At 60.0% G+C, this 47,466-nt stretch carries 38 protein-coding genes and 4 pseudogenes (1 of these 42 running past the window's edge); 17 read left to right on the top strand and 25 right to left on the bottom strand.

Annotated features, from left to right (window positions below; all coding sequences use genetic code 11):
• Window positions 1-203: 203 nt before the first annotated feature.
• The 6 genes from QZR14_RS15435 to QZR14_RS15410 all read left to right on the top strand — a co-directional run bounded on the left by QZR14_RS15435 (window position 204) and on the right by QZR14_RS15410 (window position 6,565).
• Complete coding sequence (locus QZR14_RS15435; protein WP_250605894.1) at window positions 204-722, top strand: RNA polymerase sigma factor; 519 nt, start codon at window positions 204-206, stop codon at window positions 720-722.
• Window positions 719-1,693 carry a FecR family protein gene (locus QZR14_RS15430; protein WP_311997019.1) on the top strand — a complete coding sequence of 325 codons (975 nt, stop codon included), beginning with the start codon at window positions 719-721 and terminating at the stop codon, window positions 1,691-1,693. Before QZR14_RS15435 ends, QZR14_RS15430 begins: the two co-directional genes overlap by 4 nt.
• A gap of 231 nt (window positions 1,694-1,924) precedes the next feature.
• The gene (locus QZR14_RS15425) at window positions 1,925-4,351 is read left to right on the top strand and encodes a TonB-dependent siderophore receptor (RefSeq protein WP_311997018.1); all 2,427 of its coding nucleotides are present in this window, start codon (window positions 1,925-1,927) and stop codon (window positions 4,349-4,351) included.
• A gap of 74 nt (window positions 4,352-4,425) precedes the next feature.
• Window positions 4,426-5,556, top strand: a complete 1,131-nt coding sequence (locus tag QZR14_RS15420; RefSeq protein WP_311997017.1) for a PepSY-associated TM helix domain-containing protein — start codon at window positions 4,426-4,428, stop codon at window positions 5,554-5,556.
• Window positions 5,553-5,732 (top strand): hypothetical protein, encoded by a 180-nt coding sequence (locus tag QZR14_RS15415; protein WP_250605890.1) that lies wholly within the window; start codon window positions 5,553-5,555, stop codon window positions 5,730-5,732. The genes QZR14_RS15420 and QZR14_RS15415 overlap by 4 nt, the downstream gene beginning before the upstream one ends.
• A 203-nt stretch (window positions 5,733-5,935) precedes the next feature.
• Window positions 5,936-6,565, top strand: a complete 630-nt coding sequence (locus tag QZR14_RS15410; protein ID WP_250605889.1) for a glutathione S-transferase — start codon at window positions 5,936-5,938, stop codon at window positions 6,563-6,565.
• Between the two features lie 208 nt (window positions 6,566-6,773).
• On the opposite strand, the gene creD is transcribed toward QZR14_RS15410, so the two are convergent.
• The 4 genes from creD to rloA2 form a co-directional block, all read right to left on the bottom strand.
• A complete protein-coding gene (gene creD, locus QZR14_RS15405; RefSeq protein WP_311997016.1) occupies window positions 6,774-8,144 on the bottom strand; it encodes a cell envelope integrity protein CreD in 1,371 nt (456 codons plus the stop codon).
• A 169-nt stretch (window positions 8,145-8,313) separates the two neighbouring features.
• Window positions 8,314-9,732, bottom strand: coding sequence for a two-component system sensor histidine kinase CreC (gene creC / locus QZR14_RS15400; RefSeq protein ID WP_250605887.1), 1,419 nt, complete (start codon window positions 9,730-9,732; stop codon window positions 8,314-8,316).
• Window positions 9,732-10,412 (bottom strand): two-component system response regulator CreB, encoded by a 681-nt coding sequence (gene creB / locus QZR14_RS15395; protein ID WP_311997015.1) that lies wholly within the window; start codon window positions 10,410-10,412, stop codon window positions 9,732-9,734. Before creB ends, creC begins: the two co-directional genes overlap by 1 nt.
• A gap of 73 nt (window positions 10,413-10,485) precedes the next feature.
• Window positions 10,486-10,989, bottom strand: coding sequence for a retropepsin-like aspartic peptidase RloA2 (gene rloA2, locus QZR14_RS15390; protein WP_095050277.1), 504 nt, complete (start codon window positions 10,987-10,989; stop codon window positions 10,486-10,488).
• Between the two features lie 306 nt (window positions 10,990-11,295).
• On the opposite strand from rloA2, the gene QZR14_RS15385 reads away from it, so the two are divergent.
• Window positions 11,296-12,183, top strand: coding sequence for an acyltransferase (locus tag QZR14_RS15385; protein WP_311997014.1), 888 nt, complete (start codon window positions 11,296-11,298; stop codon window positions 12,181-12,183).
• Window position 12,184: 1 nt separating this feature from the next.
• On the opposite strand, the gene QZR14_RS15380 is transcribed toward QZR14_RS15385, so the two are convergent.
• On the bottom strand, window positions 12,185-12,742 hold the full coding sequence (locus QZR14_RS15380; RefSeq protein ID WP_123454131.1) for a DUF2780 domain-containing protein: 558 nt from the start codon (window positions 12,740-12,742) through the stop codon (window positions 12,185-12,187).
• A gap of 380 nt (window positions 12,743-13,122) precedes the next feature.
• Here QZR14_RS15380 and QZR14_RS15375 point away from each other — a divergent pair.
• Window positions 13,123-13,280, top strand: a pseudogene (locus QZR14_RS15375) (cold-shock protein).
• An 87-nt stretch (window positions 13,281-13,367) separates the two neighbouring features.
• Here the strand turns inward: QZR14_RS15375 and QZR14_RS15370 are convergent.
• Window positions 13,368-13,544 (bottom strand): annotated as a pseudogene (locus QZR14_RS15370) (formaldehyde dehydrogenase, glutathione-independent); the annotation flags it as partial.
• Window positions 13,545-13,548: 4 nt separating this feature from the next.
• On the opposite strand from QZR14_RS15370, the pseudogene QZR14_RS15365 reads away from it, so the two are divergent.
• Window positions 13,549-13,785: pseudogene (locus QZR14_RS15365) on the top strand (anti-sigma factor domain-containing protein); the annotation flags it as partial.
• A gap of 125 nt (window positions 13,786-13,910) precedes the next feature.
• Window positions 13,911-14,273 carry a hypothetical protein gene (locus QZR14_RS15360; protein WP_311997013.1) on the top strand — a complete coding sequence of 121 codons (363 nt, stop codon included), beginning with the start codon at window positions 13,911-13,913 and terminating at the stop codon, window positions 14,271-14,273.
• A gap of 63 nt (window positions 14,274-14,336) precedes the next feature.
• Here QZR14_RS15360 and fdhA read toward each other — a convergent pair whose 3' ends face one another.
• The 8 genes from fdhA to QZR14_RS15320 form a co-directional block, all read right to left on the bottom strand.
• Window positions 14,337-15,536: a formaldehyde dehydrogenase, glutathione-independent gene (gene fdhA / locus QZR14_RS15355; RefSeq protein ID WP_007909990.1), complete on the bottom strand. Its 1,200-nt coding sequence runs from the start codon at window positions 15,534-15,536 to the stop codon at window positions 14,337-14,339.
• A gap of 200 nt (window positions 15,537-15,736) precedes the next feature.
• The gene (gene purU / locus QZR14_RS15350) at window positions 15,737-16,594 is read right to left on the bottom strand and encodes a formyltetrahydrofolate deformylase (protein WP_064589552.1); all 858 of its coding nucleotides are present in this window, start codon (window positions 16,592-16,594) and stop codon (window positions 15,737-15,739) included.
• A gap of 216 nt (window positions 16,595-16,810) precedes the next feature.
• Window positions 16,811-17,443: a sarcosine oxidase subunit gamma gene (locus tag QZR14_RS15345; protein WP_008086919.1), complete on the bottom strand. Its 633-nt coding sequence runs from the start codon at window positions 17,441-17,443 to the stop codon at window positions 16,811-16,813.
• Between the two features lie 143 nt (window positions 17,444-17,586).
• On the bottom strand, window positions 17,587-20,604 hold the full coding sequence (locus QZR14_RS15340; RefSeq protein ID WP_311997012.1) for a sarcosine oxidase subunit alpha: 3,018 nt from the start codon (window positions 20,602-20,604) through the stop codon (window positions 17,587-17,589).
• Entirely contained in the window at window positions 20,601-20,930 is a 330-nt protein-coding gene (locus QZR14_RS15335; protein WP_105705687.1) for a sarcosine oxidase subunit delta, read from the bottom strand. Before QZR14_RS15335 ends, QZR14_RS15340 begins: the two co-directional genes overlap by 4 nt.
• Window positions 20,931-20,944: 14 nt before the next feature.
• Complete coding sequence (locus tag QZR14_RS15330) at window positions 20,945-22,195, bottom strand: sarcosine oxidase subunit beta (protein WP_034155011.1); 1,251 nt, start codon at window positions 22,193-22,195, stop codon at window positions 20,945-20,947.
• A 20-nt stretch (window positions 22,196-22,215) separates the two neighbouring features.
• On the bottom strand, window positions 22,216-23,469 hold the full coding sequence (locus tag QZR14_RS15325; protein ID WP_250605880.1) for a serine hydroxymethyltransferase: 1,254 nt from the start codon (window positions 23,467-23,469) through the stop codon (window positions 22,216-22,218).
• Between the two features lie 181 nt (window positions 23,470-23,650).
• Complete coding sequence (locus QZR14_RS15320; protein WP_250605879.1) at window positions 23,651-24,361, bottom strand: TraX family protein; 711 nt, start codon at window positions 24,359-24,361, stop codon at window positions 23,651-23,653.
• 126 nt (window positions 24,362-24,487) lie between these two features.
• On the opposite strand from QZR14_RS15320, the gene QZR14_RS15315 reads away from it, so the two are divergent.
• Together QZR14_RS15315 and QZR14_RS15310 are read left to right on the top strand one after the other, a co-directional pair.
• On the top strand, window positions 24,488-25,528 hold the full coding sequence (locus QZR14_RS15315) for a threonine aldolase family protein (protein ID WP_007913115.1): 1,041 nt from the start codon (window positions 24,488-24,490) through the stop codon (window positions 25,526-25,528).
• Window positions 25,529-25,662: 134 nt separating this feature from the next.
• Window positions 25,663-26,487, top strand: coding sequence for an SDR family oxidoreductase (locus QZR14_RS15310; RefSeq protein WP_311997011.1), 825 nt, complete (start codon window positions 25,663-25,665; stop codon window positions 26,485-26,487).
• A 180-nt stretch (window positions 26,488-26,667) separates the two neighbouring features.
• Here the strand turns inward: QZR14_RS15310 and gbcB are convergent, their stop codons facing one another.
• Complete coding sequence (gene gbcB, locus QZR14_RS15305; protein ID WP_095187122.1) at window positions 26,668-27,768, bottom strand: glycine-betaine demethylase subunit GbcB; 1,101 nt, start codon at window positions 27,766-27,768, stop codon at window positions 26,668-26,670.
• A 284-nt stretch (window positions 27,769-28,052) separates the two neighbouring features.
• Here gbcB and gbcA point away from each other — a divergent pair, with 284 nt between their 5' ends.
• Window positions 28,053-29,348 (top strand): glycine-betaine demethylase subunit GbcA, encoded by a 1,296-nt coding sequence (gene gbcA, locus QZR14_RS15300; RefSeq protein ID WP_250605877.1) that lies wholly within the window; start codon window positions 28,053-28,055, stop codon window positions 29,346-29,348.
• A gap of 115 nt (window positions 29,349-29,463) precedes the next feature.
• Here gbcA and QZR14_RS15295 read toward each other — a convergent pair whose 3' ends face one another.
• The 9 genes from QZR14_RS15295 to QZR14_RS15255 form a co-directional block, all read right to left on the bottom strand.
• A complete protein-coding gene (locus QZR14_RS15295; protein ID WP_250605876.1) occupies window positions 29,464-30,708 on the bottom strand; it encodes a metallophosphoesterase family protein in 1,245 nt (414 codons plus the stop codon).
• A 25-nt stretch (window positions 30,709-30,733) separates the two neighbouring features.
• The gene (locus QZR14_RS15290; protein WP_311997010.1) at window positions 30,734-32,602 is read right to left on the bottom strand and encodes a hypothetical protein; all 1,869 of its coding nucleotides are present in this window, start codon (window positions 32,600-32,602) and stop codon (window positions 30,734-30,736) included.
• A 164-nt stretch (window positions 32,603-32,766) separates the two neighbouring features.
• Window positions 32,767-36,219 carry a GMC oxidoreductase gene (locus tag QZR14_RS15285; RefSeq protein WP_311997009.1) on the bottom strand — a complete coding sequence of 1,151 codons (3,453 nt, stop codon included), beginning with the start codon at window positions 36,217-36,219 and terminating at the stop codon, window positions 32,767-32,769.
• A 1,129-nt stretch (window positions 36,220-37,348) separates the two neighbouring features.
• Window positions 37,349-38,119 carry an electron transfer flavoprotein subunit beta gene (gene etfB / locus QZR14_RS15280; protein ID WP_311997008.1) on the bottom strand — a complete coding sequence of 257 codons (771 nt, stop codon included), beginning with the start codon at window positions 38,117-38,119 and terminating at the stop codon, window positions 37,349-37,351.
• 9 nt (window positions 38,120-38,128) lie between these two features.
• On the bottom strand, window positions 38,129-39,349 hold the full coding sequence (etfA, locus tag QZR14_RS15275) for an electron transfer flavoprotein subunit alpha (protein WP_250605872.1): 1,221 nt from the start codon (window positions 39,347-39,349) through the stop codon (window positions 38,129-38,131).
• Window positions 39,349-41,298: a dimethylglycine demethylation protein DgcB gene (gene dgcB / locus QZR14_RS15270; RefSeq protein WP_311997007.1), complete on the bottom strand. Its 1,950-nt coding sequence runs from the start codon at window positions 41,296-41,298 to the stop codon at window positions 39,349-39,351. Before dgcB ends, etfA begins: the two co-directional genes overlap by 1 nt.
• Before the next feature lie 153 nt (window positions 41,299-41,451).
• Window positions 41,452-43,512, bottom strand: a complete 2,061-nt coding sequence (dgcA, locus tag QZR14_RS15265; RefSeq protein ID WP_311997006.1) for a dimethylglycine demethylation protein DgcA — start codon at window positions 43,510-43,512, stop codon at window positions 41,452-41,454.
• 15 nt (window positions 43,513-43,527) lie between these two features.
• Window positions 43,528-44,058, bottom strand: coding sequence for a DUF5943 domain-containing protein (locus QZR14_RS15260; RefSeq protein ID WP_005792152.1), 531 nt, complete (start codon window positions 44,056-44,058; stop codon window positions 43,528-43,530).
• 106 nt (window positions 44,059-44,164) lie between these two features.
• Window positions 44,165-45,142 carry a dipeptidase gene (locus QZR14_RS15255; RefSeq protein WP_027610650.1) on the bottom strand — a complete coding sequence of 326 codons (978 nt, stop codon included), beginning with the start codon at window positions 45,140-45,142 and terminating at the stop codon, window positions 44,165-44,167.
• 235 nt (window positions 45,143-45,377) lie between these two features.
• Here QZR14_RS15255 and QZR14_RS15250 point away from each other — a divergent pair, with 235 nt between their 5' ends.
• From QZR14_RS15250 to QZR14_RS15235, 4 genes are all read left to right on the top strand, one after another.
• Window positions 45,378-45,779, top strand: coding sequence for a lysozyme inhibitor LprI family protein (locus QZR14_RS15250; protein WP_150749962.1), 402 nt, complete (start codon window positions 45,378-45,380; stop codon window positions 45,777-45,779).
• 213 nt (window positions 45,780-45,992) lie between these two features.
• Window positions 45,993-46,247 (top strand): type II toxin-antitoxin system RelE family toxin, encoded by a 255-nt coding sequence (locus QZR14_RS15245; RefSeq protein WP_311997005.1) that lies wholly within the window; start codon window positions 45,993-45,995, stop codon window positions 46,245-46,247.
• Window positions 46,231-46,554 (top strand): helix-turn-helix domain-containing protein, encoded by a 324-nt coding sequence (locus QZR14_RS15240; protein WP_311997004.1) that lies wholly within the window; start codon window positions 46,231-46,233, stop codon window positions 46,552-46,554. Before QZR14_RS15245 ends, QZR14_RS15240 begins: the two co-directional genes overlap by 17 nt.
• Window positions 46,555-46,583: 29 nt before the next feature.
• Window positions 46,584-47,000, top strand: coding sequence for a DUF3010 family protein (locus tag QZR14_RS15235; protein ID WP_250605870.1), 417 nt, complete (start codon window positions 46,584-46,586; stop codon window positions 46,998-47,000).
• 39 nt (window positions 47,001-47,039) lie between these two features.
• Here the strand turns inward: QZR14_RS15235 and QZR14_RS15230 are convergent.
• A pseudogene (locus tag QZR14_RS15230) lies at window positions 47,040-47,466 on the bottom strand (GlxA family transcriptional regulator); it runs 573 nt beyond the window's last position.

Raw genomic sequence — 47,466 nt, 5'->3', positions numbered from 1 at the left:
ATTATGGATTCACTGAAGATCGCTCAGGTCGGTGTACCTCCAGAATATCCCCCGATCGGTCCCCTCTCCCCCTAGGAGAGGGCTAGGGTGAGGGCCTGTCTTTAAACGCCCACCTGACCAGTGGCCAATTGCTAACCATTCCCACCTCTGCGACAATCGCGAACAATTCGCGTTAGTTAACATTTCCCAATCGGTGATGTCCGGTGTCGTCAGTCCCAAGCCCTAACAGTGAGCTCGTCGGTGCGCTGTATCGCGACCATCGCGGTTGGCTGCTGGCCTGGCTGCGGCGCAATGTGGCGTGTCCACAGCGCGCCGAAGACCTGAGCCAGGACACCTTTGTCCGCCTGCTCGGTCGCGACGAAATGCAGACACCGCGCGAGCCGCGCGCCTTTCTGGTGGCGATCGCCAAAGGCTTGCTGTTCGACTACTTTCGCCGTGCGGCGCTGGAACAGGCCTACCTCACCGAGCTGATGCTGATCCCCGAAGGTGAACAACCCTCGGTGGAAGAACAGCAAATGATCCTCGAAGACCTCAAAGCCATCGACCGCTTGCTCGGCAAACTGTCGAGCAAGGCCCGCGCCGCCTTCCTTTATAACCGCCTCGATGGCCTCAGCCATGCCGAGATCGCCGACAAGCTCGGCGTCTCGGTGCCGCGCGTACGCCAGTATCTGGCGCAAGGCATTCGTCAGTGCTACATCGCGCTGTACGGTGAGCCGACGTGAGCCCGGCCAGTTCCAGACCGGTGCCGGCGCATGTGCTGGACGCGGCGATTGCCTGGCAACTGACCCTCGATTCGAGCAGTCCGCTGGAGCGCGAAGAGTTCGCCAAATGGCACGCGGCCCATGAAGAACACGCCCGTGCGTGGCGGCAACTGGGCATGCTCGATCAGCGTTTCAGTGTAGCCAAAGGCCCGGCCCGCAGCGCCTTGCTGCAATCACGCGAAGGCATTCGCCGGCGGGTGCGCAGACTGGGCAGTGGGCTGGCCAGCGTTGTGGTGCTGGTCGGAGTGGGGCTGTTTGCCAGCGAACGGTTTCTGCCGCTGGACTACTGGCTCGCCGACCAGCGCACCGCGACCGGTGAGCAGCGTACTGTTCGCCTCGCCGACGGCACGGTATTGAACCTCAACACCCACAGTGCGGTGGATGTGCGGTTCGATGACAAGCGGCGGTTGATCGTGTTGCAGGAAGGCGAAATTCTCGTCGAGACCGGGCATGGCGATGCGCGCCCCTTTATCGTCGAAACCCGCGAGGGCAGCATGCGTGCCCTGGGTACGCGTTTTTTGGTCAAGCGTGAAGACCAAGGCACGCGCCTGAGCGTGTTGCAATCGGCCGTGGCGGCGCACCCGCAATCCAACCCTGAAGAGCAAATCCTCCATGAAGGCCAGCAAGTGCTGCTGCGCAGTGACGGACTGGGTTCGATCGTCGCGCTCAATCCCGGCGCTGATGCCTGGACACGCGGCATGCTGGTGGTCGAGAACGCACGCCTCGGCGATTTGGTGCATGAGTTGGGGCGGTATCGGCGCGGGCATCTGGGCGTGGCGCCGGACGTGGCGGACTTGCGCATCACCGGCAGCTTCCCGCTGCATGACACCGACAAAGCCTTGAGCGCATTGCTGCCGACTTTGCCAGTGCAGATCGAGCGGCATACGCCGTATTGGGTCACTGTCGCAAAGGCCGATATCAAACCTGAGTAATGCGGTGTCTGAGCGGCCGCCATCGCTGGCAAGCCAGCTCCCACAGGGATCTGCGGTGAGCAGCAATTTTGTGAACAGCACTGAAACCTGTGGGAGCTGGCTTGCCAGCGATGAGGCCCCTACAGCCTCCACTTTCAGTTGATCGAAATTATTTTCATCCAGCCCTATCACTTTCTGATTCTCATCCGGCACACAGGCAATTGAGAAATATTTCCATTCAGGAGCCGCCGTATGTCCCGTTCGCTAGACACTTTGTTGCGCCCCAGTCTGCTGGCTGTCGCCATCGCGCTCGGCGCGCCGCTGATCAGCAGTCCGTTGCTTGCCGCTGAACAAGCGTCCAGCGTGCGCGCCTACAATCTGCCGGCGGCGCCACTGTCGACCACCCTGAACCAGATCGCCAGCCAGGGCGGCATCGCGCTTTCGCTCAATCCGTCGCTGGCGGCGGGCAAGACCTCGGCGCCGGTCAACGGCCAGTACGACGCGGCCGGTGCCTTGCGCGCGGCCCTGCGTGGCACCGGTCTGCAACTGGAACAAAGCAGCACCGGCACCTACACCCTCGTGGCCGTGCCTGAAGGGACGCTGGCCCTGCCGGAGACTTCGGTCATCGGTGTTGAAAACTTCGAAAGTGCCTGGGGCCCGGTCGAAGGCTACACCGCCACCCGCACCGCTGCCGGCAGCAAGACCGACACCGCACTGGTCGAAGCACCGCGTTCGATCTCAGTGGCGACCCGCCAGCAAATGGACGACCGCAGCGTGCACAGCCTCGATGACGCGGTGCGCTACATGCCGGGTATCACCGCCAGCAGCTACGGCAGCGACACCCGCGCCGACTGGCTGCGGGTGCGTGGCTTCGAACCGACCCAGTTCCTCGATGGCCTGCCGCTGCCAAAAGGCGTGTACGCCAACCCGAAACAGGAAACCTGGAACCTCGACCGCCTCGCCCTGCTGCGCGGCCCGGCCTCCTCGGTTTACGGCCAGACCCCACCGGGCGGTCTGCTGGACATGGTCAGCCGTCGCCCAAGTGCCGAAGCCAGCAACGAAATCCAGCTGCAATACGGCAGCGACAACCACCGCCAGATCAACTTCGCCAGCACCGGCAAGATCGATGACGCCGGCCAGTTTCTCTACGGCCTCAGCGGTGTGGTGCGCGACAGCGGCACGCAGGTCGATCACGTCGACAACAAGCGCTACAACATCGCGCCGAGCCTGACCTGGAACATCGACGACGACACCAAATTCACCCTGCTCAGCCAGTTCACTCGCGACGATACCGGCATCACCAGCCAGTTTCTGCCGGTACAGGGCACCAAGATTAAGTCGCCGCTCGGTGATATTTCCCACCACAAGAATCTGGGTGATCCGGACTGGGAATATTACGATCGCACCTACTACGCGCTGGGCTACGCCTTTGAACATCGTCTGAACGATGTCTGGCAGTTCAAGCAGAACCTGCGTTACACCAAGTCGGACCTGTCGTTCCAGTCGCTGACGCCGGGGTCGTACCCGTTCACCGAAGTGGATGATCAAGGCAACGTCGGGCGCACCAGCACCAGCGTCGAAGAAGACATCAGCCAGTTCGCCGTGGACAACAACTTCCAGGCCGACTTCGCCACTGGCGATATCCGCCACACCCTGCTGCTGGGCCTTGACCACCAGCGCAGCAACACCAACTACACCTCGATCTTCGGTGACGGCCTGACCACCAACGTGATCACGCCGATCTACGGTCAGCCGATCGTGCGCCCGGCGCGCTCCACCGCGTTTTACGATTACGACCAGAAGACCTACCAGACCGGCCTGTACATCCAGGATCAGATGGCCCTCGACCAGTGGCGCCTGACCCTCGGCGGCCGTGAAGACTGGGTGCACACCAGCACAAAATTCATCAACAAGGGCGATGCCACCAACACCCAGCGTGACAAGGCGTTCAGCGGCAACGCAGCGCTCAGCTACGTTTTCGACAACGGTTTCGTGCCGTACCTGTCGTATGCCGAATCCTTCCAGCCGACCACGGGCGCCGACGCCACCTCGACCGGTTCGCTCAAGCCGACCGAAGGCAAACAGTGGGAACTGGGCATCAAGTACCAGCCGCCGGGCAGCAAAACCCTGCTGACCGCCGCCGTGTACGACCTCACCCAGAAGAACGTCTCGGTCAACACCTTCGTCAACAACGTGTCGATCACCAGTCAGACCGGCGAAGTGAAAGTCAAAGGCCTGGAGCTGGAAGCGGTTTCCGACGTCACCGACAACCTCAAAGTTATCGCCGCCTACACCCTGGCCAAATCCGAAGTACAGAATGGCGTCGACAAGGGCAATCGCCTGCAACTGATGCCGAACCAGCAAGCGTCGCTGTGGACCGATTACACCTGGCACGCAGGCGTTCTCGACGGCTTCGGCATTGGCGGTGGCGTGCGTTACACCGGCAACACCTACGGCGACAAAGCCAACACCTGGCTGGGCAAGGCGGACGCCTACACCGTGTTCGACGCGAGCGTGCATTACGACCTCGGCCGTCTGGACAACAGCCTCAAAGGCGCATCGCTGGCCGTCAACGCAACCAACCTGTTCGACAAGGAATACATTTCCACCTGCGACAGCTTCTACTGCTACTACGGCGACACGCGCAGTGTCGTCGCCAGCGCCACTTACAAGTGGTAAGCAATTGAGCTGAAACAGTTCATGTCACCCGGCCGTCCCTCGTGGACGGCTTTGGTGTTTTTGAAGGTCATGAAATGAAAAGTAAAACTATCCGCCGCTGGTCCTTCATCCACACCTGGACCAGCCTGGTCTGCACCGTGTTTTTGCTGATGCTGGCACTGACCGGTTTGCCGCTGATCTTTCATCACGAGATCGAGCACCTGCTCGGCGACGCACCCGAAGTGCGCGAGATGCCCACCGACACGCCTCGATTGAATCTGGCGCAACTGGTCGAGGCCGCCGAAAAGCATCGCCCCGATGACGTCGTGCAGTACTTCGGTTTCGATGACGATGAGCCGAACGCCGTGCTGACGATCATGGCGAAAACCGCGGGCACCGAACCGAACTCGTCACACACGTTCATGCTTGATGCACGCACCGGGGAGGCGCTGGAAACGCCTTCGGCCAACGGTGGTTTGATGCTGTTCATCCTGCGCCTGCACGTCGACATGTTCGCCGGGCTGCCGGGCAAATTGCTGCTGGCGTTCATGGGGCTGCTGTTTGTCGTGGCCATCGTGTCCGGGACGGTGTTGTACCTGCCGTTCATGCGCCGTTTGAAGTTCGGCACCGTGCGTCAGGACAAGTCGACAAGATTGCGCTGGCTCGACCTGCACAACCTGATCGGTGTCGTCACCCTGACCTGGGCGCTGGTGGTCGGCGTGACCGGCGTGATCAGCGCCTGTGCTGATCTGTTGATCGCAGCCTGGCGCAACGATGCCTTGAACACCTTGATCGCGCCTTATCGCGATGCCCCGCCACTGACGCATCTGGCGCCGGCCACGCGTTTGCTCGATATCGCTGGCGAAGTGGCCCCGGACATGCAGCCGGACTTCATTGCCTTCCCCGGCACACGCTTTTCCAGTGAGCACCATTACTCGGTATTCATGAAGGGCGGCACGCACCTGACCTCGCATCTGCTGACGCCGGTGCTGATCGATGCCACCACGCTGCAGGTCACCGCCGTGGCCGAACGGCCGTGGTACATGGACGCCATGGGCATGTCGCAACCGCTGCACTTCGGCGACTACGGCGGCATGCCGATGAAGATTCTCTGGGCCACGCTCGATGTGCTGACGATCATCGTGCTCGGCAGCGGCGTGTATCTGTGGGTGGTGCGGCGCAAAGCGGCCAGGCCTGTGCCGGAAACGGCGGAGGCGTCTGCATGAAGCCGCGTCAGTCGAATTTCTGGAAGGTCTTCAGCACGCCGATCGTGATTGCATTGCTCAGTGCAGCGGGATTGTTTGCGGCGTTGTTGGGGGACGGGATCTGGGATGCGTTGAGCTGGGTTGGGCTGGGTGTTCCGGCCGTTCTGGCGATCAGGGGATTGCTGCAGCGCGGGTAGTTTTGTGTTGTCGGTGATGGCCTCATCGCTGGCAAGCCAGCTCCCACAAGGATCTCTGCTGGGCCGAAAATGTGTATTCACTGGAAAAACCTGTGGGAGCTGGCTTGCCAGCGATGGCGGCCGGATGGGCGCCATCGCTGGCAAGCCATCGCGGTTCTGACTAGGCTAACCACCTGCTCTTCGACGATCACCGAGGTTTGCCAATGTCCGCCCCCAGCATGACCCTGTACCACAACACGCTCTCCCCGTTCGTGCGCAAAGTGATGGTGTTGCTGCATGAAACCGGCCAGCAGGATCGCGTTGCCTTGCAAGACTGCGTGCTCAGCCCGGTCAGCCCGAGTGCCGAGCTCAATGCCGATAACCCGCTGGGCAAGATTCCCGCCCTGCGTCTGGCCGATGGCAACGTCATCCATGACAGCCGGGTGATCCTCGAATACCTCGACCAACAACACGTCGGCAATCCACTAATCCCGCGCGAAGGCGCGGCCCGCTGGCGCCGCCTGACCCTGGCCTCGATGGCCGACGGGATCATGGACGCGTCGGTGATGGTGCGTTATGAGCTGGTGTTGCGCGCGCCGGAAAAGCATTGGGACGAATGGCTTGAAGCTCAGCGCGACAAGATCCGCCGCGCCCTCGCTGTGTTGGAAAAAGATGCGATTGCCGAGCTGACCAGCCATTTCGATGTGGCCGCCATCAGTGTGGCCTGTGCGCTGGGTTACCTCGACCTTCGCTTCCCGGACCTGGGCTGGCGGGATGCCAACCCGCAATTGGCCAACTGGTTCTTTGAAGTGAGTCAGCGACCGTCCATGATCGCCACGATGCCCAAGCCTTAAATCGGCGGCGCCTGTTCCGGCCTCTTCGCTGGCAAGCCAGCTCCCACAGGATTTGTGGTAGATCGGGGATTTATGTCATCACCGAACTCATTGTGGGAGCTGGCTTGCCAGCGATGGCAGCCACTCGGTTCCACAGGCAAAAACCCGATAATCCGCGTCACCAGTTCATCCTTCCAGCACTGTTCCTCACGCAACCCAAGCGACCGGCTCATTGCATCGCCCCCACATCAAACTCCAACGGTTTGGCCGGTTTCTGCCCGATCCCGTACCAGTCCAATTTGCGCGTCAGCACCATGAACACACCCAGCAGGCCGAACAGCAACAACGAGCCCATCAACAACGCGTAATCCTCAGCGCTGAGCAATCCGTAGAGCAGGCCATACAACGCCGCCAGCCCCGCCGAAAAGCTCAAACCGTGACGCACACTGCGCAGCACATGGCAGACATAAAACCCGATCAACAACACACAAGCGCTGGCCGACAGCAGATACGCCGGGGCAAAACCGATGTGCTCCGACAGCGACAGCAACAACAGATAAAAGAACGCCAGCGCCACACCGACCAGCGCGTATTGCACCGGGTGCACGGCCAGACTCTTGAGCACTTCGAACAGGAAGAAACCGGCGAACGTCAGGACAATGAACAGCAGCGCATATTTGATCGCTCGATCGCTCTTCAGATATTGATCCACCGGGTCGATGAAGCTCACGCCGAAGCTGCGACCGTTGAACGCCTCGCAATCATTGCTGCTCACGCAACGGCTCATGGCGTCTTGCAGGTTGGTAGAGAAAAACGTGGTCTGCCAATCGGCGCTGAAACCCTGATCATTGATTTCACGTTTGCCCGGCAGGAAGTTGCCGACAAAGCTTGGATGCGGCCAGTTGGCGGTGAGGCTGACACTGCTGCTCTTACCCACCGGCAACACTTGCAACGAACCGGTGCCTTGCAGACGCAGGTCGAAACCAAAGCTCAGCTCGGTGGTTTTGCTGGTGTCGAGCAGCGGCAACGTGACCCGCACGCCTTCACCGAGCCATCCGACTTGCGTGCCAGGAACGAAGTCCAGACGCTGGCCTTCGAGTTCTAGTTTCAGCGCATTTTCGATGCCGCGAATGTCGCTGATACCGACCGCGAGAAACGGTGCATCGAATTGGTAATCGGTGAAGTCTTCTTTGATGCCCAACTGTGCTGGCAGCGAAAAGTGGCCGTTGATGCGGTTGTCGGCATGGAACAGACGCGCTTCATAAATGCCCCGTGCACGCAGTTCGGTCTGCACCTGACCGTCGAGTTCGAAACGCTCCGGCAGGAAGTACAAACGGCCGCGCTCTTCGCTCGGCTCGTCGTAGCGCTGATTGGTTTTGTCGTTGGTTTTCCAGTTGTGAATCACTTTGCGATACGGCACCACCATCACCGGGCCGCTCAGTTGCTGGCTGTAGCTGGAACTGCGGGCGATGTCTTCAAGCACACCGTCGCGTAGTTCTTGGCGCTCGTCGATGACGCCGTCGATCATCAGCAGCGGGATCAGCAACAGCAGGATCAGCAGGGCGATGGCGCCGAGCTTTATCGTCAGATTCTTGTTCATGGGACTCTCCCTGTTTGGATGGGCAGAGTCTGCTGAGTGGGTGTGGGGTTTTTGTGGGGGGAATGTGGAGATTGTGTGGAAAAATCAAAAGATCGCAGCCTTCGGCAGCTCCTACAGGTGTACGCAACCCTATGTAGGAACTGCCGAAGGCTGCGATCTTTTGACGGAATCAAGGCAGGCGCAATATCACTTCAACACCGTTTTCGACATTGCGAATCTGCATCGCCCCACCATGCAACTTGACCACCTCTTCAACGAAGTTAAGCCCCAGCCCCGTGCTTTTCCGCCCACTGTCCGGTCGCGGCAATGAGTAGAAGCGCTCGGTCAAACGCGGCAAGGCGTAATCGGGAATCGGCGCGGTTTCATTGAAGAGCCGGTAAACAATCTGCTCCTCTTCGCGCTGGGCACTGAAGCGCAACAAGCCCTGACGCGGGGTGAAATCCAGCGCATTCTCCAGCAGATTACCCAACGCCTGACGCAACAGAAATGGCTCGCCAATCAACAGCAGATCCGCTGCAATCGTCTGTTCGATGCACAACAGTTTGCCCTCAATCCGCGCCGCCTGCCCCTGCAACAACTGATCAACCAGCGCCGCCAACGGCACGGCGACCCGCTCTTCCAGGCCTTGACGTTGTTCCACTTGTGCCAGATTCAACAACCGTTCGATCAACTGCTGCATCCGCGCACTTTCGCTGTCGATGTTGCCGATAAACCTCAGGCGCTGAACCGGCGGCATGTCGCCCTGCAGCAACTCCGCTGCGCCACGAATCGCCGCCAGCGGACTTTTCAGTTCATGGGTCAGCGTGTGCACGTAACGCTCGACGTAGGCCTTGCCTTCCAGTTGCGTGCGCATCTGCTCGACCGCTGTCGCCAGTTGCTCCAGCTCACCGCCGCGATAGTGCGGCACTTCCACCCGCCGCCCTTCGCTCACCGCCTGGGCATAACCGGTCAACCGGTGCAGCGCACGGCTCAGCCACCACGACAGCAATGCGCCAAACAGCAGACCGAGGCCGATCAACCCGGCGCCGTAAAACAGCAGGCGCCGCTCGGTGCGATCGACGTAGGGCTGCAATGAGCTGTTGGGCTTGGCCACGGTGACCACACCGATGATCTGGCCGTTGTCGCGGATCGGTGCGCCGACGTGCATCACCGACGAGTTCGCGTCATTCGCATCACTGCGGCTCGAACGCGCGCCATATTCGCCGCGCAGGGTCAGGTAAACGTCGTTCCAGCGCGAGTAATCCTGACCGACCGCGACACCACTGGAATCGAGCACGACGATGCCTTTCGCGTTGGTGACGTAGATGCGGTGGTTGACCTGATTTTTCGGCAAGCCCCAAATGGTCGCTTGCGGCTGACGCTCGCCATAGGCGCGGAGCAACTCGGGCCAGCGGTTCTCGCTAAGGGTGCCAGCCTTGAAATCATCACGGAGGATTTCCGCCATCAGGTTGGCGGTATCGACCAGGGTTTCTTCGGTGGACTGGCGCACGCCGGGGCGGATTTCTTCCATCACCGTGTTGAGCACGAAATAACCGGTCAGACCGACAAACAGCACATACACCAGAAAGATCCGCAGCCCCAGCGACATCAGCTGTGCCCCGGGCTGTAGCTGTAACCGAGGCCGCGATGGGTCTGGATCGGCTCGGCATCGGCACGCACCAGCCGCAGTTTGGCGCGCACGCTCTTGATGTGGCTGTCGATGCTGCGCTCGTAACCGGCGTCGGCGGCCACGCCCAGCGCATCGAGTAATTGCTCGCGGCTGAAGACCCGCTCGGGTTGTTCGAGCAGGCATTGCAGCAGGCGGAATTCGTGGCGGGTCAGGCTTAACGTCTGGCCGCGATAAATGATTTGAATCCGTTCCGGATCAATACGAAACAGCGCTGAACTGGCCTCAATCGCTGGACGCGGCGCCATGCGTTTCAGAATTGCCTTTACTCGCGCCGCGACTTCACGCGGGCTGAACGGCTTGACCACGTAGTCGTCGGCGCCGATTTCCAGCCCGACCACACGATCAATCTCGGCATCGCGGGCGCTGAGGAACAGCACCGGCACTTCGCTGAAGCGCCGTAGCTGTTTGCAGGTCTCGAAGCCGCTGATGTCCGGCAGGCCGATGTCGAGGATGATCAGATCGGCCGGGCTCTGGCGCTGATGTTCCAGCGCCAGAGCGCCGAGGCTCAACCACGTGGTGGTGAAGCCTTCGCCCTGCAAGGCAAAAATCAGCGTGTCGGCAATTGCCGCTTCGTCTTCGACAATCAGGATATGAGGCATGGCGTCCGAGCCCGTGGGTTAGGTGCGCGAACGGTGCCCCAAGCCTGACGTTACGTCAATCAGACCACTTGGCTCAGCAGTCCGGCTTGTCCGCCGTGAAGCGCCGCGCCGGGTTCACCGCCGCGCCGAACTCGCGCAAGGCCTTGGCACCGATCAGCAGCGGGTAGTTGAAGTTGCTGCGGTCGGTCAGGTTGACCTCGACGGTACGCTTGACGTTACCCAGACACAGTTCCAGATCGACCACCGGGCGCTTGGCGACTTCGGTGCTTTCGCCCTCGTCCTCTTCATCCGAACGGCTCTTGATCTTGCTGATACGCGCGACCTTGTGTTCATAGACCTTGTTGCTGGCGTCTTTGGTGGCGAGGCGGAACCGCACCCATTCATCGCCATCGCGGGTGAAGGTTTCGATGTCCTTGGCCGACAGCGAGGCGGTCAGGGCGCCGGTGTCCATCTTGGCCTTGAGCACTTCACCGCCGATTTCCGGCAGCGCGATGTATTCGTAGCGCCCGTACAGGGTCGGCTCGGCGGCCATGACCGGCAGGGCGACGAGGGCAAACAGTGCAAGGAGGGATTTCACGTAAGGGGCTTCCTTGGAAAATGAGGGCGGCAGAGTGGGATTTTAGACACCCATTGATTCATTCGTTCGCCTTGAAATTGCTTTCGCGAGCAGGCTCGCTCCCACAGGGTTTTGTACTGAGCACACATTTTTAATGCACCTGAATCCAGAGTGGGAGCGAGCCTGCTCGCGAAGAGGCCAGCACATTCAACACAACGCTTGAGCAAAGCATACGCAGCCAAAAGTGAAACATTCGTCACCGCCGATTTGGCCTGCCGCGCGAAGCTGCTTATCATGGCGCGCCCATCCGTTTGCAAAGAGTTGCTTATGCGCCGCCTGCTCACCGGCTGTTTCGTCACCCTGCTGCTGTTGCTCAACACCCTGATCCTGATCGGGCCGTTGCTGGTGTTTGCCCTGCTCAAACTGGTGGCGCCCGGCCGCTGGCGCGACTATGCGTCGGGGGCGGTGATGTGGATCGCCGAGACCTGGGCCGAGATCGACAAGCTGATTTTCCGCCTGTGCATCCCTACCCAATGGGACATTCGCGGTGGTGAAGATCTGCGCGGTGACACCTCGTATCTGGTGGTCAGCAACCACCAGTCGTGGGTCGATATTCCGGCACTGATCCAGACCCTCAACCGGCGCACGCCGTTCTTCAAATTCTTCCTCAAAAAAGAACTGATCTGGGTGCCGTTCCTGGGCCTGGCGTGGTGGGCGCTGGATTACCCGTTCATGAAGCGCTACACCAAGGCGTTTCTCGCGAAGCACCCGGAGCTGGCGGGCAAGGATCTGGAAATCACCAAACAGGCGTGCGAGCTGTTCAAGCGTCAACCGGTGACCGTGGTGAATTATCTGGAAGGCACCCGCTACACCGCGGCAAAAAGCACCCAGCAGCAATCACCGTTCAAGCACTTGCTCAAGCCCAAGGCGGGCGGCGTGGCGTTCGTGTTGGCGGCGATGGGTGAACAGCTGGATGCGATGCTCGATGTCACGGTGGTTTATCCACAGGCGAACATCCCGGGCTTCTGGGATTTGATCAGCGGCAACGTGCCGCGCGTGATCATCGACATCAAGACTCGTGAACTCGACCCGGCGCTGTGGCAGGGTGATTACGAGAATGATCCGGCGTTTCGCCAGACGGTTCAGAACTGGGTCAACCAGCTCTGGACCGAGAAGGATCAGCGCATCGCCGAACTGCGCGGCGAGCGCGGCTGAATCAGCTACCGGTGCCGGCGCCCCAGATGCTGCCCAGACTTTGCAGCAGCGGGCCGCCAACGCCCTGATCACCCAGATACTTGAGCAGCACCGGGGCAAACTGGCCGACCATGCCGCTGTCCATGCCCAGCGCGCCGAAGGCATTGTTCAGGTCATTGGTGTCCTTGACGTTGCCCAGCGCGTTTTCCAGCCCGGCTGACTTGCCCGACGAGCCCAGCAACCCGCTCAGCGCCGCCAGGTTGCCGCCGCCACCGGACAACTTGTCGATGCCCGGCACTTCCTTGGCCAACTGCGAATAATCGGTACTGCTCAATTGGTTCTTGGCCAAGCCAAGCATGGCGCTGGTGCCTCCGACGGCTTGCTGCGGGGTAACCCCCAGACCGGTGACGGCTTGCAGCAGACCGGCGGTTTCCGAGGTCGGCGCGGCGGCGGTGGCAGCGTTGCCGCCCTGCATGCTGGAAGCCGCCTTGGTCACATCGTCCAGACTGAAACCGGCAAACACCGGACTGGCCGCAAGGGTCATCAGCGAAGCCATTGCAATACCGCGTGAAATCTTCATTCAGACATCCTCTTGCGCTGTAAAAATCGCCCATTGAAAGGCGGCGAAACTGCCGGTTTGACCGGGTATCCGCCGGCATGTTCCGGCGCGGCGCATCCATTTTCATCATCGTCACGTAGATAAAACGTGAAAGTTGAATGCCCTCTCGATGAGTGGAAGCATGGCAGCCCTTTGATTGCAGAACATCAAAGGCTGCGAGCTTTTTAGAGCTTTAATTACTTGCCATGCGAATCAATATTTCAAAAGGAACTAGATACCTGTCAGACCTGACAGGTGTCCGAATGTCGGCGCTGGAATACGTTGTTGGTGTGTTAACGGCCCGAAAAAAGCAAGGTGTTATTAATGGTCATTCAACGGGAGATACGAAGATGGAAAGGCAAATAGAAGATAGAGAAACTGGTACGGTTCTATGGTTTAACGATGAAGATGGTTCTGTGGCGGTGACAATCTTTTAGTTCACGTTAATGGAATAGAAGCCGATGGTTTGCGAAGCTTAAAAGAAGGGCAAACGGTTTCCTTTGTAAGGCAGAAAGGATAGAAAAAGATACAGGCAGTACGAGTTCGCGCTGAGTAACATTAAAAAAGCGGCGAACCTGTGGTCGCCGCTTTTTGTCGTCTTATACAATCACGCCGCACTAAACAACTTATGCGGATCAATCACAAACTTCTTCGGCACTCCCGCATCGAACTCGCCATAACCTTCCGGCGCCTGATCGAGGCTGATGACCTGCACGCTCACCCCTTCGGCAATGTTGATGCGATCCCACATGATCGCCTGCATCAGTTGGCGGTTGTACTTCATTCGGATCGAGCTGTGGGCGATTCCGGCGGATGGCAAACCGATTCCCTCGGCGTGATTCCGGCGGGCGGCAAAGGAAAGGTTGAGTTGAGTTGAGTTGAGTTGAGTTGAGTTGAGTGAGGCGCAGAAAGCCTTTATCGGTAAACCGATTGCACTGGCGGTGAGTCTAGAGCCGAAAGGGGGGACGGCGATTGGGAAGCCGGCAGGACCGGTTCTTTATCAGGGTGTCTTGGCTGCACGCTGATCTACTTATGCATAAAAAATAAATCGTTTATTGCAAAAGAATATAAAAACCTGTCAGATCTGACAGTAGTCCGAATTGGGCAGACTCCACATGCTGGGTACTCCCAAACAAACAGGAGTGTGAAAATGAGTAAGTCGATCGCAATGGCACTTTTCGTCATCGGTGCAGCAACCACGAACGTTTATGCGGCCGGTGTCGAAAGTTGCCCACCGGTAAATACCATTAAATCATCGGCCTATACGGACACTAGCGTTGGAGAGCCGCACAACACCGGTTTCAAATACACCGCCAGTTTCAATGGCAAAACATGGACCGGTGTAACGCTATCAACCAACGACGACTTTCTAGATAAGAAATATCAACTGAAAGCAGAAAGTTTCGACGGCTCGATTTGCAGTTATGGTGGGAAAACAATCATTGAAAAAGTAGACAACAACCCAGCCAACGACAAGCATTCCACCCCATATCTGAAACTCAAATCCAGTTGATCTTGACGTTTTCAGGGTAGGTTTTACATAAAAAGGGCGACCCATGGGTCGCCCTTTTACCCGTTACGCCGCACTAAACAACTTGTGCGGATCAATCACAAACTTCTTCGGCACGCCCGCATCGAACTCGCCATACCCTTCCGGCGCCTGATCGAGGCTGATCACCTGCACACCTACCACTTCGGCGATGTTGATGCGATCCCACATGATCGCCTGCATCAGTTGGCGGTTGTACTTCATCACTGGGGTCTGACCGGTGTGGAAGCTGTGCGATTTGGCCCAGCCCAGACCGAAGCGGATGCTCAAGCTGCCCATTTTCGCGGCGGCGTCCACGGCACCCGGATCTTCGGTGACGTACAGGCCGGGGATACCGATCTTGCCGGCCACACGCACCACACCCATCAGTGAGTTGAGTACGGTGGCCGGTGCCTCGGCTTTGACACCGTCGTGGCCATGGCCGCGCGCTTCGAAGCCGACGCAGTCCACCGCACAATCGACTTCCGGTTCGCCCAGCAGTGCGGCGATCTGTTCGTGCAGCGGGGTGTCCTTGGACAGGTCGACGATTTCAAAACCCTGCGCTTTGGCGTGGGCCAGGCGGATGGTGTTGACGTCGCCGATGATCACTACCGCAGCACCGAGCAGACGCGCGGAAGCGGCCGCGGCCAGGCCGACCGGGCCGGCGCCCGCGATGTAAACGGTGCTGCCCGGGCCAACGCCCGCAGTGACTGCGCCGTGGTAACCGGTCGGGAGGATGTCGGAGAGGCAAGTCAGGTCGCGGATTTTCTCCATGGCCTTGTCGCGGTCCGGCAGTTTCAGCAGGTTGAAGTCGGCGTACGGCACCAGCACGTACTCGGCCTGGCCACCGGTCCAGTCGCCCATGTCGACGTAACCGTAAGCGCCGCCGGCACGGGCCGGGTTGACGGTCAGGCAGACGCCGGTGTGTTGCTCTTTGCAGGAACGGCAGCGCCCGCACGCCACGTTGAACGGTACGGAGACCAGGTCACCGATTTTCAGGTTTTCGACGTCGGAGCCTTTTTCGATCACCTCACCGGTGATCTCGTGGCCCAGCACCAGACCGGTCTGCGCCGTGGTACGGCCGCGCACCATGTGCTGGTCGGAGCCGCAGATATTGGTGGAAACCACTTTGAGAATGACCCCGTGCTCGATCTTGCGACCGCGCGGGTCCTGCATTTTCGGATAGTCGATTTTCTGTACTTCGACCTTGCCAGCGCCGAGATACACCACACCACGATTGCCAGACATGCTTTCACCTCGCTGTTGTTTTTATGGAACCGCGTTGCCCAGGCAGGCAGCGCGTTGAGTGCTCGGGTACAGATGCTGCTTTTGTGTTGTCTGTTATGGCCTCATCGCTGGCAAGCCAGCTCCCACAGAATTCGAGGTTGAATTCAATTTTTGTGTACGACACAAATCCCTGTGGGAGCTGGCTTGCCAGCGATGGCGGCCTAAAGAACGACGGTTCTGTTGGCGTTCAAGAACACCCTTCTTTCGATGTGATAGCCAACCGCCCGCGCCAAGGTCAGACCTTCGATATCCCGCCCCTTGGCAATCAGATCCTCGGGGTAATGACTGTGATCCACCGCCTCGACGCCTTGAGCGATGATCGGCCCTTCATCAAGGTCGTTATTGATGTAATGCGCCGTCGCGCCAACCAGTTTCACGCCCTTGTTGTAGGCCTGGTGATACGGTTTGGCGCCCTTGAAACCCGGCAGCAACGAGTGATGAATGTTGATCGCCTTGCCATCGAGCTTGCGGCACAACTCCGGCGACAGCACTTGCATGTAGCGGGCAAGGATCACCAGTTCGGCGCCGGACTCTTCGATCACCTGCCACACCTGACGCTCCTGCGACGGCTTGTCGTTGGGGTCGAGGGGGAAATGGTAGTAGGGAATCTGGTGCCAGTCGGCCAGCGGCTTGAGATCCGGATGGTTGGAGACCACCGCCGCGACGTCCATCGACAACTGGCCGATACGCTGGCGATAGAGCAAATCGTTAAGGCAGTGATCAGCCTTGGAGACCATGATCACCACTTTCGGCCGGTAGTTCGGCGCGGTCAGCTCGAAGACCATGCCAAAGGCCTGACCACGTTCGGCGAGGCCGGCGCGGAAGGATTGTTCGTCGAAGCCGTCGGGCTGACGGAATTCCACGCGAATGAAGAAACGCCCGGAGAGGCGGTCATCGAACGAGTGGTGCTCGGTGACGTAGCAGCCCTGCTCGAACAGAAAACGCGTGACCGCGTCCACCGTGCCGAGGACGCTGGGGCAGTCGGCGGTCAGAATCCATGTGTCTGGGGCGCGGCTCATGGTGCGGTGACTCCTGTTCTTTGTGCGGGGTGTCAGGTTTTTCCCTCACCCTGGCCCTCTCCCAGAGGGAGAGGGCCAGGGTGAGGTGTTCGTTGGAGCTACGCAGACCTGAAATTCCGAATGTGAATGCAGATCGCAAAAACACCCGAGATCGGCTCCCTTTCCCCCTCTCCCCCAGGGGGAGAGGGCTGGGGTGAGGGGGTAGCTCTTGATCTGTCAGGCCTGAACGCTAAGGCCGTACTCAGCCGACGCATCCTGCAACCACAACCACCAGTAATCCGAGAAGCTGCGACGAATCAACAATTCCCAGGTGTCTTCCGCCGTATGACGGATCATCAGCTGCGACTTGGCGAACACCGTGCCGACCGCTTTACCGACCGGGAAATTGTTCGGGTGCACGTCGTAGCTAGTGGATTTCATCAGCACCTGACGCACGTTCGGCCCGCTCAGTTCGAGCACTTGCTGACCGCCGCTGACATTGACGATCGCGATGTGCAGATCACCCAGCGCTTCGCGCAGTTTCTGCTCGGCGGCGAACTCTTCACCGCTTGGCACGATCAGCAGCCATTCGTCCGGGCCCATCCACTGCAGGCTGGTTTCGCCTTTGACGATGACGCTCAGCGCGCCGGGCAGTTCGATGCCCAGCGCTTTATGTACGCCGGCGGCGAACGCGGCATCGTGACCATCACCACGAATGGTCAGGTGGCCGAGGAGTTTCTTTTCCCGCACGATCACGCCGGCGTTCTTGCGGCCCTTGCCGACCAGGCTGGCGAGGTCGGCATGGTGCAGCGACGACTCGGCCTTGGCGCCAGTGGTTGGGCGTTGTTGGTAAACATTGGCTGTGGTCATAAAGCACCTTCCTGAATTCTGTTGGTTCCTGCGGTGGCTGATCTGCCGCTTTCGCGAGCAGGCTCGCTCCCACAGGGGAACGCGGTCGAATGTGGGAGCGAGCCTGCTCGCGAATAGCCGCCCGCCCACAGTTCTCGAGGCCGTCAAATGTTCTGGCGATCACCCTTCGGATCGAAGAACACCGAAGAAACAATCTCCGCTTCGATCACGCTGCCATCGGCCAGCGGTGCAAACACCCGCTCACCCATGCGCTTCAGACCGCCCTTGACCACACCCATGGCAAACGAATAACCGAGGGAGTTGTGCGCGTAACTGGAAGTCACGTGGCCGACCATGGTCATCGGGATCGCCTGTTTGGTGTTGAACACCAGTTGCGCACCTTCCGGCAGCCATTTGGTCGGATCGATCGGCTTCAGGCCGACCAGTTGCTTACGCTGATCCTTCACGCAGTCTTCACGGTTCATCCCACGCTGACCGATCCAGGAAAACGGTTTGGTGCGACCAACACACCAGCCCATGTTCAAGTCGTCCGGGGTCATCGAGCCGTCAGTGTCCTGACCGACGATGATGAAACCCTTCTCGGCCCGCAGGACGTGCATGGTTTCAGTGCCGTACGGGGTCAGGTTGTACTGCTTGCCGGCCTCGACGATTTTCTCCAGCACGCCCATCGCGTAGTCGGCCTGGACGTTGACTTCGTAAGACAGCTCACCGGTAAACGAGATGCGGAACACCCGCGCCGGCACGCCGCCGACCAGACCTTCTTTCCAGGTCATGAACGGGAATGCTTCGTTGCTCAGGTCGATGTCGGTCACGGCGCTGAGCAGCTTGCGGCTGTTCGGCCCGGACAGGGTCATGGTCGCCCAGTGGTCGGTGACAGAAGTGAAGTAGACCTTCATGTCCGGCCATTCGGTCTGGTGGTACAGCTCCAGCCATTGCAGCACGCGTGCGGCGCCGCCAGTGGTGGTGGTCATGACGAAATGGTTGTCCGCCAGGCACGCGGTCACACCGTCGTCGAAGACCATGCCGTCTTCTTTGCACATCAAACCGTAGCGGGCTTTGCCCACGTCGAGTTTGGTCCAGGCGTTGGTGTACACGCGGTTGAGGAACTCGCGGGCATCCGGGCCTTGAATGTCGATCTTGCCGAGGGTCGAGGCGTCGAGCAGGCCGACGCTGTCGCGCACGGCTTTGCATTCGCGCTTCACGGCGGCGTGCAGGTCTTCACCGTTTTTCGGGAAATACCATGGACGCTTCCACTGACCGACGTCTTCAAACTCGGCGCCGTTCTTCACGTGCCAGGCATGCAGTGCGGTGTAGCGAACCGGTTCGAAGATGTGCCCACAGTGACGACCGGCCACGGCGCCGAAAGTCACCGGCGTGTAGTTCGGGCGGAACATGGTGGTGCCCATCTGCGGGATGGTCACGTTCAGCGAACGGGCGGCAATGGCCAGACCGTTGACGTTGCCGAGCTTGCCCTGATCGGTGCCGAAGCCCAGCGCGGTGTAGCGTTTGACGTGCTCGACCGACTCGAAACCTTCGCGGGTTGCCAGTTCGATGGCGGCGGCGGTCACGTCGTTCTGCAGGTCGACGAATTGCTTCGGCGCGCGCGCGGTGCCTTTTTCGTGAGGCACCTGGAACAGCGCGAGGGTCGGCTCTTCGAGGCGGCTCAGGGCTTTCGGCAGAGTGCCTTCGACCGCAGCAAAACCGGCTTCACTGGCAGCGCGCACGCCACCCTCAAAACCATCAGCCAGCGAATCGCCGAGACCGTAAACACCGTTGATGCCACCGACGCACACGCGTTTCTGCGGTGCTTCGCCCGGTACGAAACCGAGGATGTCTTCACGCCAGGTCGGCTTGCCACCGAGGTGCGAGGCCAAGTGAACGACCGGGCTATAACCGCCGGAACTGGCGATCACGTCGCAGTCGAGCCATTCGCCGGGGCTGGTCACGGCGTGCGCTTTGACATCAATCGCAGCTACGCGGGCCGCAGTCACACGCTTGCTGCCACGGGCCTCGATCACGGCGCTGCCGGTGAGAATGCGGATGCCTTTGGCGCGGGCTTCTTCCACCAGTGCACCACGCGGATTGCTGCGCGCGTCGGCTATGGCCACCACTTGCAGACTGGCATCAAGCCAATCCAGTGCCACGCGATAGGCGTGATCGTTGTTGGTCGACAGCACCAGTTTTTTACCCGGTGCCACACCGTAGCGACGCACGTAAGTCGACACCGCACCAGCCAGCATGTTGCCCGGCACGTCGTTGTTGCCGTAGACCAGCGGACGCTCGCAAGCGCCGGTCGCCAGCACCACACGCTTGGCGCGAACGCGGTGAATGCGCTGACGCACCTGGCCGATCGGTGCGCGGTCGCCGAGGTGATCGGTGAGGCGTTCGTGAATGGTCAGGAAGTTGTGGTCGTGGTAACCGTTGACCGTGGCGCGCGGCAACAGCAGCACGTCCGGGGTGTCCTTCAGTTCAGCGATGACGCTGGCAACCCAATCCATCGCCGGTTTGCCGTCGAGGCTTTCGCGGGAGTCGAGCAGGCTGCCGCCGAACTCTTCCTGTTCATCGGCCAGAATCACGCGGGCACCGCTGCGCGCTGCGGCCAGGGCTGCGGCGAGACCGGCAGGGCCAGCACCGACGATCAGCACGTCGCAGTGCTGGTTCATGTAGTCGTAAGTGTCCGGATCGACTTCGGTCGGCGAACGGCCCAAACCGGCAGCCTTACGAATGTACTTCTCGTAAGTCATCCAGAACGATTGCGGGTACATGAAGGTTTTGTAGTAGAAACCCGGCGGCATCAGCTTGCCGCCAACCTTGCCGAGAATCCCCATCATGTCGTTGTTGACGCTCGGCCAGCCGTTGGTGCTGGTCGCGACCAGACCTTGATACAGCGCCTGTTGCGTGGCGCGCACGTTGGGGATCTGCGTAGCCTCAGTAGCACCGATCTGCAGCACCGCGTTCGGCTCTTCGGCACCGGCGGCAAAGATCCCGCGAGGACGCGAATACTTGAAGCTGCGGCCAATGATGTCGACGCCGTTGGCGATCAGCGCGGCGGCCAGCGAGTCACCCTCGAAGCCTTTGTAGCTCTGACCGTTGAAGGTAAAGCTCAGCACTTTGTTGCGGTCGATCCGTCCACCGTTGGACAGGCGATTGGTCTGGCTCATACCTTCTCTCCCTGCGCCGTCGTGGCTGTTTTCGCCGAGTCAGCCTTGTCGGTGAATTGCGGCTTGGTGCCGATCTTGTAGGTTTCGAGAATCTCGTAGGTCACGGTGTCGCGAGTGACGTTGAAGTACTGGCGGCAACCCGCAACGTGATCCCACAGTTCGTGGTGCAGACCGCGAGGGTTATCGCGGAAGAACATGTAGTCGCCCCACTCCTCGTCGGTGCAGGCGCCTGGATCCAGCGGGCGCGGAATGTGCGCCTGACCGGATGCGTGGAATTCCTCTTCAGAGCGCAGTTCGCCGCAGTGAGGACAGAAGATATGCAACATGGGAATTTCTCCTGTTAGTGGGCAACCGCAGCAGCGCCGTGTTCATCGATCAACGCACCGTTGTGGAAACGGTCGATGGAGAAAGGTGCAGCCAATGGGTGCATTTCACCCTTGGCCAGACTCGCCGCAAACACGTTGCCCGAGCCAGGTGTGGCCTTGAAGCCGCCGGTGCCCCAACCGCAGTTGAAGAACATGTTCGGTACCGGGGTTTTCGAAATGATCGGGCACGCGTCCGGCGTGGTGTCGACGATGCCGCCCCACTGGCGGTTCATGCGTACGCGGGACAGCACCGGGAACATCTCGACGATGGCCTGAATGGTGTGCTCGATCACCGGGTACGAACCGCGCTGGCCGTAGCCGTTGTAGCCGTCGATACCGGCGCCGATCACCAGGTCGCCCTTGTCGGACTGGCTGATGTAACCGTGCACGGCGTTGGACATGATCACGCTGTCGATAATCGGTTTAATCGGCTCGGACACCAGCGCTTGCAGCGGGTGCGATTCGATCGGCAGACGGAAACCGGCGAGTTTGGCCATGTGCCCGGAGTTACCGGCGGTGACCACGCCGACGCGCTTGGCGCCGATGAAACCCTTGTTGGTTTCAACACCAATGCACACGCCGTTTTCCTTGCGGAAACCGATCACTTCGGTCTGCTGAATCAAGTCCACGCCGAGGGCATCCGCCGCGCGGGCAAAGCCCCAGGCCACGGCATCGTGACGGGCAACGCCGCCGCGACGCTGAACGGTGGCGCCCAACACTGGGTAGCGGGTGTTTTTCGAGCAGTCCAGGTACGGGATTTCGTCAGCGACTTGCTTGGCGTTGAGCAGTTCGCCGTCGACGCCGTTGAGGCGGTTGGCGCTGACCCGACGCTCGGAATCACGAATGTCCTGCAGGGTGTGGCACAGGTTGTAGACGCCACGCTGGGAGAACATCACGTTGTAGTTGAGGTCCTGCGACAGGCCTTCCCACAATTTCATCGCGTGTTCGTAGAGGTGCGCCGACTCGTCCCACAGGTAGTTGGAGCGCACGATGGTGGTGTTGCGCGCAGTGTTACCGCCGCCCAGCCAGCCTTTTTCGACCACGGCCACGTTGGTGATGCCGTGCTCTTTGGCCAGATAGTAGGCAGTCGCCAGACCGTGCCCGCCGCCGCCGACGATGACCACGTCGTAGACCTTCTTCGGCGTCGGCGTGCGCCACATGCGCTGCCAGTTTTCGTGGTGGCTGAGGGAGTGTTTGAAGAGGCCGAAGCCCGAATAGCGTTGCATAGTCATTTACTCCAGAACGCTCAGCGGTAAACCGGGAAGTCAGCGCACAGGGCCGACACTTGCTGGGCGACATTGGCCTCGACATCGGCATCGCCGAGGTTGTCGAGGATGTCGCAGATCCAGCCAGCCAACACTTCGCACTGGGTCACTTTGAAACCGCGAGTGGTGACAGCCGGGGTGCCGATGCGCAGGCCCGAGGTCACGAACGGCGATTGCGGGTCGTTCGGCACGGCGTTCTTGTTGACGGTGATGTGGGCGCGACCGAGGGCGGCGTCGGCGTCTTTGCCGGTCAGGCCCTGACGGATCAGACTGACCAGGAACAAGTGGTTATCGGTGCCGCCGGACACTACATCGTAGCCACGTTTGATAAATACGCTCGCCATGGCTTGGGCGTTGTCGATCACTTGTTGCTGATACGCCTTGAAGCTCGGCTCCAGCGCTTCCTTGAAGCACACGGCTTTACCGGCGATGACGTGCATCAGCGGGCCGCCCTGAGCGCCGGGGAACACGGCGGCGTTGAGCTTCTTCTCGATTTCTTCGTTGGACTTGGCCAGGATCAGCCCGCCACGTGGACCGCGCAGGGTTTTGTGGGTGGTGGTGGTGACCACATCGGCGTACGGCAGCGGGTTCGGGTACAGACCGGCGGCGACCAGACCAGCGACGTGGGCCATGTCGACGAACAGCAGCGCGCCGACTTTGTCAGCGATCTGACGGAAGCGCGGGAAGTCCAGGGTCTTCGAGTAAGCGGAGAATCCGGCAACGATCATTTTCGGCTTGGATTCGACGGCCAGACGCTCGACTTCGTCGTAATCGATCAGCCCGGTGTCGGTGTTGATGCCGTACTGCACAGCGTTGTAGAGCTTGCCCGAGGACGACACTTTGGCGCCGTGGGTCAGGTGACCGCCGTGGGCCAGGCTCATGCCGAGGATGGTGTCGCCCGGCTGGATCAGCGCCAGGTACACGGCGCTGTTGGCCGAGGAACCGGAGTGTGGCTGGACGTTGGCGTAATCGGCGCCGAACAGTTGCTTGGCGCGCTCGATGGCCAGCGCCTCGACTTTATCCACGTGCTCGCAGCCGCCGTAGTAGCGCTTGCCCGGATAACCTTCGGCGTATTTGTTGGTCAGGCCACTGCCCTGCGCTTGCATGACGCGTTTGCTGGTGTAGTTCTCCGACGCGATCAGCTCGATGTGATCTTCCTGACGTTGCTCCTCGGCATTCATCGCCGCCAGCAGTGCATCGTCGTAACCCTGGATCTGGTCTTGCTTGCTGAACATCGCGTCTCTCCCAGCGGCATCTGTGCGCCATTCGTCTCGGTAAGGCACTGGCATTGAAGGCAGTGCCCTTTGATGCCGATGGTATGACCGGCGCAGACAGCTCAAATGCCTGCGGACGCCACGCAAAGGTGCGTTTACGACATGGCAGGAAATGGCTTGGAGAATGCAGCTCCTACAGGGGTTATGCGATGACTTGGCGGAGGGCGAGCAGTACGAGGAAATGCGCCGGATACAGAGCGTAGGCCCAGCGCCGCATCGGTGGCGGCTGGATCGTTTGGGCATGTCGCAAAAGCAACATCCCAAGCAATGGCGCAATCAGGCAAACAATGAGGCCGAAGATCGCCAGTTCATTACCGAACCGCACAGATTCGAACAACACCCGCCACTGATTCGCCGCCAGGCACACCAGCCCCGGCAACAGACTGAAATACCATTGCCGGCGAATCACCCACAACGTCGCCAGCGGCAACAGCACACCAAAGAAACCGAACATCAGCCGTTCCGAGAACAGCGCCGAAAGCAGCAACGCGCCAGCGCCGAGCACTCGCGATGCCAAGGCCCGATCCTGCCAGCCTCGCGCCACCAGCAATCCCAACGCCAGAGTGGGCATGACGTTCAACGTGTCGGGATCAGGAATGTACAACCGATACGGAATCTCGCTGACCAGGCTGAACAACAGCAACCAGCCCAGATACCGCCACTCGGTCTTGCGCGCCCCCGCACGATCAAGATTCGCCGCCATCGCCAGACAAAACCACGGAAACGCCAGACGCCCCGGCACATACAGCCAATCGGCGGAAAAGCCGACATATCGCAGGTGATCGAGCAACATGCACAGCAGCGCCAGCCACTTGAGCAGATCCAGTGCGCCGTCGCGTTTGCTCAGGTGCATAATCGGGCCGCTAACTGGTAACTTTCTGAACGCGACATCTCGTGTGCTCCCCGGAAGATCTTCGGTAAAGTGCGCACCATCATTGACCACGAGCCTTCACAAGAGTCTCGACCACGGAAGCCGGCCATGACCGACAAGAGCCAACAATTCGCCAGCGACAACTATTCCGGAATCTGCCCTGAAGCCTGGGCTGCGATGGAACAGGCCAACCACGGCCACCAGCGCGCGTATGGCGACGATGAGTGGACCGCACGCGCGGCTGACCATTTCCGCCAGTTGTTTGAAACCGACTGCGAAGTGTTCTTCGCCTTCAACGGCACTGCCGCCAACTCGCTGGCCCTGTCGTCGCTGTGCCAGAGTTACCACAGCGTGATCTGCTCGGAAACCGCCCACGTCGAAACCGACGAATGCGGCGCCCCGGAATTTTTCTCCAACGGTTCGAAACTGCTGATCGCCGGCACCGAAAACGGCAAGATCACCCCGCAATCGATCCGCGAAGTCGCGCTCAAGCGCCAGGACATTCACTACCCGAAACCGCGCGTCGTGACCCTGACTCAAGCCACCGAAGTCGGCAGCGTCTACACCCCGGAAGAAGTCCGCGCCATCAGCGCCACCTGCAAGGAACTGGGCCTGCACCTGCACATGGACGGCGCGCGTTTCTCCAACGCCTGCGCGTTCCTCGGCTGCTCGCCAGCGGATCTGACCTGGAAGGCCGGTGTCGATGTGTTGTGCTTCGGCGGCACCAAGAACGGCATGGCCGTGGGTGAAGCGATTCTGTTCTTCAACCATAAACTGGCGGAAGACTTCGATTACCGCTGCAAGCAGGCCGGGCAACTGGCGTCGAAAATGCGCTTCCTCTCGGCACCTTGGGTCGGCATCCTCGAAAACGACGCCTGGCTGAAGTACGCCCGCCACGCCAACCACTGCGCGCAACTGCTGGCAGAACTGGTCAGCGACATTCCGGGCGTGGAACTGATGTTCCCGGTGCAGGCCAACGGCGTGTTCCTGCAACTGTCGGAGCCAGCGATTGCTGCACTGACTGCGAAGAACTGGCGCTTCTACACCTTCATCGGCAAGGGCGGCGCGCGCTTCATGTGCTCCTGGGACACCGAAGAAGAACGCGTGCGCGAACTGGCCCGCGACATCCGCGAAGTCATGTCCGCCTGACCTGACTGCACCTCACCGATCATTCCCACGCTCCGCGTGGGAACGATCAATGGCGGAGACAGTGTTACCTGATCTGCCTGGTCTACAGTGTCTGTCGAGCCTCCGCTCACCTAACAATAAGCAGGAGCATCGGCATGTCGTTACAAGGCAAAACCCTGTTCATCACCGGCGCCAGCCGTGGCATCGGGCGTGAGATTGCGCTGCGCGCCGCGAAGGACGGAGCCAATATCGTCATCGCTGCTAAAAGCGCCGAACCCCACGCCAAGCTGCCCGGCACCATCCACAGCGTCGCCGCCGAAGTCGAAGCCGCCGGCGGCAAGGCCCTGGCGCTGCAAGTGGATGTGCGTGATGAAGACGCCGTGCGCCAGGCACTGGCTCAGGCCAACGAGCATTTCGGCGGCATTGATGCGCTGGTGAACAACGCCGGGGCGATCAAGCTCACGGGCGTACAGCACATCGAACTCAAGCGTTTCGACCTGATGCACCAGATCAACACCCGCGCGGTGCTGCTGTGCAGCCAGGCCGCCCTGCCCTATCTGAAAAAATCCGCCGGGCACATTCTCAACCTGTCACCGCCGTTGAATCTGGCGAGCAAGTGGTTTGCCCAATTCAGCCCCTACACCGTGACCAAGTACGGCATGAGCATGCTTACTCTCGGGATGAGCGAAGAATTCGCCAGCTACGGGATCAGTGTGAATTCGCTGTGGCCGCAGACGATGATTGCCACAGCGGCAATCGAGTTTCAGCTGGGCAATCGCGAGTCGTTCAAGCTGGCGCGCACGCCGGCGATCATGGCGGATGCGGCGCATGTGATTCTGGATAGCAGCGGGCGGCAAATTACCGGGCGGTTGTTGATTGACGAAGAGATTTTGCGTGATAGCGGTGTGGCTGAGTTCGATCAATATCGCTTTGATCGAGAAAACGATGCGGCACTGATGCCGGATTTGTTTATCGACTGAAAAGCCCCTCACCCTAGCCCTCTCCCGGAGGGAGAGGGGACTGACCGTGGTGTTTATCAAAGTTACGCCGACTTGAAATAGCGAGCCGAACTCACATTTTGAAAAGCCCAAAAATCGGCTCCCTCTCCCTCGGGAGAGGGCTGGGGTGAGGGGCAAGCCGTACGCAAAAACTCGCCTCACTCAAAACTCGATACGCACATCCCCCTTCGGCACGCTGCAGCACGAAAGAATAAACCCTTCGGCCTCATCGTCCTCGGTGATCCCGCCGTTGTGCTCCATTTCCACTTCGCCGCCCAGCTTCATCACCTTGCACGTCCCGCAAATCCCCATACCGCAGGCTTTCGGAATCATCAGCCCCAGCTTGGCCGCCGCCGCGTGCACGGTCTCGCCCGGAGCCACGCGAATGCTCTTGCCGGACGCGGTGAACTCGACCTGATGCAGATCCGCCGCATCGATTTCCGGCGCATCGGCTGCCTGTTCGGCTTGCTCCACCGCATCGGCACGCGCTTCTGGCGGCGTAGCACCGAACGACTCCTCGTGATAACGCGACATGTCGTAACCGGCCACTTCCAGCAGACGCTTGACCGCGTTCATGTACGGCGTCGGGCCGCAGCAGAACACTTCGCGCTCAAGGAAGTCCGGCACCATCAGTTCCAGCATTTTATGGTTCAGGTAACCGCGATACCCGGCCCACGGCTCGCCCAAGCCATGTTTCTCGCAAATCAGGTGCAGGCTGAAGTTATCGATCCGCGACGCCATGTGTTCCAGCTCGCGGTGGTAAATGATGTCTTTCGGCGAGCGCGCGCTGTGGATAAAGGTCATGTCGACGTTGGCGTTGGTGTCGTAGAACCAGCGCGCCATCGACATGCACGGCGTGATGCCGACGCCGCCGCTCAGGTACAGCACTTTCGGGCTCGGGAAGTCGATGGCATTGAACAGCCCGACCGGCCCGTGCACCGCCAGTTCCTGGCCTTCATGCAGAGTGTCGTGCAGCCAGTTGGAGACCTTGCCGCCCGGCACGCGCTTGATCGTCACCGAAAAGCTGTACGGCACCGACGGCGAACTGGAAATCGTGTACGAGCGCATGATCGGCTGGCCGTCGATTTCCAGCTCCAGGGTCACGAACTGCCCGGGCTTGAAGAAGAACAGGATCGGCTGGTCGGCCATAAAGCAGAAGGTGCGCACGTCCCAGGTTTCCTGGATGACTTTGACGCAACGGACGATGTGTCGGCCATTGGCCCAGGTCTGGGTGGTGACCGGATTCAGGAAGCTGTTGGACATGCTGTTCTCCACGGCCGACTGTCGGCCTTCATGTGGCGATTCTGCGTATAGCGCAGACCGCCCGTTTACCTATCCGCGACATCGGCATACTTATCGCGACCAGCCCCCAACCACCGGGGGTTGCGCGTCGGGAACAGATTGCACCATGTCGCCCATGGATAAGGTTCGCGGCAGCGCCGGCCCCACACTCGCCTCACACCAAGACGAAACCTTTACACCTTGCGTAGCACCCCTGATCAGCCACTTTTCATCGGCCACACAGAATGGCCTCGAGGATCACATCGATGGACGTCACCGCAAAAATCAGCCTGGGCGATCCGCTGGAACCCGCACGCAAGGCCACCGCACAAATGCTGCAAGAACGCGAGCGCACGTTCTCGCTGCCGCAACCGTTTTATAGCGACGAGCGGCTGTTCGATATCGACATGCAGGAAATCTTCCAGAAAGAGTGGTTGATCGCCGGCATGACCTGCGAAATCCCGGCCAAGGGCAACTACCTGACCCTGCAGGTCGGCAAAAACCCGATCATCGTCATTCGTGGCGCCGAAGGCGTGGTGCACGCGTTCCACAACGTCTGTCGCCACCGTGGCTCGCGCCTGTGCACCAGCGAAAAAGGCAAGGTCGCCAAACTGGTCTGCCACTATCACCAGTGGACCTACGAGCTGGACGGGCGCCTGCTGTTCGCCGGCACCGAAATGGGCGCCGACTTCGACATGAAGCAATACGGCCTGAAACCGGTGAACGTGAAAACTGCTGGCGGCTATATCTTCATCAGCCTGGCGGACAATCCACCGGCCATCGATGACTTCCTGTCGACGCTGAACCATTACATGGAACCGTACGACATGGAGAACACCAAGGTGGCAATTACCACCACCTTGATGGAAAAGGCCAACTGGAAACTGGTGCTGGAAAACAACCGCGAGTGCTACCACTGCAACGCGTCGCACCCGGAACTGCTGAAAACCCTGCTGGAGTGGGACGACGTCACCGACCCGCGCGCCGATCAGGCGTTCAAGGATCACGTCGCCGCTTCTGCCGCAGCCTGGGAAGCCGAGAAGATTCCTTACGCCCACGCCAGCTTCGGCCTGCGCAACCGTATCGTGCGCATGCCGCTGCTCAAAGGCACCGTGTCGATGACCCTCGACGGCAAACAGGGCTGCGCGAAACTGATGGGCCGCATCAAAAACCCGGATCTGGGGTCGATGCGCATCCTGCACCTGCCGCACTCGTGGAACCACTGCATGGGCGACCACATCATCGTCTTCACCGTGTGGCCGATCAGCGCGCAGGAAACCATGGTTACCACCAAATGGCTGGTGCACAAGGATGCGGTTGAGGGTGTCGATTACGACGTGGAACGTATGCGTCAGGTGTGGGACGCGACCAACGATCAGGATCGTCGTCTGGCCGAAGAGAACCAGCGCGGGATCAACTCCACCGCTTACCAGCCTGGGCCTTATTCCAAGACCTATGAGTTTGGCGTGGTCAACTTCGTCGACTGGTACAGCGAGCGGATGCTGAACAACCTTGGCGCCGAGCCAGCACCGTACCTCAAAGGCGTCCCGGTCCAAGGCTAAAAGCATCGCTGGCAAGCCAGCTCCCACAGTGGTTGATGGTGTTCACAGATTCCGTGTACACCGCAAAACCTGTGGGAGCTGGCTTGCCAGCGATAGCGTCAGAACAGTCACCGCATCACTTCGATGACCACCTCACCGATCCGTCCTCCCCAATAAACTCCTCAAATATCTCCTCCCCCACCAACCGGATCTTCGCGTAGCCGTTCAACACCCGCAGCGGATATGCCGGGTCATTGGCATCCTGGGTCTCCGACCACAACACCCGTGAATGCCCGTTCAGTTCGCTGGCATTGCCATAGGGAATCGCCCCGTGCCCGGCGCAACGCGCATGCAAACCGCCCTGCTGCGCATAAACAATGCCGTTGTGCAGATGCCCCCAATACCAGTAATCCGGCTCGCGCCCCAGTGCATCGCACACCGGTTGATAGAGCGCAGTCTTGTTGTGCCCGGAAATATCGAAGCCCTGGTGATGGCTGAGCACCATGAGCTTTTTGCGTTTCGGCAGGCCTTTCATCCACTGGATCTGCGGCTCGTTCAAGGTGCCGTCCATGTACAGGTTCATAGCATCGGACGCGTACGCGGAATCGAGTCCGACCACCAGCCAGTCATCGTTGATCAAGGCGAAGTAACTGGTGCCCTGCTGCCCGGGAAAACGCTTGGCCAGCTCCTTGAAATAACCGTGGGCACCGCTGTACATCTCGTGGTTCGAATTGAGGGTGAACGAGCCGTGTGTGCCCAGCGGCCAACCGGCCATGTCGACGTCTTCCTGGGAGTGACTGCCGGCGTAATACACATCGCCCAAGTGAATGGTGAAATCGGCCTGGGCCAGTTGCATCTGATTGGCCACCGACACCGCCGGCGCATGACTGTCGAACGGCCCGGTGCCCCAGTCGCCGGCAATCGCCAGGGTCACGTCGCGCTCCATTTGCACCACCGCCGGGTCCGTGCCGAACGTCGCGTGATGGCGCAGGTTCTCGATCCACTTCAACAGCGCCTCGCTCCACAGCAGATCCAGCAGTTCCCACTTACGACAGCCAAGCAGGCTGCCGTCCTTGAGTACCCGGGTCGCCAGTTGATCGGTGGACTGCGGCAACGGCGCGGCGTTACCGATGCGCAGGATCGACAAACCGTGGGACAACTCCCAGGGTACGCTCGGTTCGTCGTCCGGCAACTCGCCGTTCTTCAGCACGTAATGCGCCTGATCATGCCCCCGCTGCAGCAACTTGATGATGGCCTGAAACTCCTGCGGCTCCAGCTCGCTGATGAGCTTCATCCAGGCCATTTCCATACGCGTGAACAAGCCGTGAATGCGCAGTTTGACCTTGTCGTATTCGTGTTCCCAATGACTGACCAGTGACATGGTGTAATCCTCTCTCCGTAAGGGTTCACAGGGTTTTCATGAATTCGATCAATGCACGCTTGTCGTCGTCCGACAGGCTCGTGCCGTACAGGTGACCGCTGTTGTGATTGCCCTCCAGGCGCGTGTCGTATTTGAAGTCCGCCGAGGCTTTGGCCTGGGCGCCGCTGGTGACGAAACCGACGTTGACCGGGTCGTAAATGTCGGAGCCGGTGATGAACACCTGCGGACGTTTTTCCGGCGGTTGCAGCAAGTCCCACAGGGTCGGCACCGAACCGTTGTGCAGGTACGGCGCGCGCAGCCAGACGCCGTCGGTGGGCGTGTTGCTGTAGCTCTGGGTCTTGCGATACGCGCCGAAATCGAACGGCGGTTTCTTGAAGGTGTGGAATGCGTTCACCAGACCGGTGGTAAACGAGTCCAGCCGATGTGGATCGGTGCCCAGTTGATCGATGTTGGTGGTCACTTGCCCGGTGTCGGCACGTCCGAAGTCGTGACAAGCGGCGCAATTGGCTTCCCAGATCGGTTTGCCCTGGGCGACTTTCGCCTGATCCAGCGCCCACGGCCACGCCGGCGCCTTGTGCCCGAGCAGCCAGTTGGTCACGCGGTTGAAGCTCGGCGGCAGCACCGATTCCGGCGTCGCGCCCACGGCCATCGCGGCGGCGTAGTTGCGTTCGTGGATCTTGTTGTTATTGCCGTCCCAGTGCAGGTACATCGATTCGCGTGGTTTCTGGTTCCACACTTGCGGCAGGTCGACGGTGCCGATCGTCGAGTCATCCGGGAAGCCGAACACCACCATTTTCGTCGGGTTGAAGGTGTCGGTGCGGCCCGGGCCCTGTTGCGGGCGCAGCTTCTGCCAGGCGTAAGCCTGCTTCTGCTTGAGCAAAGCGGTTTTCGCCATCGGCATGATCAGGTAGCGGTTGTACAGCTTCTCGAAGAAGCCCAACTGAAATTTGCTGTTGATAGCCGCCATCACCGCGTCGGTGGTGAATTTCGGATCACTGGCGCAATCGTAGGCGAACCACTGGAAGGCTTGCAGTTGCAGGGTGTTGGCCGGCGCGCTCGGCACATTGACGGCGACGTCGCTGGCATTGGCCCGGTAGGAACCGGTGTGGCACAGCGCACAGTTCGGCTCTACCGTCGGGTAGCCGATCTGCCGCTTGGCCATGCCGATCGGCAGGTCCTTGCCGTTTTCAAAGAGGAAACCGAAAACCTCCCAGCCACCGGGTTTGGGCATTTTCTCCGGGCACATCTGCGGCAACACGGCGAACAGGTAATACGGGATGCGCGCTTCGATGCCGAGGCCAATGGCGGCGTATTTGTAGTGGTCTTCGTCGGAGGCGTATTCCTGCTCCGGCACCACCCGCAGCATCTGATACCAGGTTTGGTAACCGATAAAACCCAGCACCGCGACGACAACCAGCGTGCCGACCTTGAACGCGTGACTCTGCCATTGCCGCTGCCACGCCGCACGCCACTCGCGCCAGCCATCGCCGAGCAACGCCCATGGCCGGTTCTCTGGCGTGGTGCCGAGGTAGAGCAAAATGCCGAGGATCAGAAAGAAGCTCAGATCGCCCATCAGCATCGGCACGAACACCGAACCCTGGGTGCTGGTGTTGATCAGATAAATCCAGAAGATCACAGCGATCAACCGCGTCAGTACGCACAGCCAGGAATGCACCACGTAGCGCGGCGCGTTGAAGCCAGACGGCATATAAAACACGCTGATGCCGACCAGCAGCATCCCGGCGTTTTCCAGCCACGGATCGGAGAGTTGCGGCGGCAGCCCGACCACCGATGTCAGCAACCCCGGCGCGAACAGCGCGGGGATGGCGAACACCATGTTCATTGCAATGCCTAGCCAGATGAAACGTTGAAACCAGCGGATGTAGCTGTCCATATCATCCATTTCCTTGTGCAGACCTGAGAGGTGTTGTGCCAGATGCACCGCTTTCGCGAGCAGGCTCGCTCCCACATTGGATTGGGGATGCCCACTGGTTTTGTGACTGGCACAAAACCCTGTGGGAGCGAGCCTGCTCGCGAAGCGTTCGACTCGGTCTGCAGTCAGCCGAGGGCAGTTTTCTCCAGGTGTTCAAGGATGATCGGATACACATCGACCACCGCATTCTTGCCGAACATGCAGTCGATATGGCCGTAGCCCGGCACCACCTGCCGGCTGTAGCGCTCCGGCCCGTTGACTTCGCACAAACGCTGGTAAGTCTTGAGGGTGCTTTCCGGCAGGTAACACTGGTTGTCGACGCCGCTGATAAAGCAGATCGGCATGGTCAGCCGATCAAAGTGCGGCATGTACACATCGTTGCCTTTGAAGTCCACCAGGTGCCCTTTGCGCACGATCAGCGCCAGGTGCTCGAAAGTCTCGATGTTCGACTCGCCGAACAGCTCGTGCAGGTTGTCGTGCAGGGTTTCGTTGAGGGTGTCGTGGCGATACAGCGACGCATACATGAAGGTGATGCGGTGGCACACCGGGTTGGTGCAATAACCCTGCGCCTCGATCCGCGCGTAGCCGTTGAGGGCCTTGTCGTAAAGTTTGTTGAACCAGTTTTCCTTGCTGTCGGCGTAAGCGGTCATCGACTTGATGCCGATCGCATCGAGCATGCCCGGCAGGTGCAATCCGGCCTTCAACCCTGTGGCAGTGGCGACCACGGTGTCAGCGGCAATCTGCGAGCAGACCACCGAACGCACGCCCTGCAATCCTGCGAGCAGCGACATAAAGAAGGTCGTTGCGCCGTAGCAATGCACCACGCACTGCACATCGCGGGCGTTGGTTTCCTGCTGAATCTGCGCGATGGCCGCCTTGAAGTCGTATCGGGCGATCTGGTCGCCGTTCCACTCCTTCTTGCTCGCCGGCAGCAGAATGCTCACGCGAAAATCAAGCAGCCAGACGTCGTAATCGTGCTTGCACAGGTACTCCAACAGGTTGGTCTGAATCGTGTCGGTAGAGAAGATATTCGAGCCCACGCCCAGGCCATGCACCAGCATCACCGGGCCTTTGCTGCCGGCCTGGTAACGGGTCAGGCGCAGTTCGACGCCATCCTCGGTAGGGAAGAAATGCACTGCCGGGGTTGGCGCATCCAAGGGCCGTTTCAACCGGGGCGGCGCGTCGGGATTGAAGTAGATATCCCCGGCAAACACCCCGCCGTAACTCTCCCAGAGGATCCCGGCGAAGAACTTGCCGAAACGCGCCAGGCCTTCAATGCGCTCGCGTTCGTTGCGCGCATTGAGCACTTTCATGGTGGTCATCTGTTTGGCGAAATCGGTCGGATGAATGTGCATCACCCCGGAGCCGATCACCTCGCCCGACTTGTCCGGCCCGCGATACAGCGTCACGTACAGCGTGCTGGTGTCGTGCCAGATATTCAGCACGCCGTTGTCTTCCGGCACGGTTTTGAAGGCGCTGAAGAAATAGTCGTTACCGTCCTCGGCGGTCAGTTTCATGTCGTATTTCATGTGGCGCGTATCGACCTGTTGCTCGAATTGCTCGAACAGGTTGAACACGCCATTGCTGGCGGTCAGCGGTTGTGGCGACAGTGCCGGAGCAATCACCGTGCCGACAATGGTTGCTGCGTGTTCCGGCTCCTTGATCATCCGGTTAAGGTCGTTGGCGGTGATGGTCAGGGTGAAGTCGATCGGCGAGTTGTCCGCCTCGCCGCGTTTGGCCGCCGCTTCGTAGACTTTCAGATCAGTGCTTTGCGCAGCGGTGAAAGCCCGGGAGAAATAGCCTTTCATGGTTTCGGTGAACTGCACGCCGAGGGTCGGTGGCGCCACCTGTTTGCGCGGCGCGGAAGGCAGCGTGTAGTCGATCTGCCAGCCTCGGTCGGCGGCGAGCAGGCCCATGTTGCGCTCACTCACAGCCGAGATGGTCAGCAGTGGATTAACCGCCAGCGACGTCGGAATCACCGCGCCATCGGTCACGTAGAGATTGGCGTAAACATCGGTGCCACTGGCGCCGCTGAACACCTGGCCCTTGTGATTGACCACGCCCTGCGCCGCGTCTTCGCCCATCACGCAACCGCCCAACGGATGCACCGAGACGATGCTGTGCTTGAGCAGTTTGGTCCAGATCGGGTTTTCCACCCAGACCCCGCCCAGCGCCTTGGTGCTCTGCTGCAAACGTTCGTTGCCGAGTTTGAAGTTCTCCTGCTCGCCAACGCCCGGCCAATCGATGCGCAATTGATCCTTGTTATCGAGGACCATCCGCCCCTGGCCGCTGTCGTGACTCATGATCAGGTAGGTCTGCATGTTGTGCAGTGCGCCGTAATACGGGCCGCGCAGAAAGCTTTCCGCTTCACGCGCCTTGTATTTGACCTTGCCGCTGAAGCTGTCATCCGTGGCCACGCCGATCATCTCGGCAAACCCGGCCATGGCCGGCACCATCGGCCGGCCGAGGGCGCCGGGGATCGAGCCTTCTTCAATGACCATACGGCTGCGCCAGTCACCTTCGGTACGCATGTCGATGACCGAGGTGATGCACGGGCCGACCGGGTGCAGTTCCTTGGCCGGGTGCGCACCGAAACCGATGCCGTTGATGGTTTGTTCGCAGTTGTGGCCGAAGCCGAGGATGTCGCCGTTGCCGCTCATGTTCTCACCGAGCTGGCCGGACATCACCACGCCTTTGTCACGCGTGCGCAGAAGAATTTCCGTGGAGCCGAGGGTGCCGGCGGAGACCACGACGATGTCGGCCTTCACAAACAAGGTAGGCGCGGAAAACTTCTCGCGACCGCTGTCCAGGTACTGGAAGTGCACGATCCAGCCCTCACCGTCGCGCTCCAGGTGCCGCACTTCGGCCTGGCAGAAAATCTCCGCGCCGTGGTTCCAGGCGTCTGGCAGGTAGTTCATCAGCGTGGTGTTCTTGGCCTTGTTGTTACAGCCCGACACGCAGTCGCCGCACTGGTTGCACGGCAGTTGCTCGACGCCGACATGGTTGAGGTTGTTTGGCAGTTTGTCGAAGGTCACGTTGATCGGCGGCTTGTAGAAATGCGCGCCTTGCTTGAGGTAATCCGCGGATTTCTTGTTGGCGTCGAGTTTCGGCAGGTCGGGTGCAGTGCTCGGGTAGGGATTGGGTTTGAGCATTTCCCGGGCGCGGGCATAACCGTCCTTGAGCAGCGTGTCGCGGTGTTCGCGCACCGCTTGCGGCCAGCGCGGATCGTCGAATACGCCGGGCTCCGGCTCCAGAGCAACGTTGGCATTGATCAGCGACGTGCCACCGAGGCCGCAACCGACCACGACGTTCTGCTGGGCATTCACATGCAAGTCGAACAGCCCGGTGCGTGAGCCGATATGGCCGTCCGGGTCATGCACCTGCAGTTCCTCGGTGGCGGCGATCATGGTGTTGGGGTATTCGCCGGGCTGGATTTCCCGACCGCGTTCGAGCAGGCACACACGTTTGCCGGCACGGGACAGGCGCGAGGCAGCAATGCCGCCGCCGTAGCCTGAACCGATAACGATCACATCGTAGTGTTCCTTGATCTCGCTGATGGGCGTTGCGATCCGTGTCATGAGGTGGTTCCTCTAATCAGGCAGATGGGGGCAACTCTGCGGTTGCCTGCAATCGATGGGCGAACGGGCACCTGGCCACCGGATCAAGTCCGGCGACAGCACAGCGGTCTGGCGGGTGTGGCGCGCTACAGGCGAGCGTGCTGATTGGCGGCGCGCCGGAGCGTGCGCTTGCGTGGCGAGGGCGGGGGGCGGTGCGGCTGACTATCCATCATGCGTTCTCCCAGAACCTGATGTGGATAACTGACGGCTGTCCTTGTGCCATTGCAGTGAAGACAGCGCAGGAATCGAAGTCAAGGCAACGCCTTAGAACTGTATGAAATGTGATCAATTGCCGTTTGGACTATGCCGGACGGGGCCTGTAGGGTTTGGCAAACAAGTTATCCACATAGCCACCCACAGCAAATGGGGGTAACTGTGGATGACTGGAAAAATAACTCGCTGATTTGTGAAGAAAAATCGTGACTTATCCAGAAAGACAGTTTGCTGGACGCATTGGTTGTTTTTTGATCATATCTCTGTAAGCCACGGTTTTCATAGCCTGTAGCGGATGGCAAACACGTTATCCACAGAAGCGCCAACAGAGATCGGGGGTAACTTTGTCTTGTCTGTGGAAAAGCGTTGGAGGTTGTGTGAAATCGGGGTTTGCGTGGGAATTAAGTGCGGAAACTGACGAATTGACTGTTTTTTGATCACCCTTTCGAAAGCCACGTTTTGTATGGGCTTCAGCGGATAGCGAACATCTTATCCACAGAAGCGCCAACAGAGATTGGGGGCAACTTATTCAGTTATCCAAGATAAAAAGCTCAGAAAATCCGTAACTTAGGCTGGTTGTTTTTTGATCGGAGAGCTGTAGGGCTTGATTGACGTGGGGTGCAGAGAGGGGCGAACACGTTATCCACAGATCCGCCAACAGGGATTGTGGGTAAACACTCCCCCTCACCCCAGCCCTCTCCCAAAGGGAGAGGGAGCCGACCGCATCGCCTGTTCAAACTCCACCGACCTGAACGAACATTGTGATCTCAGGCTTAGCCAGACCAAGGTCACCGCGCAATCGCAGGTCGATGTAATTAGCCAATACCACTCGGTCGGTCCCCTCTCCCTCTGGGAGAGGGCTAGGGTGAGGGGCTTTTCAGCGAACCACACCTTCTTCAATCAGCAACTTGAGAATCGCTTCAGCGCCAGCCTGTGCAGTAACACCCTTGAGCACCTGCCCCCCGCCCCCACTTGCCTTGGCCGTCGCGGCCTTCATCCGGTCTGCCCCGCTTTTGGCCTTGATCACTTTCAGGCGTTTGGGCCGTGGTTTGGCCGGTTGCAGGGTGCCGACCGCCAGGAGTTCGTCGTCGACAACTTCGATGTCTTCAGCCTGCAAGACCCCGCGTCGCGCCGGCCCGTAGGCGCTTTGCCGTGGCTTCGGCGCAGCGTTATCCACAGTCGCCAGAAACGGCAGTTTCACTTTCAACCGACGCCGCTGCCCGCGCGGCAACGCTTGCAGCACCAGTGCTGAACCGTCATTGATCGACTCGACCTGCGCCAGGCCCACCACCAACGGCCAGCCCAGACCTTCCGCCAGCAAAAACGGCAGCATCCCCGAACCTTCGCCGGTTTCCGCCTGGCTGCCGGTCAACACCACTTGCGCACCGGCATCACGCAGATACTCGGTCAACGCCGGCAGCGCATCGGCACCAGCCGGTTGCTCCAGCACATGCATCTGCTCAAGACCCATACCCAAATAGGCGCGCAATGCCGGCTCCGCGACATCCCCGGCATGCAGCACTTGCAGGTTATCCCCAGCCAGTTGCAAACCCAGTTCCACGGCGCGCGCATCCTGATCAGCACGGCGTGGCCGCCCGGAAGTCGGGTGAGCGCCGATGGAAACCAGACTGATAACTTTCGTGTTCATAGCGTTTCCTTAAGCCGCATCGCGCTTGGCTTCGTTGCGGTAAGCCGCGACCGCTTCGATCAACGCTTGCAGAATCTCTGCGCTCTCGCCAATCACCGAGAGATCGGCACGTTTGATCATGTCGCAACCTGGATCAAGGTTGATCGCCACGACCTTGTCGCAGGCACCGATGCCTTGCAGGTGCTGGATCGCTCCGGAGATACCCACAGCCACATACACCCGCGCGGTAACCCAGGTGCCGGACGCACCGACCTGACGATCACGGGCCATGAAGCCATCGTCCACCGCCACCCGCGACGCGCCTTCGGTAGCACCGAGTGCCGCCGCCGTTTCGTGGAACAACGCCCAATCCTTGACGCCGTTACCGCCGGAGAAGATGAATTCGGCTTCGGCCATTGGAATCGCCGCCGGGTCGACCGCAACAGCGCCGAGATCTTCGATCCGCGAAAGACTGCGCGCGACACTTGTGGATAACTCCACCGGCAATGCTTCGTGACGGGTTTCACTGACCGGCTCGGCGCATTCTGCCGCGGCCAGAATCAACCGTGCGACGGGACGGGCAAGGTCTTGCAGCCCAGCGCCAGCGCGGCCGATGCACTCCTGATCCTTGACCTGCCAGACCCGCGTCGCCGGGCGCTCGCCCAGTGCCGCGGCAAAGCGCCGACCGAGTTCACCGCCACCACTGCGACTGTCAGGCAGCAGCCAGTGGCGCGGATTGAACTGGTTATCCACAGCGCGCAGACCTTGCACTCGCTGCTCCGGTGCATAACCGCTGAACTGTTCGCCTTCCAGCACCAGCAAGCGATCCACGCCTGCGGTCGCGAAGGCGTTTTCCTTATGCTCGCCAAAGACCACCGCCAACACTGCGCCGTCATTACCGGCGAGCTGATGAGCGAGGCCAAGCAAGTCACGATCGTGGCTGCTCAAGCGACCGCCAACCATGTCCGGCACTACGCTGATATAGAAAGCCGGGGCCGGCACCTGATGCAGCGGCAGTTGCACCTCAACCGTCGCCGAGCGTTTGACCGCCCCGCCCTGTTGCGCGCCGCTGCGGTCGATACGCTTGATGCCGTTGGGGCCGATAAAACCGATCCCATGCAGATTCTTGCGAATGACGCCGTTAGGCCCCATCCAGCTGTGTTGCGCCGGTTGCATCGCCGCGTGCAGCGGGTGCAGGCGGTTACGCGCAATCCATTCGGCGCGCGGGTCGCGGCGGATAATGTCGCTCATCAGTGGGCCTCCGCAGGTTCACGTTTGGCCGGGGTGGCAGGCTTGTTCGGCGCGGCGTCTTCGAGCAGTGCGTCGGCCACCAGTTCGGCGATGTCCTTGATCAGCGGACGCGGTTCGACCACGCCTTCGAGCATCGCCGTGCACTGTGGACAACCCACGGCCACCAGTTCGGCGCCGGTCTCGCGGATGTCTTCCATGCGCATATCAGGAATCCGCTGCTTGCCCGGAATGTCAGTGATTGGCGCCCCACCACCGCCGCCGCAGCAGCGCGAGCGGTAGCCGGAACGTTGCATCTCTTTGACTTCGATACCGAGCGCACGCAGTACTTCACGCGGCGCTTCGTACTCGCCGTTGTAGCGGCCGAGGTAGCACGGATCGTGATAGGTCACGCTGTTGCCTTTGTGCTGCCCGAGGTTGAGCGCGCCGGCCTGAATGATTTCCGCCATGTAGGTGCTGTGGTGCTGCACCAGATAGTTGCCATCGAACGCGCCGTACTCGTTTTTCAGCACATGGAAGCTATGCGGATCGCAGGTGACGATGCGGTTGAAGCTGTATTTGGCCAGGGTCTGGATGTTGCGTTTGGCGAGCAACTGGAAGGTCGCTTCATCGCCGAGACGCCGTGCGACATCGCCGCTGTCTCGCTCTTCAAGGCCGAGTACGGCGAAGTCGATTTTTGCCGCTTTCAGCACTTTCACGAACGCGCGCAAGGTGCGCTGGTTGCGCATGTCGAAGGCACCGTCGCCGACCCAGAACAACACGTCGGTGGATTTTTTCTCGCTGAGCAGATTGAGGTTCAGGTCTGCCGCCCAGTTCATCCGCCCGCCCGGGGCGAAACCGCCGGGGTTGTCGGTAGCGATGAGGTTTTCCAGGACTTCAGCGCCCTTGTTCGGCGTCGCGCCTTTTTCCAGAGTGAGGTGACGGCGCATGTCGACGATGGCGTCGACGTGCTCGATCATCATCGGGCATTCCTCGACGCAGGCGCGGCAAGTGGTGCATGACCACAGGGTTTCGGCATCGACCAGACCGTTGACGATCGGTTGATGCGGATTGCCGCTGTGTTCGCCCACTGGTTTGCCGGGATACGGGCTGCCGGCGAATTTTGCATCGGTGCCGCCAGCCAGGCCGACGACCATGTCCTGAATCAGTTTCTTCGGGTTCAGCGGCTGACCGGCAGCGAACGCCGGGCACGCGGCTTCGCACTTGCCGCACTGCACGCAGGCGTCGAAACCGAGCAACTGGTTCCAGGTGAAGTCCTTGGGTTTTTCCACGCCCAGTGGCGCGCTCGGGTCGTTCAGATCCAGCGGTTTCAAACCGGTGGAACGGCCGCCGCCAAAGCGTTCGGCGCGACGGTGCCAGGCCAGATGCAGGGCACCGGCGAAGGCGTGCTTCATCGGCCCGCCCCAGGTCATGCCGAAGAACAATTCCGACACGCCCCACAGCACGCCGACTCCCAAGATGGCCGCGAGCAGCCAGCCACCGAAGTTCTCCGGAAGAATCCCGGCCACCGGCAAGGTCAGCAGAAAGAACGACGCCGAGAACGCCAGCAGGCTTTTCGGCAGGCGCATCCACGGGCCTTTCGACAACCGTGCCGGCGGATTGCGCCGACGCAGGTAAACGAAAATCGCACCGACAAACATCACTGCCGTCATCAGCAGCAAGGCGTAACCGAGGATGCGGTTATGCAGGCCGAAACCGTGCACCAGCAGCGCCAGCACAATCGACGCCACCGCACCGCCGGCCGTGGCCACGTGGGTGTTGGCGATGTATTTGTCCCGCGCCACGACATGGTGCAAATCGACCATATAGCGCTTGGGCATGGCGAACAGGCCGCCGATCAGATCGACCTTCGAGGCCCGGCCCCGACGCCACATCGCTACCCGCCGCAACGCGCCAAGGACACCAAGGCCCAAGGCTGCGAACAACAGGATTGGAAGAAGGGTGTTCAACATGGTGAAGCTCCCACCAGTACAACCTGGAGAAACACGATCCGCTTTACTGTGGGAGCGAGCCTGCTCGCGAAAGCGGTGAATCAGTCAGCTCATCTTTCACTGACAGATTGCATTCGCGAGCAGGCTCGCTCCCACAGGGTTTGGTGCAAGTCCTTAGAAATCCTTGCAGAGCCGCAGGGCGTCGTAGATGGCGGCGTGTGTGTTGCGCTGCGCCACGCAGTCGCCGATGCGGAACAGCAAGTAGCCGTCGCCGGTGGTGCTCAGCGAAGGTTGCGGCTGGATCGCGAACAACGCTTCGACGTCGATCTGGCCCTTGTTACGCGAACCTTCTTTGAGCGCGTAGTAGATTTCCTCATCCGGACGCACACCGTTTTCCACCACCACCTGATCGACCACCCGCTCCTCTTTGGCGCCGGTGTATTCGTTCTCCAGCACCGCGACCAGTTTGTCGCCTTCGCGGTAGACCTTCTCGAGCATCATGTCGCCGGTCATGATCACTTCTTTCGGGTACATGCTGCGGTAGTAGGTCGGGAACGACGTACCGCCGATGGCCACACCCGGTTTGATGTCGTCGGTGACGATCTCGACCTGGCTGCCCTTGTCGGCGAGGAAGTCGGCAACCGACATCCCGGTGAACTCGCAAATGGTGTCGTAGACCAGCACGTTCTTGCCCGGCGCAACCTTGCCGTCGAGCACGTCCCAGCTGCTGACTACCAGTCCTTCGGCGGCGCCCCAGTGCTCGTTTTGCTCCAGGTACGGATGCCCGCCGACCGCCAGCACCACCACGTCCGGACGCAAGTCCATGATGGTCTCGGCATCGGCCGCCGTGCCCAGACGCAGATCGACTTTCAGCCGCGCCAGTTCCAGCTGGAACCAGCGGGTGATGCCGGCGATCTGGTCACGCTGCGGCGCTTTCGATGCGGTGGTGATCTGGCCGCCGATGAATTCCTTCTTCTCGAACAGGGTCACATCGTGGCCGCGTTCGGCGGCCACGCGTGCCGCTTCCATACCGGCCGGGCCGGCACCGACGATCACAACCTTGCGTTTCGGTCCGGTGGATTTCTCGATGATGTGCGGCACGCCCATGTATTCACGGGACGTCGCGGCGTTCTGGATGCACAACACGTCGAGGCCTTGATACTGGCGGTCGATGCAATAGTTGGCACCGACACACTGTTTGATCTGGTCGATCTGGCCCATCTTGATCTTGGCGATCAGGTGCGGGTCGGCGATGTGCGCGCGGGTCATGCCAACCATGTCGACGTAACCGCCTTCAAGGATGCGCGTAGCCTGGTTCGGGTCCTTGATGTTCTGTGCGTGCAGCACCGGCACCTTGACCACTTCCTTGATCCCGGCGGCCAGATGCAGGAACGGCTCCGGTGGATAACTCATGTTCGGAATCACGTTGGCCAGGGTGTTGTGAGTGTCACAACCCGAGCCGACAACACCGATGAAATCGAGCATGCCGGTGTCGTCGTAATACTTGGCGATCTGCTTCATGTCCTCGTGGGACAAGCCGTCCGGGTGGAACTCGTCACCGCACAGACGCATGCCCACGCAGAAGTCGTCACCGACCTCGGCGCGCACGGCTTTCAACACTTCCAGCCCGAACTTCATCCGGCCTTCGAAGGTGCCGCCCCATTCGTCGGTACGCTTGTTGACGCGCGGGCTCCAGAACTGGTCGATCATGTGTTGGTGCACAGCTGACAGCTCAACGCCGTCGAGGCCACCGGCCTTGGCCCGGCGCGCGGCCTGGGCGTAGTTGCCGATCACCCGCCAGATTTCTTCCGGTTCGATGGTTTTGCAGGTGGCGCGGTGCACCGGCTCACGGATACCCGACGGCGACATCAGGGTCGGCCAGTTGAAGCCGTCCCAGCGCGAGCGCCGGCCCATGTGGGTAATCTGAATCATGATCTTGGCGCCATGCTTGTGCATGGCGTCGGCCAGATTCTGGAAATGCGGAATGATCCGGTCGGTCGACAAGTTGACCGAGCTCCACCACTCCTGCGGGCTGTCGATGGCGACCACAGAGGAGCCGCCGCAAATCGCCAGGCCGATGCCGCCCTTGGCTTTCTCTTCGTAATACTTGACGTAGCGCTCGGTGGTCATGCCGCCGTCCGTTGCGTAGACCTCGGCGTGCGCGGTGCTGAGCACGCGGTTGCGGATGGTCAGTTTGCCGATCTGGATCGGCTGGAACATTGCTTCGAAAGCCATGGCGGGTTCCTCGACTTACAACGGCTTGACGGTGAACAGGCCGTCGTCGTGGCCTTCTTCGGAGCCACCGTAGACTTGCTCGGCGACAGTGCGAATCTTGCTGCCGCGAGCCTCAAGAATCTGATCCATGGCCCCGGCAAACCAGCCGGTGAACATGTAGTCGACCTTGCGCCCAACCTTGCCGTACACATAGACGAATGCCGAGTGTTCGAGCTTGACGCTGGCGGTGCCTTTGTCGAGGTCGATGTCCTGGATCTTGAACAGGCCCCAGCCGCGTTGCGACAGGCGCTTCATGTAGTGCTCGAACACCGCGACGCCTTCCAGGCCGTGGCATTCAGCTTCTTTTTCACACCAGTGCCAGGCGGATTTGTAGCCGGCCTTGTAGAGGATCTCGGCGTAGGCGTCAGCGCCCAGAACCTCTTCGATGCCCATGTGGTTGTTGACGAAGAAGTGACGCGGCACGTACAGCATCGGCAGGGCGTCGGAGGTCCAGACACCGGTTTCGCTGTCGACTTCGATTGGCAATTGCGGGGCGATCTTGGCCATGGAAACTTAACTCCAGAAAAATAGTGGATTCAGTGATGACCGCTGCCCTCACCCCAGCCCTCTCCCACAGGAGAGGGGGCAGATCGGCGGCGGTCTTGAGTCAGCGTTACTCGCCCCAGACGTCCTTGAGGACGTTGACCCAGTTCTCGCCCATGATCTTGCGTACCACGCGCTCGGAATGGCCGCGCTTGAGCAGGGTTTCGGTCAGGTTCGGGAACTCGCCGACGGTGCGGATGCCCAGCGGGTTGATGATCTTGCCGAAGCTGGTCAGACGGCGGGCGTAGCCCTTGTCGTGGGTCAGGTATTCGAAGAAGTCCTGACCGTGACCCTGGGTGAAGTCGGTGCCGATGCCGATGGCGTCTTCGCCGACGATGTTCATGGTGTATTCGATGGCTTCGGCGTAGTCGTCGATGGTCGAATCGATACCCTTGGCGAGGAACGGCGCGAACATGGTCACGCCGACAAAACCGCCGTGGTCGGCAATGAACTTCAGCTCTTCATCAGACTTGTTGCGCGGGTGCTCTTTGAGACCCGACGGCAGGCAGTGGGAATAACAGACCGGTTTTTTCGATTCGAGGATGACTTCTTCCGAGGTCTTGGAACCGACGTGGGACAGGTCGCACATGACGCCGACGCGGTTCATCTCGGCGACGATCTCGCGACCGAAGCCCGACAGGCCACCGTCACGCTCGTAGCAACCGGTGCCGACCAGGTTCTGGGTGTTGTAGCACATCTGCACGATGCCGACGCCGAGCTGCTTGAACACCTCGACGTAGCCGATCTGGTCTTCAAACGCGTGGGCATTCTGGAAGCCGAAGAGGATGCCGGTCTTGCCTTGCTCTTTGGCGCGGCGGATGTCGGCGGTGGTGCGCACCGGCATCACCAGATCGCTGTTTTCGCGGATCAGCTTCTGGCTGGCAGCAATATTGTTCACGGTCGCCTGAAAGCCTTCCCACACCGACACAGTGCAGTTGGCCGCCGTCAGACCGCCCTTGCGCATGTCTTCAAACAGCTCGCGGTTCCATTTGGCAATGATCAGACCGTCGATAACGATGCTGTCGGCGTGTAATTCGGCTGGGCTCATCAGGCGTCCCCTTATTGGCGATTCATGCGCCGAATCGTCTGCCGGCGCTTTGGGGCCAGCATATGCCTCGGTGCAGGGGCGACCGGGTGCAAAAACGACAGGGGAATTGCCGAAAGCGTCAATCCGCGACAAAGGGTCGCCAGACGCTCCGATCAGCTACCTGTTCAAGCCCGTCAGCTTGAGCCAGAATCTGGCGCATCTTGGGATACACCACTGGATTAGAGCGGCGACAACAATGAAATCGATCTTCCTGGCTTTGGCACTGATGGCAACCGGCGTACACGCCGCCGAAGAGTCCGACAACAACCCGTGCGACGCGGTGGAAAACGACGTCCAGACCCTGGAATGCTCGACCTACAGCCGCACTACTGCCGAAGACCTGCTCAAGGACAACTACGCCAGCCTGACCGAACGCATGCAGACCGCGTACGGCAAGAACCCGACGCAACTGGCTGATATCACCGCCAAACTCAAAACCGCCCAGCAACAGTGGTTGAAGACGCGGGATGCGGATTGTGCGGTTGAGGCATTCCCGGCTACGGCGGGGAGCAAGGCTTTTACCATTGCGCAGAATGACTGCGTGGCACGGATGAGTGATGAACGGTCGGAGTTTTTGGAGTCTATTGGGCAGGAATAGTCCTCAAAATTTTGAAGGAAAATTGGCACTGCTTTCTGCAATTGCCTCGTGAATCTCTTCTTCTTACGGCACATGCCGACTTCGCCTACACCTATTGCGTGAAAGCTCCGATCTACGGGCCTTTCACGCAATATGCTGACAACAGTTCTTGATTGGCCACCTTAAAAATATAAGCAAAGATTCGCGAATCTTATAAAAGACTTATATTCTTCCATGAACAGCATCCACTGGACACGAAAGGCCGTTAAGCAACTCTTGAAATTGCACTCTGCGCATCAGGTACAGGTTCGAGATGCCGTTACGGCGCTTGCCGACATGCCTGATGTGGGCAATGTCAAAGCATTGATTGGCCATGACTACGCCTACCGCCTGCGTGTCGGCAATTATCGAGTCATGTTCAACTGGGATGGCGCAATCAAAGTGGTCAGTATTCAAGAGGTCAAAAAACGCGATGAACGCACCTACTGACATCCAAATCATTAATGACGCCGAGGGCAAACCAGCCTTTGTGGTCATTCCATACGCACAATATGTCGCGCAGAAAATGCAGCCCGATCTGATCCCGCATGAGGTGGTCGGTCGAATGGTCGACGGAGCGACACCGATCCGTGCCTGGCGCGAACACCTCAACCTGACTCAGGAAGAAGTCGCCAAACGCATGGGTATTTCGCAACCGGCGTTTGCTCAACAGGAAACGGTGTCCAAGCCACGTAAAGCGACACGCGAGAAAATTGCGTCGGCGTTCGGCATCACCGCCAATCAGCTTGAGCTGTAAGCTGCCCTCTTCACTTCAAGGAATTCCCCATGAACATCTGCGGCATCGAAATCAAAGGCAGCGAAGCGATCATCGCCGTGGCCGCTCTCGACGGTTCGACCCTGAGCCACATTCCCCTCGCCACCAAGAAGATCGCCCTCGAAGACGATGACGAAGCGGCCAACGTGAAGCTGTTCGCGGCGCAGGTGGCGTCGTTTGTGCGGGAGAATTCGGTTGACCGGATTGCGATCAAGAAGCGCAGCAAGAAGGGTGAGTTTGCCGGCGGGCCGACCACTTTCAAAATTGAGGGGGTGTTTCAGTTGCTCGATGGGTGTGAGGTGACGTTGTTGTCGCCGCAGACGATCAATGCGCAGGCCAAGAAGCATAATTTCGAGCTGCCGGGGACACTGAACAAGTATCAACATGAGGCGTACAAGGCGGCGTGTTCGGCGTTGGTGAAGAAGTAACCAACAGCAAGATCAAAAGATCGCAGCCTTCGGCAGCTCCTACATTGGAATGCATTTCCCTGTAGGAGCTGCCGAAGGCTGCGATCTTTTGATTTCAGGCCTGGGCAGTACGCCGGTCTTCGCGCGGGCAGCGGGCGAAGCGTGCCCGGTAGCTGCGGGTGAAGTACGACGGTGATTCAAAGCCGCAGGCAATGCTCACTTCAAGCACGCTCATGTCGGTCTGGCGCAACAACTGCCGGGCCTTTTCCAGCCTTAACCGCAGATAGAAATTGCTCGGCGTATCGTTCAAATGCAGCCGGAACAGGCGCTCCAGTTGCCGCCGCGTCACCTTGATCGATTCCGCCAGTTGCAGCGTGGTCAGCGGTGGTTCGCTGTGCTGTTCCATCTCGCCAATCACCTGCACCAGTTTCTTGTTGTTGATCCCGTAACGCGTGGCGACTTCCATGCGCTGGTGGTCTTTACGCGG

This window comes from Pseudomonas sp. rhizo66 (assembly GCF_031931925.1).
Taxonomy (GTDB): Bacteria; Pseudomonadota; Gammaproteobacteria; order Pseudomonadales; family Pseudomonadaceae; genus Aquipseudomonas.
Note: the sequence above shows the minus strand (reverse complement) of the source record. Positions and strands in the feature narration are given on the sequence as shown.

Excerpts from the sequence above, each read along its gene's own strand:
- QZR14_RS15415 (WP_250605890.1), top strand. The coding sequence starts at position 5,553 with ATGAAGCCGCGTCAGTCGAATTTCTGGAAGGTCTTCAGCACGCCGATC.
- fdhA (WP_007909990.1), bottom strand. The coding sequence starts at position 15,536 with ATGTCTGGCAATCGTGGTGTGGTGTATCTCGGCGCTGGCAAGGTCGAA.
- etfB (WP_311997008.1), bottom strand. The coding sequence starts at position 38,119 with ATGAACACGAAAGTTATCAGTCTGGTTTCCATCGGCGCTCACCCGACT.
- QZR14_RS15340 (WP_311997012.1), bottom strand. The coding sequence starts at position 20,604 with ATGAGCCAGACCAATCGCCTGTCCAACGGTGGACGGATCGACCGCAAC.
- QZR14_RS15385 (WP_311997014.1), top strand. The coding sequence starts at position 11,296 with ATGCGCCGCCTGCTCACCGGCTGTTTCGTCACCCTGCTGCTGTTGCTC.
- dgcA (WP_311997006.1), bottom strand. The coding sequence starts at position 43,512 with ATGGCTTTCGAAGCAATGTTCCAGCCGATCCAGATCGGCAAACTGACC.
- creD (WP_311997016.1), bottom strand. The coding sequence starts at position 8,144 with ATGAACAAGAATCTGACGATAAAGCTCGGCGCCATCGCCCTGCTGATC.
- QZR14_RS15380 (WP_123454131.1), bottom strand. The coding sequence starts at position 12,742 with ATGAAGATTTCACGCGGTATTGCAATGGCTTCGCTGATGACCCTTGCG.
- QZR14_RS15420 (WP_311997017.1), top strand. The coding sequence starts at position 4,426 with ATGAAAAGTAAAACTATCCGCCGCTGGTCCTTCATCCACACCTGGACC.
- QZR14_RS15285 (WP_311997009.1), bottom strand. The coding sequence starts at position 36,219 with ATGACACGGATCGCAACGCCCATCAGCGAGATCAAGGAACACTACGAT.
- QZR14_RS15335 (WP_105705687.1), bottom strand. The coding sequence starts at position 20,930 with ATGTTGCATATCTTCTGTCCTCACTGCGGCGAACTGCGCTCTGAAGAG.
- QZR14_RS15235 (WP_250605870.1), top strand. The coding sequence starts at position 46,584 with ATGAACATCTGCGGCATCGAAATCAAAGGCAGCGAAGCGATCATCGCC.
- QZR14_RS15325 (WP_250605880.1), bottom strand. The coding sequence starts at position 23,469 with ATGTTCAGCAAGCAAGACCAGATCCAGGGTTACGACGATGCACTGCTG.
- QZR14_RS15240 (WP_311997004.1), top strand. The coding sequence starts at position 46,231 with ATGAACGCACCTACTGACATCCAAATCATTAATGACGCCGAGGGCAAA.
- QZR14_RS15425 (WP_311997018.1), top strand. The coding sequence starts at position 1,925 with ATGTCCCGTTCGCTAGACACTTTGTTGCGCCCCAGTCTGCTGGCTGTC.
- QZR14_RS15310 (WP_311997011.1), top strand. The coding sequence starts at position 25,663 with ATGTCGTTACAAGGCAAAACCCTGTTCATCACCGGCGCCAGCCGTGGC.
- QZR14_RS15245 (WP_311997005.1), top strand. The coding sequence starts at position 45,993 with ATGAACAGCATCCACTGGACACGAAAGGCCGTTAAGCAACTCTTGAAA.
- QZR14_RS15290 (WP_311997010.1), bottom strand. The coding sequence starts at position 32,602 with ATGGACAGCTACATCCGCTGGTTTCAACGTTTCATCTGGCTAGGCATT.
- etfA (WP_250605872.1), bottom strand. The coding sequence starts at position 39,349 with ATGAGCGACATTATCCGCCGCGACCCGCGCGCCGAATGGATTGCGCGT.
- creC (WP_250605887.1), bottom strand. The coding sequence starts at position 9,732 with ATGTCGCTGGGGCTGCGGATCTTTCTGGTGTATGTGCTGTTTGTCGGT.
- QZR14_RS15250 (WP_150749962.1), top strand. The coding sequence starts at position 45,378 with ATGAAATCGATCTTCCTGGCTTTGGCACTGATGGCAACCGGCGTACAC.
- QZR14_RS15320 (WP_250605879.1), bottom strand. The coding sequence starts at position 24,361 with ATGCACCTGAGCAAACGCGACGGCGCACTGGATCTGCTCAAGTGGCTG.
- dgcB (WP_311997007.1), bottom strand. The coding sequence starts at position 41,298 with ATGTTGAACACCCTTCTTCCAATCCTGTTGTTCGCAGCCTTGGGCCTT.
- gbcB (WP_095187122.1), bottom strand. The coding sequence starts at position 27,768 with ATGTCCAACAGCTTCCTGAATCCGGTCACCACCCAGACCTGGGCCAAT.
- gbcA (WP_250605877.1), top strand. The coding sequence starts at position 28,053 with ATGGACGTCACCGCAAAAATCAGCCTGGGCGATCCGCTGGAACCCGCA.
- QZR14_RS15330 (WP_034155011.1), bottom strand. The coding sequence starts at position 22,195 with ATGCAACGCTATTCGGGCTTCGGCCTCTTCAAACACTCCCTCAGCCAC.
- QZR14_RS15315 (WP_007913115.1), top strand. The coding sequence starts at position 24,488 with ATGACCGACAAGAGCCAACAATTCGCCAGCGACAACTATTCCGGAATC.
- QZR14_RS15295 (WP_250605876.1), bottom strand. The coding sequence starts at position 30,708 with ATGTCACTGGTCAGTCATTGGGAACACGAATACGACAAGGTCAAACTG.
- creB (WP_311997015.1), bottom strand. The coding sequence starts at position 10,412 with ATGCCTCATATCCTGATTGTCGAAGACGAAGCGGCAATTGCCGACACG.
- purU (WP_064589552.1), bottom strand. The coding sequence starts at position 16,594 with ATGAGCCGCGCCCCAGACACATGGATTCTGACCGCCGACTGCCCCAGC.
- QZR14_RS15410 (WP_250605889.1), top strand. The coding sequence starts at position 5,936 with ATGTCCGCCCCCAGCATGACCCTGTACCACAACACGCTCTCCCCGTTC.
- QZR14_RS15360 (WP_311997013.1), top strand. The coding sequence starts at position 13,911 with ATGAGTAAGTCGATCGCAATGGCACTTTTCGTCATCGGTGCAGCAACC.
- QZR14_RS15345 (WP_008086919.1), bottom strand. The coding sequence starts at position 17,443 with ATGACCACAGCCAATGTTTACCAACAACGCCCAACCACTGGCGCCAAG.
- QZR14_RS15260 (WP_005792152.1), bottom strand. The coding sequence starts at position 44,058 with ATGGCCAAGATCGCCCCGCAATTGCCAATCGAAGTCGACAGCGAAACC.
- QZR14_RS15255 (WP_027610650.1), bottom strand. The coding sequence starts at position 45,142 with ATGAGCCCAGCCGAATTACACGCCGACAGCATCGTTATCGACGGTCTG.